A 45,354-nucleotide genomic window follows, 5' to 3' on the forward strand; every position below is an offset into this window, starting at 1 on the left:
GCAGGCGCGGCGCAACATCGCCAGGCGCTGGACGAGGAACGCGCACGCCATGCTGCGCTGGCGAGCGACCTGGCGCTGGCGCAGCGCGAGATCGAGGCGCAGGCCGCGCAGTTGCGCAAGGCGAGCGACGAAGCCGGGCAACTCACGCAGGCGGAGGCCGCGAGGCATGCCCAAGCGCAGGAACTGGAGCGGCAGAAAACGGCTGCGCTCGCGGAGGCGGCGACTGCGCGCAACGAGCTGACCGCAGGCGCGGCGCAACATCGCCAGGCGCTGGACGAGGAACGCGCACGCCATGCTGCGTTGGCGAGCGAACTGGCGCTGGCGCAAGGCGAGATCGAGACGCAGGCCGCGCAGTTGCGCAAGGCGAGCGACGAAGCCGGGCAACTCAGGCAGGCGGGCGCGGCGAGGCATGTCCAAGCGCAGGAACAGGAGCGGCAGCAAGCGGCTGCGCTCGCGGAGGCGGCGGCTGCGCGCAACGAGCTGACCGCAAGCACGGCGCAACTCCGTCAGGCCCTCGACGAGGAACGCGCACGCCATGCCGCGCTGGCGAGCGAACTGGCGCTGGCGCAAGGCGAGATCGAGACGCAGGCCGCGCAGTTGCGCAAGGCGAGCGACGAGGCGGGGAAGCTCAACCAGGCGGACACGGCGAGGGATGCCCAAGCGCAGGAGCAGGAGCGGCAGCAAGCGGCTGCGCTCGCGAAAGCCGCGGCCGCGCGAAACGAGCTGACCGCAAGCGCGGCGCAACATCGTCAGGCGCTCGCCGAGGAACGCGCACGCAGCACGGCGCTGGCGAGCGAATTGGCGAGCGCGCAGGGCGAGGTCGAGAGGCAGGCCGCGCATTTGCGCAAGGCGAGCGATGAAGCCGGGCGATTCAGCCAGGCGGAAGCTGCAAGGAGCGCCCAAGCGCAGGAACAGGAGCGGCAGCAAGCGGCTGCGCTCGCGAAAGCCGCGGCCGCGCGAAACGAACTGACGGCAAGCGCGGCGCAACTCCGTCAGGACCTCACCGAGGAACGCGCGCGCAGCACGGTACTGGCGAGCGAACTGGCGCTGGCGCAGGGCGAGATCGAGAGGCAGGCCGCGCTGTTGCACAAGGCGAGCGACGAAGCCGGGCAACTCAGGCAGGCAACGGAAGGTGCAATGGCGGAGCTGCGACAAGCCCTGCAGCAGGAGCGCGACAAGATCGCGGCCATGGCACGGGATCTCGTTTCGGCGCGGCGCGCGATCGGCGAGCGCGCCACACCCGAGCCGGTGACGGGCAGCCAGAGTCCCGAGACCCCACCGGCGCCGGAGGTGGTCGCGATGGCGCCGCCGACAGCCTCTGAAGCGCAGGGCAGTCCGGAAGCGGCGAGGTTGATCGCGCGCGCCAGCACGCTGCTCGGCCAGGGCGATATCGGTGCTGCACGGATCGTGCTCGAGCGCGCTGCCGAAACCGGCAGCGCTCGGGCGAGCTTCATGCTCGCGGAGACGTTCGACCCCGGCATTCTCTCCGCCTGGGGGACATATGGGACGCGCGGCGACGCGACGAGGGCGCGAGAGCTTTATGCCAAGGCGCATGCCGGCGGCATTCAGGAGGCGAAGGACCGGTTCGATACGTTGCGTCAGTGAGGACGGCTGACGGGCGGTGGGGCCGGCCGAAGGGCTGAATTTGACGCCCAACAGGGAGTTCAGGAATGAGCATATTCCAAGGACGGCACCTGCTTCTGCTGGCCGCGCTGGCTGCGCTTGTTCCGGCGTTCCAGCCAACCGCTCTGCTCGCGCAGACGGCCAGCGTGGAATCTCACAGTGCTTCCCCGCCGCGACGCGCGCGTGCGCAGCAGTCAGCGGAAAAGGAGAGGATGAACGCCTGGACCGTCGGCCTCGCCGGTGGCTTGCTCGAGGGTGCGCCGCTTCGTCTTGCGGCGGAGATGGCCCGCGTCGTCGATGACGGGCCGAATTTGCACGTCCTGCCGATCGTCACCCGGGGCGCCACGGAAAACCTGAACTCGCTGCTCCATCTGCGCGGCATCGACATGGCGATCATCAATTCCGACGCCTTGGACGAATACAAGGTTCAGGTGCCGCGGATCCGGCGTCAGATCGCCTACCTGCTCAATCTCTTCCCGTCGGAACTGCATATCTTCGTTCGGCCCGAGATCGAGAGCCTGCAGGATCTCGCCGGCAAGAAAGTGAATTTCAACACTCAGGGCACGGCCGCCGCCTATTCGGGGCCGCTGATCTTCAGCCGTCTCGGTATCGAGGCGGAAAAGACCTTCATTCCCCATCAGATCGCGCTGGAGCAGATGCGCAAGGGCGAGATGGCGGCGGTGGTTTTCATCACCTCGAAGCCGGTGGCCGCTTTCGTACGCGGACGCTGGGAGCCCGGCTTCAAGTTCCTTCCGGTCAAATACGACAGCAAGTTCGAGGATTATTATCTTCCAGCGGTGCTGGAGGCCGCCGAATATCCCGGCCTGATCAAGCAAGGCGAGCGGGTGTCGACGATTGCGGTGCCGACTGCGCTGGTGGCGTTCAATTGGCACGAGCAAACCAACCGCTACCACCGCGTCGCCCGCTTCGTCGATCTCCTGTTTTCCCGTATCGACAAGCTGCAGGGGCCGGGCTTCGACGAGAAATGGAAGTCGATCAATCTTGCCGCGACGGTCCCCGGCCTCGACCGCTTTGCGCCGGCGCAGGAATGGCTGGATCGCCAGGGGCGCGCGCCACGGGCGTTGCGATGAAGATGATCGCCCTGTCCGTCGCGTTCGAGGTCGCAAGCAGGATCGCTCTCGCGCATGGCGCGGTCGATCCGATGGCGCACCTTCGCACGTGCTCCTCGATGCAGCATGCAGAACAGCAGGACTGCCTGGACAAGCTGCCGCGCAGCATCGAGCCCGCGGATCGCCTGGTGCAGGGCGGTGACAACTGGGTCATCAGCGAGACCACTTCGCCGGTAAACTATACGCCGATCGTCACCGCCACCACCTTGTCTCGCGACGGTCCCGATGGGTCCCGGATGCAACTCACCATTCGCTGCCGCAGCGGCCGCACCGAGTTGGTGGTTTCAGGGCCGGCCCTCTCCAGCGGCGGCGCCGATCACACTCTGTCCTACCGCATCAATGACAGTCAGCCCGTGCAGGTCGGGGCAGGCTCGCCATCCTTTGGAACCGGCACTGCATTCAGAGGCGATGTCGTGCCCTTGTTGCTGTCGCTCCCCGAGGAGGGGGGTATCGCCATCCGTCTCTCCGACCGGACCGGTGCCGCCCAGGTCGGCCATTTTTCCCTCAGCGGGCTGAAGGCGGTGCGAGCCAAGGTCGCAGCAGCGTGCAAATGGCCAGGCGCCGTTGCCAGACCACGCAACCAGTAGTCCTCGAACTCACATGGGAGGCACGACGATGACGGGATCCGGAGAAATTGCAAAAGCAGTGCTGGCGGGCGTGGCGGCTCTGCTCATCGTCGTACCGCCCGCGCTGGCACAGCAAAAGAGCCAGGCAGCGGTGCAGACATCAAAGAAACCTGCCGTTAGCCAGAAGAAGCCGCATCATCTTGTCCTGCAGGTGAATACCAACGAGCCTGCGACGATGAATCTCGCACTCAACAATGCAGCGAATGTCGCGCAGTACTACAAGGATCTTGGCGAGAAAGTGGAGATCGAGATCGTTACCTTCGGTCCCGGCCTGCATATGCTGCGCGACGATACCTCGCCGGTCAAGGCGCGGATCAAGGCGATCACGGCGAGCACTCCGGCGATCTCCTTCAAGGCCTGCGGCAATACCCAGGAGAACATGGGTAAGACCGAGAACAAGGAAATTGCCCTGATTCCCGAGGCGTCAGTCGTGAAGTCCGGCGTTGTCCGTGTCATGGAGCTGCAGGAGCGGGGCTGGGCCTATGTCAGACCGTGACGCGCCGCGGCCGAAAGCATGATGCCCACCTGCGAAGCTGGGCGCTTCTGGCCGGATGAAGTCGGCGGGCGGCGGGATTCGTCAAGGCTGCCCGGGAGGCGGAAGGCCGGGACGGCGCTGCGGAAGCTGCCTCAGCCGAGATTGCGCTCCAGCAGGCACTGCTTGATGACCTCATGCGTGCCCTCGATGCTGGCGCGCGCCATCAGCGCGGCTTTTTCCTCGTTGCGGTCGACGAGCGCGCTGACCAGGTTCTCGTTCGCCCTGACCGAGTTCTCGCGGGCGACACGCGAGCGCTTATAGGCCAGGAAGCGATAGCGTAGTGCCTGCTTGTGGATGGTGCCGAGAAGCCGGATCAGCGGCCGGTTATGCGAGGCTGCGAACAGCTTCTGGCTCATCTCGACATTGGCCCGGAAATGCTCGCGGATGTCGTCATGGTCGAGGGCCTTGATGCAGACCTGGTGCGCGGCGCTGATCGCCTTGATTTCCTTGTTCGTTGCGTTCTGGACGGCGAGGCGCGCCGCCAACGATTCCAGCGAGTTCCGGCAGACATAGAGCTGGTCCAGCTCGGCCACGGTGAGCTCCGAGACGCGGACGCCACGGCGCGGCTCGCGCACGAGCAGCCCGTCGCGCTCGAGAAGGCGCAGCGCCTCGCGGACCGGCGAGCGGCTGACGCCCATCTTCTGGCAGATTTCCTCCTCGGTCAGCCGGGCGCCGTCCTGGAGATCGCCATAGATGATCGCCTCCTCGATGATCGGCGCGACGCTGCGCGCATAGATCTGCGGAACCTCCATTTGGACCGTCGGCAACTGAAATGCGTCTGCGGGCATTGGCGGTTCAACAGCTCGATCTGGGGCGTATGCGAAGGCGCATATATAGGGGGTTGCAGGGCCCGCCAAGGGAAGCGCAGGCCGGGTAGGCGAGGCCTAATGCGACCTGGCTCGTGGCAGCGCTCGGCCGATCGGCTCGGTATATTGCGGCAGCTTCTCGACGCGCGGCACATAGCGGCCGTCATCGACCAGGCCCTTCACATAGGCGGCGATCTCCTCCAGCGGCGCAAACCAGACCTCGCCCGCCTTGATTTCCGCCTCGAGGAATTCGGCGAAGACATGCCAGCGCGACAGCCGGCCGGTGGCGAATGGGTGAATCACCGGCACCCAGAGCGCGCCATAGAGCTTGGCCGTCTCGAATTCCTGCCGGAAGATCTCGAAACCGTGCCGCGGTGCCCGGATAGGCATCATGTAGTCGAGATCCATCGACTGCACATATTGCGGCCAGTCATCCATGCCCCAATGGCTCGGCATCTCGACCAGCCGGCCGCCATTGGCGCGGCTCTCGATGATATAGGGGATGTCGTCGCCCATCAGCGAGGCGTCGTACTGGAAGCCGCGCTCGAGCAGCAGGTCGAGCGAGTCGGCGGAGAAATTGTAGAGCGGCGCGCGCCAGCCGCGCGGCTGCCGCCCGGTCATCCGCCGATGCACCTCCAGCCCGGCATCGAGCCAATGCGCCTCGTCGGCCCGCGTCTGGGACACCGGGTTCTCATGGATATAGCTGTGATGGGCGATCTCGTGGCCGCCGGAAAGGATCGCCTCGACCGCTTCGGGATACTGCTCCATGCACCAGGCCGGGATGAAGAAGGTCTGGCGCAGGCCGAGCTGGCGATAGGTCTCGACGATGCGCGGGATCGCCACCGTCGGCCCGTAGCGCAGCATCGAGATCGCCGAGACGCGGCGATGGCCGTCATTGGGATGGTCGACATGGATCAGGCTGTCGGCGTCCATGTCGAAGGTCAGGCACGCCGCGCATTTCGCGCCGTTCGGCCAGGGGATCGGGTTCCTGATCATCGCGCCGGGCTCCTCATGTCATCGCCGCCCCGCCATTCACGGACAGGCAGTGCCCGGTGATGAAGCCGGCGCCGGGACCGCAGAGGAAGACGACCGCGGCGGCGATCTCCTCCGGCCGGCCGAGGCGGGCGAGGGGGTGGGCCAGTTCCAGCGCCTGCTGCTCCGGCGTCATCGTGTCGAAGCCGAGCAGCGGCGTGTCGGTCGGGCCTGGCGCGACGGCGTTGACCAGGATGCCGGGAGCGAGTTCGCGGGCCCAGGAGCGGGTCAGGCCGATGACGGCGGCCTTGGTCGCGACATAGACGGAGGCGTTCTGGCGGCCGAGCGTCGCGAGCTCGGAGGAGAGGTTGACGATCCGCCCGCCGCTCCCGAGCCATTTCAGCGCCTCCCGCGTCACCAGGATGAGGCCGCGGAGATTGACCGAGAGATGCAGGTCGATATCGGCCGCCGAGACCTCCGCCAGCGGGGCTTCGCGCATGATGCCGGCGGCGTTGATCAGGATGTCGAGGCCGCCCAGCCGTTCCGCCGCGTGCGCCATGGCGGCGACGATCTCTTCCTCCTCGCGCAGGTCCGCCTGCTCGATTGCGAAGGGCAGGTCGGGCACGATCCGGTCGAGGCCGACCACCGTTGCGCCGGCGGCCAGCAGCGCCTGCGCCGAGGCGCGGCCGATGCCGCTCGCCGCCCCCGTGACGAGGACCCGCTTGCCTGAAAGCTCCAGGTTCACCGGCCGCCCCCGTCACGGGCATGCAGGATCCGGCCGATGAAGTTCATCAGGATCTGCGCGGCCAGGATCGCGGTGCAGCCGGAATGGTCGTAATCGGGCGCGACCTCGACCAGGTCGACTCCGACCACGGTGCCGCGCCTGGCCAGGCCGGCGAGCAGTTCGAGCATTTCGTAATACTGGAAGCCGCCATGCGACGGCGTGCCGGTGCCGGGTGCGATCGAGGGATCGAAGCCGTCGATGTCGATGGTGACGTAATAGCGCTTGCCGGCCGGGATGCGCGCCAGCACGCCCTCGACGCCGATCTTGCGCAGATGGCGCACCGAGAGGATGTCGGAGCCCATCCGGCGGGCGTCGTCATAGCCTTCCTTGGCGGTCGACGAGACGTTGCGGATGCCGATCTGGGTCAGCCCGGTGACATAGGGTTTCTCAGCCGCGCGCCGCATCGGGTTGCCATGGCCGTAGCGCACGCCATGGCGTTCGTCGACGAAGTCGAGATGCGCGTCGATCTGGACGAGGTGGAGGTCGCCATAGCCTTCGAAGGCGTTGATGCAGGGGATGTTGATCGAATGGTCGCCGCCGAGCACGACCGGCAGCGCCCCGGCCTCGAGGCATTTGCGCACGCCGTATTCGATGTTGGCGTGGCTGTTCAGCGTGTCGGTGTGGATGATGTCGGCGTCGCCGAGATCGACCAGCTTCAGGCCCGCCGGCAGGTAGACCTCGTCGTCCTCATGGTCGTAGGCGCCGCCATGGCCGAAGGCGAACAGCGTCGAGGCCTCGCGGATCGAGCGCGGCCCCAGCCGCGCGCCGGCGCGCCATTGCGTACCGAAATCGAAGGGCGCGCCGAGCACGGCGACATCGGCGTCGATGGTCGCCCAATCGGCGTGATAGGGCCATTTGCCGAAGGTGCAGATGCCGACGAAGGGCAGGTTGAGACGGCCGGTCTCGTAGCTGTTGCGCGGCGTGGCGTTCGCGTCGCTGCTCATCGTCATCGTCCTCCAGGCCGGCCGTTCGAGCGGGGCGTTCCGATCCGGTTCAGCACATGACCTCTCCGCGATCGACCATCAGGGCCTGGCCGGTCATGTTGCGGGCCGCCCGCGAGGCCAGGAACAGATAGGGCTCGGCGACATCGTCCGGCTCCATCAGCCCCGGCAGGACCTGCTTGGCGATGATCTCGGCCAGCAGTTCGTCCTCCGGCCGCCCGCTCTCCTGCGACATGCGGGCGAGCGAGCGCATCGCGGCGCCGGTGCGGACCCAGCCGGGGCAGACGGCGTTCACCCGGATGCGGCGTGGCGCCAGCTCCTTGGCGAGCGTGCGGGTCAGGCCGATGCAGGCATGTTTCGACGCGACATAGGCTGAGAACCCCGCCTCGGCGGTCCGGCCCCAGATCGAGGCGGTGTTGACGATCGCCCCGCCATTCGCTCCGAACAGCGGCAGGCAGGCCTGCGTCGCGGCGAAGGTGCCGCAGATATTGATGTCGACGATGCGCTGGAAGGCACCGGCGACCTCCTGCTCGACCGGGGTCAGCAGTTCGAGGCCGGCATTGTTGATCAGCACGTCGAGCCCGGCGAGCCCGCGCAGGGCCTGCGCGAGCTGGGTCCGGTCGGTAATGTCGGCGACCGCACCGCGCACTTCGGCGCCGGTGTCGCGGCCGAGGCGCCCGGCCGCGTCATGGATCGCCTCGTCCTCCGCCAGCACCATGACCGCCGCGCCGGCCCACGCGAAGGCCTCGGCGATCGCATAGCCGATGCCGCGGCTCGCGCCGGTGACGAGCACGCTGCGGCCGGAGAAGTCGAACCGGCATTCGGGCAGGGTCTGCGGCGCGAGCGTGGGCTGTGGCATGGTCGCCGCTCACTCGCTCAGGACGAACTGGGCGGTGGTCCCGCCTTGCGGCGGAGCGTCCAGCGTTTTGCCGGGGACCGCGGCTAGCAGCGCCTTCACATAAGGGTGCGCGTCGTCCTCGAACAGCGACTCGACGCCGCCGGCATGGCAGATTTCGCCCTTCAGCATCACGACGGCCCGGTCGGCGATCTGCCGGACGACGCCGAGATCATGGGTGATGAAGAGAAAGGCCAGGCCGCGCTCGGCCTGCAGCCTGCGGCAGAGGTCGAGGATCGTGCCCTGCACCGAGACATCGAGTGCCGAGACGGCCTCGTCGCAGACGATCAGGTCCGGCTCGGTGGCGAGTGCCCGGGCGATCGCCACCCGCTGCTTCTGTCCGCCGCTCAACTCATGCGGATAGCGCTCGAAAAAGGCGTGGGGCAGGTCGACGCTGGCGAGCAGCTCGCGCGCCAGAACGCCGGCCTCGGCCGCGGATCGCGCCCGCCCATGGATCAGCAGCGGCCGGCACAGGGTCTCCCCCACCGTCCGGCGGCCATTGAGCGACCCGTCCGGGTTCTGGAAGACGATCTGCAGCCGCCGGCGCAGCGAGAGCGGCCGGTCGTGGACGCCCTTCGGGCAGGGCGTGCCGTCGAAGAGGACGGCGCCGCCATCCGGCTTCTCCAGCCCGAGCACGCATTTGGCGACCGTGCTCTTGCCCGAGCCGCTTTCGCCGATCAGGGCGACGCATTCGCCGCGGCGGACATCGAAGGAGACGTCCTTGCAGGCGACGGTGGCGCTGCCGCGGGTGCGGTAGACCCGCTGCAATTCGCGGATGTCGAGGATCGGCGCGGAAGCGGGGCGCTCGGTCGCTGCCGGCGGCAGATAGCGTCGCTCGGAAGGCGGCTCGACCAGGATTTCGGCGCCGCCCGCCTCGGCCTCGGGGCGGATCGGCTCGAAACTGTGCCGCCGGTAGAGATCGGGGATCGCCGCGACCAGACGCTGCGTATAGGGCTCGCGCGGCTGCCGCAGCACTTCGGCCGCCTCGCCCTCCTCGACCATCCGGCCGCGATACATCACCAGCACGCGGTCGCAGATGTCGGCGACCACGCCGAGATCGTGGCTGACATAGAGCATCGCGACCCCGGTCTTCGCCCGCAGATCGCGCACCAGGTCGAGGATCACCGCTTGGGTGGTGACGTCGAGCCCGGTGGTCGGCTCGTCCATGATCAGCAATTCGGGCTCGAGCGCGAACGCCATGGCGATCACCGCCCGCTGCAGCTGCCCGCCGGAAAGCTGGTGCGGATAGCGTTCGTAGATTCGCTCCGGCTCGGGCAGGTGCACCTGCCTGAGCCAGTCCACGGCGCGCTCTCTCGCCGCGGCGCGCGACAGGCCGAAATGGTGCCGCAGCCCCTCGGCGATCTGCTCGCCGACGCTATAGGCCGGGTTCAGCGCCGTCTGCGGCTCCTGGTAGACCATGCCGATCCGCCGCCCGCGCAGGCGCGACCATTGCGCGGCGGAGAGGGAAAGCAGGTCCTCGCCGCGAAAGCGCAGACCGCCCGAGACCTTGCCGGCGCTGCCGAGATGGCCGAGCACGGCATAGCCGAGGCTGCTCTTGCCGGAGCCCGACTCGCCGACCAGGCCGAGGATTTCGCCCGCACGCAGGCTCAGCGACAGGTCCTGCACGGCTTTGATCTTGAGCGCGCCGAGATCGTAGGTGATGCCCAGCCCGTCGACGCTCAGCACGGTTTCGGTCGTTGCGGCCTCAGACATGGGACACCGCCCGGCGCATGCGCAGCCCGATCCATTCCTGCAGGAAGTCGCCGACCAGGTTGACGCTGACGACGGAGAGCACGATGGCCCCGGCCGGGCCGAACAGCATCCACGGCGCGGCGGTGACATAGGACGCGGCTTCCGAGATCATCAGGCCCCAATCGGGCGTCGGCGGCTGCAGGCCGATGCCGAGATAGCCGAGCGCGCTGATGATCAGGATCGCATAGGAGAAGCGCAGGCAGGCCTCGACCAGCAGGTTCGGCCAGATATTCGGCAGGATCTCGCGGAAGATCACCGAAGCCTGGCTCTCGCCGATCACGCTCGCAGCCGAGACGAATTCGAGGTTGACCACGTTGAGCACGACGCTGCGCGTGATCCGGGCGGCGCGCGGGGCGAAGATCAGGATGATCGCCATCAGGATCGCCGCCGGCCCGCTGCCGACCGCGACCATGACGAGCATGGCCAGGATCAGCGAGGGCAGGGCCATCACCGCATCGCCCAGCCGCATCAGCAGCTCGTCGAGCAGGCCGCCCTTGTAGCCGGCCAGCATGCCGATCAGCGCGCCGAGGCCGACGCCGAGCAGGGTGGCGGTTGCGGCGAGCGTCAGCGTCGAGCGGCCGCCGATCAGCGTCCGGGCGAGAATGTCGCGGCCGAGCTGGTCGGTGCCGAGCCAGTGATCGGCGGTCGGTGGCGAGAGGATGGCGTCGATCGACATCGCTTCGCCGTCGATGCCGAGCACGCTCGGGGCCAGGAAGACGGTGGCCGCCAGGAGGATGATCAGGCCGCCGCCGATCAGCAGGCCGAGATCGGTGCCGTGCAGGAGAAAGGAGCGCTTTGTCATCGCGCCGTCCGCAGCCTGGGATTGAGGATGAGGTAGGCCATGTCGGTCAGGAAGCTCGCAGTGATGTAGACCGCCGCCATGGTCAGCGTGCAGGCCTGGATCAGCGGGATGTCGCGGTTCTGGACGGCGAAGATCGTCAGGCGCCCGAGGCCCGGATAGGAGAACACCAGCTCGACCACGACGACGCCGCCGATCAGGTAGCCGACATTGATGCCGAGCACGGTGAGCGTCGGCAGCAGGGCGTTGCGCAGCGCGTGCTTGAACACCACGGTCCGCCGCGGCATGCCCTTCAGCACCGCGGTCCGCACATAAGGAGCCGACAGCGCCTCGATCATCGAGACCCGGGCCGTGCGCATGACATGCGCCAGCATGATGAAGGTCAGGCTCAGCACCGGCAGGATCATATGGGCGAGCCAGCGCCCGATCCCATCGCTGGGCGAGGCGTAGCCCGAAACCGGCAGGATGCCGGCGAAGACCAGGATGAGCACGCTGCCGGTGACGAATTCCGGCATCGAGATGCCGATCAGCGACAGGCTGGAGAGCAGCCGATCGGTCGGCCGGCCGCGCTTCAGCGCCGCCAGCGTCCCAAGGCCGACACCGATCACGAAGACCAGCACCAGCGACATCGCCGCAAGCGTCAGCGACAATTTCAGCCGCTCGAGCAGGATCGGCCCGATCGGCAGGTTCATCCGCGGGGATTCGCCGAAATCGCCCTGCAGGATGCCGCCGGCCCAGCTGAAGAACTGGGCGATGGCGGGGCGGTCCAGGCCGAGCTTGGTCTGGAGCGCGCTGATCGCTTCCTCGGAGGCGAACTGGCCGAGGATCAGATGCGCGACATTGCCCGGCATCAGCTGCGTCGCCGCAAAGACCAGCACCGAGGTGAAGACCAGCGTCGCGAGCGCCCAGAGGATGCGCGTCGCGGCCATGTGCAGGAACACATGGCCTCCGGCGGAACGGGCGCCCGGGACAGCCATGGTCAGGACAGCCGGGCTTCGCGGAAGTCGACCCATTTCAGCGGGCTGACCGGCAGATCCTTGAGGTTCTTGGCGCGCGCCGTGGCGTAGTTCGAGAAATAGGGGATCACGGCAGGCCCGTCGAAGGCCAGGATTTCCTGGATCTTCGCGTAGGTGAGCTTGCGCGACTCCATGTTGAGGTCGCGGCGGGCCTGGTCGAGCAGCTTGTCGAGCTCGGGGTTCGAGTAATTGTACTCGTTCCACGAACCCGTGCTGTGGAAATAGGGATAGAGCTGCTCGTCGATGGTCGGTCGGCCGACCCAGTTGCTGACGAAGAAGGTCTCCTTCTTCCAGACCTCGGCGTTGAAGCGATCCCACGGCACCTGCTGGATCTCGACCTTGATGCCGATGGCTTCCAGCATGGGCTTCACGACCTGCGCCGTCTCGATGCAGCCGGAGCGCTCATTGGAGGCGAACAGCTTCACCTGGAAGCCGTTGGCATGGCCGGCCTCCTTCATCAGGGCCTTGGCCTTGGCGACGTCATAGGCCGGGGCCTTGGCGTCCGAGCGCATGGCGCTCGACGGCGGCACCGGCGTGTCCTGGGCGACGACGCCGCGGCCCTGCAGCACGAAGCGCATCACCGCCTCGCGGTTGATCGCGTGCTTCACGGCGCGCCGGACGCGCGGATCGTTGAAGGGCGGGCGGTCGCTGCGCATCACGAGCGGCTGGAAGGAGGTGCTCGGGATCTCGGTGAGCTGCACGTTCGCCAGCTTGCTGACCACCGGGATCAGGCTGGTCGGCACGTCCCACATCATCTGGGTTTCGCCGGAGGACAGCGCCGACTGCTCGGCGGCCTGGGCGGGATAGCTGACGAGCCAGACCTCGTTGAGCTTCGGCAGGCCCTGCATCCAGTATTCTTCGTTGCGCACCAGCTTCAGGTGCTGGCCGGGGATCCATTCCTTGTACTTGAAAGGCCCGGAGCCGACCGGCTTCTGGTTGAGGTTGTCGCTGGCGTCGCGGGGGACGATGCGCGAGAAGGTCCCGGTCATGATCGCCGGGAAGTCGGCGAATGGCCCTTCCAGCACGAATTTGACCGTGGCGGCGTCTTCCGCCGTCACGTCCTTGATCGGGCCGATGGCGCGGCGCCCGGGCGAGCCGGCCTTGGGATCGAGCACGCGCTTGATGCTGAACACCACGTCCTCGGCGTCGAGTGCGCGGCCATGGTGGAAGCGCACGTCGGAGCGCAGCTTGAAGATCCAGGTCGTGCCGCCGTCCGGGCTCTCCCAGGAGGTGGCGACGCCGGGGATCGGCTTCAGGCCCTCGTCGAGCCGCGTCAGGTTGTCGTAGATCGTCTGGGTGGCGACATATTCGTCGCTCGACACGGTGAAGGCGGGGTCGAGGCGCACCAGCGCCGAGCGGAAGCTGACCTTGAGGATGCCGGCGCCTTGCGCCGAGGCCCCGCCGATCGGAAGACCGCCGACTGCCGCCGCTGCGCCGCCGCCGAGCAGCGCCAGAAAGTCCTTGCGAGTGATCATTGCCGTCCCCTTTTGGTTTTATGAAAGCTTGAGTTCGATGCGCCCGGCCGCTCCCTCGGCGGGACGCGGCGGTACCCAGTTCGCCGTCAGGCCTTCCAGATAGGCTTCCGCCATGGCGGGATAGGCGCCCGAATACCAAAGCTGGGCGAAGTCCTCGGCATCGAGATCGGCCCAGGCCTGGTCCTGCGGCGTGTCGACGATCTCGATCACGGCGCTGGCGGCGTCGGCGCTGGCCTTGTGGTTCCAGACGAAGCGCGCCGGCAGGTCGTGATCGCGGATGAAGCTCTCGATGCTCGGGGCGATGCCGTTTTCGGCATGCTCCTTCGCCAGGAATTTCCCGCGCTCGGTGCCCCAGCTCTTCAGGGCCTCGAGGATGACCTCGCGCCCGGCTTCGCCATGGCGCTCGATGATCGCCCGCGCATGCACATAGAAGCGCCCGCCGACGAGCCGATTGCTGCGCTTGAGCGAGAGCCAGGCCGCCTCGACCGGCGAATAGGCCTCGTAGTCGCGCGCCAGCCGCTTGCCCAGCGAAGTCGGGTCGCTCTCGGGCAGGGGGGCGGCGTTAGGCGGCATGATCCATTGGAAGTGGCAATGATCGTCGCCCTTCATCAGGTTCTGCGGAATGACCACGTTGCCGTCCGGATGGTAGGCGGCGGCGCAGGCCTGGTGGAACTCGTCGCAATACATGTGGCCCCACTGGAAGAACTCGGCGTCCTGCCAGGCTTCGGCGGCGGGGCAATAATGCACGTCGAAGCGGGTGTCGTAGGGCAGGTAGGTGCCGCCTTCCTCCATCGCATCCTTGACGATGTAGGTGCTGGCATTGTCCCAGCAGCCGATCAGGTTCTTCATGTTGATCTCGAGGCCCATCGCGTGATGGGCCTGGCGCATCTCCGAGCCGCGCCAGGCGCCATAGGCCCGCAAGCCCAGCCGGATCGTCATCTCGCCCTCGCGGCCGAAGCGCGTGATCGTCGTCTTCGCCAGGTGCATGTACATCCGCGCGCTGACCTTGAGCAGGCGCTTCATGGCGGCCACGAGGTCTTCGGTGGCGACCTCGTTCGGCATCGTGATCGACATGCTTCCGGTCTCCGATTGCTCGTCATTCTTGGATACAGGATACTTTTAAACCGTGTCAATTAGCCAATCACATTTTTAGAATCCTGTATACAGGATACTCTTTGTAGGGTAGATGGAGGCGGTCGCGCCGGCTCCCGATCGAGGCTTTGGCGACGGCCCGCCATCCCGGCGCCGGCGATCTCGCGCGGTTTCCGGCAGGGCTCGCCGCCGCCAGCCACAGCAAGAAACGGCCCAGCCCGCAAGACGAGGAACGGCGAAACGAGGAGACCGCGATGACGGCACCGCAGAATAACGATGTGTTCCTGGAGATCGCCCGGCTGGGCGCGAGGAACGACGTTCTCGTCGAGTTCGACGAGAAGACCCAGTTCCCGCGGCTGAGGCGGCTCTACCGCAGCTATACGCGGGTCGATCTCGCCCATGCCGTGATGCTGGTCGAGACCGGGATCCTGTCGCGCGAACGCGGCGCCAAGCTGCTCGCCGGGCTGCGGACGATCCACGCGATGAGCGTCGACGAGTTCCCCTGGCTCGACAATTCGAACTCCTTCCTCGTCCATGTCGAGCATTGGCTCGGCCAGGAGGTCGGCGAGGACATTGCCGGGTTCCTGCAGACCGGGCGCAGCCGCAACGATCAGGACGCCGCCGCCGAGCGGCTGTTCCAGCGCGATCTCATCCTGAACCTGGCGGAGCCGCTGCTCGGCCTGGTCTCCTCGATCATCGGCCAGGCCGAGAGCCATGCCGATACGCTGATGCCGGGCTATACCCATCTCCAGCACGCCCAGCCCTGGACCTTTGGGCATTACCTGCTGCGGCATGCCTCGATCCTCGCCCGCGATCTCCAGCGGCTGCGCGACGTCTATCCGCGCGTCAACCTGTCGGCGCTGGGCGGCGCCGCCAATGCCGGCACCTCCTGGCCGATCGACCGCCGCCGCACCGCCGCGCTGCTCGGCCATGGCGGCATCGTGGTCAATTCCTGCGATGCCGGCGAGTTCGCCCGCGACCATATCGAGGAGGTGACGGCGGCGCTGGCCATCCTGGCGGCCAATCTCGGCCGTTTCGCCACCGACCTCTATCTCTGGAGCTCGTTCGAGTTCGGCTATGTCGAGGTCGCCGACGGCCTCGCCGGCACCAGCTCGATCATGCCGCAGAAGAAGAACCCGCATGCGCTGGAGCGGGTCAAATCGGTCGGCGGCCAGGCGGCCGGCTGGCTCGCGACCGTGATGGCCTGCCAGCGCCCGGCCTTCTCGACCGATCTCGACTTCACCTTCGCCGACGACGTTTTCGGCCGCTTCGCCGAGGTGACCTATGGCTCGATCCGCCTGATGGACGAGGTTGTGCGTACGATCAGCGTCCACAAGGAGCGGATGGCGGCGAACTCGGACGCCTATTGGAGCACGACCAGCCATCTGGCCGACGAGCTGGTGCGCCAGCACGACATCAGCTTCCGCAGCGCCCATAACATCGTCGCGGTCTTCGTCCGGCAGGCGCTCGAGCAGGCGCAGACGCCGCACACGGTCGAGGCGCGCCTGCTGGCCTCGGCCGGGCGCGAGGTCGCCGGCGTCGAGATCACGCTCGACGACGCCGCGCTCCGCCGCATCCTCGACGGCCGTAACTTCATCGAGACTCGGGTCTCGGAGGGCTCGGTCTCGCCCGCCGAGGTGCGGCGCCACGTCGCCACCCTGCGCAACGAGGTCGCGGCGCAGCAGGCCGCCTTCGCCGAATGGCGGGCATCAGCCGACAACGCGATCGCGGCGCTGCTCTCCCGTGCGGGCGAGCTCAGCCCGGCCTGAGCAAGGGGCCGTTCCCGGAGGCGCCTCATGCGCCTCCGGATCTCCGGGCCGGTTCCTGCCGGCCGCCTGCCGGATTTCAGGACGAAGCCAGATGACGAAACCGATCGCTTCCCCGACGCTCGCCTTGACCCTCGCCGGCTTCTGCAGCGGCTACGCCGCGGCGGAATTGCCGGCCGGCTTCGTCGAGAAGGCCAAGGCCCATATCACCGACACGCTGGCCTGCGGCGTCGGCGGCGCCTGCTCGGCCGAGGCGCAGGCGGTGCTGGCCATGCTGGAGACCCTGGGTGAAGGGGGAGGGGCGCCGGCCTGGGGCACACCCGTCGGCCTGTCCGCCCGCTCGGCCGCCTTCTGCAACGGCGTCGCCAGCCATTCCTTCGAACTCGACGACACGATGGGCTGCGACCATTCCGGCGCGGTCGTCCTGCCGGCGGCGCTGGCGGCCCTGGCGCGGGCGCCGCATCCGGTCGCCGGCGCCGAGTTCATCGCCGCCGTGGTCCTCGGCTACGAGGTGGCCAAGCGCGTCATGGAAGCGCTCGGCGGCTACTGGCCGCACAACCAGGCCGGCTGGCATTCGACGGCGACCTGCGGCACCTTCGGCGCGGCTGTCGCCGCCAGCCGGATCCTGCGGCTGACGCAGGACGAGACCGCCTCGGCGCTCGGCCATGCCGCCAGCTTCAGCGGCGGGCTCTGGGCTTTCATCCACGACGCCAGCCAGACCAAGCGCATTCATGCCGGCCGCGCTGCCGAAGGCGGCCTGACCGCGGCCCTGCTGGCGCAGGCCGGCGTCAGCGGCCCGAAATACGTCTTCGAGGACGTCTGGGGTTCCTTCCTCAAGGCCTTCGCGCCCGGCGGGCACGATGCCGCCCGGCTGCTGCGCGGCCTCGGCGAGGAGTGGGAATTCGAGTATGCCGCGATCAAGCCCTATGCCTCCTGCCGCGGCACGCATTCGACGATGGACGCGATCGCCGCGCTGATGCGCGACCATGCCATCCGGCCTGCGGAGATCGCTACAGTCGATGTCGCGCTGCCGACCGGGCTTCACGAGATGTGCGGCGGGCGCGACGTCTCCAACCTTGCCTCGGCCCAGATGAGCCTGCCCTTTGCCGTCGCCTCCTTCCTGGAGCATGGCGAACTCGGGATCGCCGCTTTTTCCGAAGGCAATCGCGCCGCCGCGACGGTTCACGAGCGGATGAAGCTGGTGCATCTGCAGGCCGACGCCACGCTTGCCAGCCTGGCCGAGCCGACCGTGACGCTGCGCTGCCGCTCGGGCGCGAGCTTCGCGCTGAGCGTCGACCCGCCGCTCGGCGCGCCCGGCAACCCGCTTTCTGCCGCCCAGCTTCGCGCCAAGGCGGCCGGCCTGATGAGCATGACGCTGGACGATGACAGCACCGAGAACCTGCTCGACCGTCTCGCCGGTCTGGAGAGGTGGAGCGATGTCAGGGAACTGCCGGGCCTCCTGGCGGCGAAGCAGCGCCCGCACCTGTTTCGCTAGGGCCTGTAGCGTTCGCAGGGAATCTCGCGGTCGTTCAGGTTCGGCGGCATTGGCAGTGTATTGGGAGCGTTGGCCCGCCGCTCGCTGAGCGAGGTGTCCATGAAACCGGAAGCAGGCCAGTTCTCGAGCCTCAAACTCACTTCATCGAAGGCGTGCCGAGCTGCTTCCCGGGGTCGGAAGGCTAGGTGAAGGTAGCCATCTCAGCTCGTCTTCAGGCTTCAGGCATATGGCGACCGGGCGCCTGCCTCGCTATGGAGCACGGCGTTCTGCTGAAGCGCACCGGCGGCCTGACATTGACCAATCTGCCCTCGCCGGGATGCTCGACGATCTCGAAGAGGCCCGTTGCCTTGAGATGCGGATCCTCCAGCAGATCGTCGATGCCGTTGATCGGCGAGCAAGGCACGTCCACCTCGTTCAGGATCGCAAGCCATTCTCCCGTGCGGCGCCCGGCGAGACAGTTCGCGAGGCGCTCATAGAGCGTGTCGATCATCGCGGCGCGGGCGGCCGCCTCATCCAGCGCCGCCTCGGCGGCCCAGTCATCGCGGCCGGCGGCGCGGAAGAACGCGCGCCAGTGCGAGCCGGTATAGGGCATGACGCCGATGAAGCCGTCGGCGGTCCGGTAGGGTCGGCGATGCCGGGACAGGGCGCGCGCATAGCCGCTGGGACCGATTGGCGGGTCGAAGCTGCGGCCGCCGAGTTGCTCGACGGCGAGGAAGGAGACCATCGCCTCGAACATCGGGACCTCGATGGCCTGGCCCTCTCCGGAAACCTGCCGATGATAGAGCGCGGCATTGATCGCACCGACGGCGAAAAGCGCCGTCGTCTTGTCGGCGACGATCGTCGGTGCATAGCGCGGCTCGTCGCCGGCGAGTTGCGTGAGCGCGGCCCAGCCCGACGCCGCCTGGATGATGTCGTCATAGGCCGGCCTGTCGCGGTAGGGGCCATCCTGCCCGAAGCCGACGATGGCGCAGTAGATAAGGCGCGGATGGCGGGCGAGCAGCGTGTCCGGATCGAGGCCGATCCTTCGCGCCGCTTCCATCCGCATGTTGTGGATGAAGATGTCGGCATCCGCCACGAGGTCGTTCAGCCTGGCGAGATCGCCGGGTGCCTTCAGGTCGAGCGTGATGCTGCGCTTGTTGCGATTGCAGTTGAGAAAGGCCGCTCCCATGCCGGGGGAGCGGGCCGGGCCGGGCGCGCGCATGATATCGCCGCCCGGCGGCTCCACCTTCAGGACATCCGCTCCCATGTCGCCCAGCGTCTGCGTCGCATAGGGCCCGGCGATGACCGTGGTCAGGTCGACGATCTTGATCCCGTGAAGAGGGCCCGGCATGGCGCAGCTGTTCTCCGTTCAGCGCGCAGTGAAGCCGCCGTCGACCGGCAAGGCAACGCCGGTGACGAAGGAGGCATCGTCGGAGGCGAGCCAGAGCACGGCATGTGCCGCTTCCTCGGCCTTGCAGAGCCGCCCCATCGGCACCGCCGCCATCATCCGCGCCTGGTTCTCCTCGGCCTCCTTCGGATCGCCCGAGCGTCCGGTGAAACCGAGCTTCATCGGCGTGTCGGCGAGCCCCGGGCAGACGACGTTGACGCGGACATTGTCCGGCGCGAAGCGCTGCGCAAGGGATTTGGTCAGTCCCACGACCGCGAATTTCGCCGCCGAATAGACGGGGCTGAACATCGAGCCGACGAGGCCCGAGACGGAGGCCGTGAAGACGATCGAGCCGCCGCCGCGCTTGCGCATATGGCCGATGACCTCGCCTGAGGCGAGCGCGGCGGAGGTGACGTTGAGCGCGAGCGCCTGGTCATAGGCGGCAAGATCGAGGTTCTCGATGCCTCCGGGCCCGGGGATGCCGGCATGCGCCCAGAGGATGTCGACCCCGCCGAGCGCCTTGGCCGCGTCGTTGATCGAGCTCCTCATCTGCTCCGGCTGCGAAAGATCGGCCTGGATCGTCGCGATCTCGTGCCCCTTCGCCCTGGCCTGGGCCTTGAGCGCGGCGAGCGCCTCGGCGTCGATGTCGATGGCGGCGACCTTTGCTCCTTCGCGCAGGAAGAGTTCGACGCCGGCGCGGCCCATGCCGGAGGCGGCGGCGGTAACGATGGCAAGCTTGTTGGCGAGGCGCATGACGGATTCTCGGTCTTTCTGCGTCGAGGGTCAGTTGGCATAGGCGTCGGGAAAGCGCCCGGTCGTGCTGATCACGGTGGTGCGGGTTTCGAGATAGGCGTCGAGTGCCTCGACCCCGTTCTCCCGACCCCAGCCGCTGCCCTTGAAGCCGCCATAGGGCGTCGACCAGCGAATGAAGCGGTAGGTGTTGACCCAGACCATGCCGGCCTTGATGCGGCTGGAGACGCGGTGCGCCCTGCCGACGTCGCCGGTCCAGAGGCCGGCGGTCAGGCCGAAATTTGAGTCGTTGGCGAGCGCGACCGCCTCCTCCTCGTCATCGAAGGGGATGAGTGCGGCAACGGGGCCGAAAATCTCCTCGCGTGCGATGCGCATGTCATTGGCGACATTGGCGAAGACGGTCGGCTCGACGAAATAGCCCTCGCCATGGACGCCGCCGCTGAGGCGCCCGCCGCCGGCGACGAGCTCTGCTCCCGCCTGCTTGCCCAGTTCGATATAGGACAGGGTCTTGGCGAGCTGCTCGGCGTGGGCTTGCGGCCCCATATGCGTCGCCTCGTCCAGCGGCGGCCCGACGCGGACCTTGGCGGCGCGGCTGCGGAAAGCCGCGACGACACGGTCATAGACCGGCCGCTGCACCAGCACGCGCGAGCCCAGCGCGCAGCTCTGCCCGCACAATGTCCAGGCCGAGTTCGTCGCGGCGTTGAGCGCCTGCTCGATATCGGCGTCGGCGAAGATGATATGGGGCGACTTGCCGCCGAGCTCGAAGGTGAAGCGCTTCATCGACTCCGCCCCGACGCGGAGGATTGCCTTTGCCGTCGCGCCCTCGCCGGTGAAGGTGATCTTGTCGACATGGGGATGGGCCGTCAGCCGCTCGCCCGCACCGCCCTTGCCGTAGCCCGGCACGATGTTGACGACGCCGGGCGGGAAGCCCGCTTCCTCGAACAGCCGGCCGAGCGCGAGCGAGGTCACCGGCGTCTGCTCGGCAGGCTTGAGCACCACGGTGCAGCCGGCGGCGAGCGCAGGTCCGAGCTTCCAGGCGGCCGCCATCAGCGGCACGTTCCAGGGCGTGATCGCGCCGACGACGCCGACCGGCACGCGCGTGGTGAAGGCGTGGACGCTGTCGTCGAAGGGGATGGTGCGGCCCGAAGCCTTGTCGGCGAGCGAAGCCCACCAGTGATAGCCGAGATGATGGCCGCCGGCATCGACGCGCGTCTCGCGCAGCGCCCGGCCGTTGTCGCGCGTTTCCAGCATTGCGAGCTCGGCCGCCCGATCGCGATAGAGATCGGCGAAGCGGCGCAGCAATACCGCCCGCTCATGGCCCGGCATCCGCCCCCAGGGCCCCTCGAGCGCGGCCCGAGCCGCCGCGACCGCCTTGTCGATGTCGCGCGGGCCGCCGAAGGCCGCGACGGCCCAGGGCCGCCCGGTCGAAGGATCGACGCTTTCGATGAAGCCGCCATCCTCCGGGGCGACCCACGCCCCTCCGATGAAGAGGTGCTCGTAGCGGGCGAGCGGAATGGCTTTCGCGGCAGCGGTCATGGCGGCTCCGGAGCGGTATCGCTATCGGGAAGGGGACGGCCGCCGGGGCGCGGCGGCCGAAGGGCGTCACTTCACCAGCGGGCAGCCGCCGTCCTTGAGCGGGCGGAAAGCGCGCTCGGCCGGGATCGTGGAGAGGATATTGTAGTAGTCGAACGCCTTCTTCGATTCCGACGGCTTCTTGACCTCGACCAGCATCATGTCGTGCAGCACGCGCCCGTCCGGGCGCAGCGAGGTCTTGCCGAAGAGCGGGTCGTCGAAGGTGCCGGCGTCGCGCATGGCCTTCACGACCGCCGCCCCGTCCTTGGCGGAGCCGACCTTCGCCACCGCATCGAGATAAGCGAGCGTCGCCGAATAGGCGCCAGCCTGGTTCATCGAGGGGAAGCGGCCGTTGTTGCGCTTGGCGAAGCGCTCGCCGAAGGCGCGCGTCTTGTCGTTGAGGTCCCAGTAGAAGGCCGTGGTCAGCTGGAGGCCCTGGGCCGCCTGGAGCCCGAGCGAATGGATGTCGGAGATGAACAGCAGCATGCCGGCGAGTTTCTGCCCGCTCTGCACGATGCCGAATTCCGATGCCTGCTTGATCGAATTGATCGTGTCGCCGCCGGCATTGGCGAGCGCGATGACCTGGGCCTTCGAGGCCTGGGCCTGCAGCAGATAGGAGGAGAAATCCTTCGAATTCGTAGGATGGCGGACGCTGCCGGCGACCTGCCCGCCATTCTCCTTGACGACGGCGCTCGCGTCGCGCTCCAGCGAATGGCCGAGCGCGAAATCGACTGTCAGGAAGAACCAGGACTTGCCGCCGCCCTTGGTGATGGCATCGGCCGTCCCGTGCGACAGGGCCCAGGTATCGTAGGTCCAATGCACGGAGTTGGGCGTGCAGGCCTTTCCGGTCAGGTCCGAGGTTCCGGAGGCCGTGAAGAGCGCGACCTTGTTCTTCTCCTGGGCGATCGGCGCGACCGCCAGCGAGATCGCGCTGGTCGGCAGGTCGACGAGCGCATCGATGCCCTCGGTATCGAACCATTTGCGCGCGATGGCGCTGGACACGTCCGGCTTGTTCTGGGCATCGGCCGAGACGACCTCGATCTTGAAACGCTCCGAACCGGGCCGCTTCAGGAAGTCCTCCACGGCCATCTTGGTGGCTTCGGTCGCTCCGGGACCACCGATGTCTGAAAAGATCCCGGACATGTCGGCAAGGACACCGAGCTTGACCGGAATCTCCTGTGCAGCGGCTGTCGTCGCCATGAGGGCTGCCGAAAAGGCGAAGGCGCAGAATAGCGGGTGCTTGGGTGCAGACATCGTTTTCCTCCCCGGAGCCGGCTGGCTCACGACGCGCGCTCGCCGGGTGGTCGGCCGCGTCAATTCTGGCTTATGAATAAAAAAAACATGATCATGAATTATATGTCAAGCAACCGACCTCGGACTTGCCTGCGGGCGCGGCTTCGGCTTGATCTGGCGCGAGGGCAAATCCGGCCGACGGCAGCGACCGCTGGCGAACCGGGCGAAAGCAAAAGCGGGGCGACATGTTGGTCAGGCAGGCAGCCAATGTACTGGAGTTGCTGGAGTATTTTTCCCGCCGCAAGCGCCCGGCGACGATGGCCGAGATCTCCGACGATCTCGGCTGGCCGCGCTCGAGCACCTTCAATCTCGTCGGGACCATCGCCGAGAGGGGCTGGCTCTACGAGCCGCGTCAGCGGGGCGGCTTCTATCCGAGCCCGCGCTGGCTGGCATTGGCGCGCATCGTCGCCGATTCCGAGCCCCTGCCGGAAAGCGTGCATCGCCTGACGGCACTGATTGCGGAAAAGACGGGCGAGACGACGGCGATCGCCGCGCTTGCCGGCAGTTCCGCGCTGTTCATCGACGTCGTCGAGTCGTTTCAGCCGGTGCGTTACTTCGCTGCGGTCGGCGATCGGGTTCCCGTCCATGCGAGTTCCGTTGGCCGCGCCATCCTGGCGCAATATTCCCCGGAAGAGCGCCGTGCGATCTACCGCAAGATCCAGTTCGAACGCTTCTCCGACACCACCCCGATGTCGGGCGAGCGCATCGAAGCCGAACTGACGGAGGCCGCCGAGCGCGGCTACCATCAGAGCTCGTCGGAATACATCCCGGACCTGGCGGGCGTCTCCTTTCCCCTGCCGGTCGGATCGCGCCGGCTGTCCATCGTGGTCGCAGGCCCTACATCCCGCTGCCTCGAGCGTCGGTCCGCCACCGCCGAGGTGCTGTCGCAGGCAATCCGGGACTTCATCAAGGAACAGGCGGCCGATCAGCCGCCGACGGCCGCCTGTTGAGCGCCACGATCTCTTTGGCGAGCCGGCCGTTCTGCCGGGCGGCGTCGACCATACCGGCTGCTCGCAGGCGATCTCGCGGCGAAGCTCTTAGAGTCTGTTGTTTTCACTCGGAAACACTGCCGTTATCCTGGGCGAGCAAAGCTCGGCCCGGGATCCATCGTAGGGCGCCGGAGCCCTACGATGGATCCCGGATCTACGCCGCTTCGCGGCTTGTCCAGGATGACGGCGGTGGTTCCGAGTAAAAGTAGCAGGCGCTAGGCGCGGTGCTGGCCCAGCCCAAGGTGAAGCAGCTTTCCGTCCACGGATCACTTCTCGATCGACGCCACGCCGATCGACCCCCAGAGCGCTTTCGCGCGCTCGGTGATTTCTGCGGAGAGCTCCCGCGACAGCCGCGAGCGGCTCTGCCAAGCCGGGAAGACGAAGCCGTAGCGCAGCTCGATCGCCGGGCGGAACGGGCGAAGGACGAGGCCCGGCGTTCCGCTCGAATAGGCGACGAAGGGGTCCGCGACGCAGCAGCCGAGGCCGCGTTCGGCGAGCTGGCAGGCGATCATGCCGCTCTGCGTCTCGAAGCGCGAATTCGGCACGACGCCGGCCTCGTTCGCCTGCCTTTCGATCTGCTGCTGCACGAGCGAGCGCCTGTGCGTCGCGATGAAGCTGTTGTTGGCGAGGTCCTCTACCGTCACCACCTCGCGCTCGGCCAGCGGGTGCCCCTCCGCCATCGCAGCGATGGCCTCGATCCGCAGGAACTCCTCGGTCTCGAAACCGGCATGGTTCACGGGCAGGACGGTGACGCAGAGGTCGAAATGCTCCTGCCCGAGCCAGCTGTCGATGTCGATCCTGACGCGGGAATCGACGCTGGCGGTGAAGCGCGGATCGCGCCGCGAGAGCGCCGCCACGGCATCGATGACGATAGCGTGCGTCACATGCGGAGCGGCAAGGACGCGGATGTGATGGCGCCCGCCCCGGCGCAGTTGGGCCGCGAAGCGCTCGAGCCCGTCATGCCCCTGCAGAAGCCGTTCCGCGTGCTGGTAGAACTCGCGCCCCTCGGCGGTCAGTGTCAGGCGCTTGTTGCGCCGGTCGAAGAGCAGGAAGCCGAGCTCGGTTTCGAGAGCGCTGAGCAGGCGGCCGATCTGCGGCTGGGTCCGGCCGAGCCTCGTCGCGGCCTGCGACACGGTGCCGGTCTCGACGAAGGCGCGCAGCGCCTCCAATCCCCGCAGCGTCTGCATTCGTACTATTTCATATGCGAAAAGAGCATGATTTTCTCAGTATTACGCATTTGACGCATATGTCGAGGGTTGCGACGCTCGCGCGGTGGATAAAAATGACTGCGAGGCGGGCGATCTTGATGACGATGGAGAACTCGGCCTGGCGCGTGTCGCCGCAAGCATATCTCAAGGACCGGCCGCGCGCCTTCGCTGTCTCGAAGAAGCCGTTCTCGCACTATGTCGCGATGCCGGATGGCTGCCGGCTCGCGGTCGATGTCTATCTGCCGCAGACGCCCGAGGGGAAAGCGGCCGAGGGTCCGTTCCCGGCGATCACGATCTTCACCCCGTATTATCGCCGCTTCGCGCTGGCCGATGCGACCCGGCCGGACGAGGTGACGCCCGGCTCCTTCCGCTATCGCGACCTTTTCGTGCCCGCCGGCTATGCCCTGGTGGTGGTCGACGTGCGTGGGACGGGGGCGAGTTTCGGCACCCGCGACAGCTTCCGCTCGCCGCGCGAGCGTGAGGATTGTCACGCCATGGCCGACTGGATCGTCGCCCAGCCCTGGTCGGACGGCACCATCGGGGCGACCGGCGTCTCCTATCTCGGAGCTGCGGCGGACTTCCTCGCGAGCACCGGACACAAGGCGGTCAAAGCGATCGCGCCGCTGTTTGCCGTCTGGGACACCTATTCGGACCATTACTATCCCGGCGGAATCCTGCTGAAGGAACTGGCGCGGGTCTATGACGACCTGATGATCGCGATGGACCATGACCGGCGCGACCTGCTGAAGAACATCTCCTACTACGCCAACCCGAACTATGCCGGCCCGCAGCCGGTGGACGAGGATCAAGATGGCGCGCTGTGCCGGCAGGCGATCACCGAGCATATCGGCAATTTCCACATGCCGGACTTCATCACCGAGTTCAAATTCAAGGGCGACACGCTGCCCTACGATCCGGGCTTCACCTCCGCGAATTTCAGCCCCTACGGCTATTACGAAGGCATCGATCCGGAGGTCGCGGTCTACTCCGTCTCCGGCTGGATGGACGGCGCCGGCTATGCCAACGGCTCGATCAGCCGGTTCCTGACGCTGCCGAACCGCAAGCGCCATCTCCTGCTCGGACCGTGGGATCACGGCGCCCGCATCGACTGCTCGCCCTGGCGGCCAAAGCAGGAGCCCGACTTCCCGATCGTCGGCGAGGTGCTGCGCTTCTTCGACGAGTACCTGATGGGCCTCGACACCGGGCTGCGCCGGGAGGCGCCGGTCCATTACTACACCCTGCACGAAGAGACCTGGCAGGCGGCCGCATCCTGGCCGCCGGTCGCGACAGGCGAGACCCTCTATCTCGACGCCGGGTCGCAGCTTTCGCCGCAGGCGGGAGCGGCGGGTGCGGACGACTACCAGGTCGATTTCAGCAAGGGCACCGGCGGCCAGACGCGCTACGAGCGGATCGCGGCGATCGACAGCCGCGACTACTACATTGACTGGCAGGGCCGCGACGAGGCGATGCTGCGCTACGACTCGGCGCCGCTGAGCCGCGACTGGCAGGTGTCCGGCCACGTCGTTGCCGACCTGCAGGTCGCGTCGAGCGAGCCCGATGCCGCCGTCTTCGTCTATCTGTCGGAGGTCGAGGCCGACGGCACCGTCCGTTACGTGACCGAGGGCCTGCTCCGGGCGCTGCACCGCAAGGAGAGCGCCTGCCCGCCCGAGCACCGCACGACATGGCCGTTCCGGAGCTTCACGCGGGCCGACGCCGCGCCGATGCCGGTGGGCGAGCCGCAGCGGCTGCATTTCGCGCTGCTGCCGACGTCATGGACCTTCAGGGCGGGCAGCCGCATCCGCATCGCGATCGCCGGGGCGGATGCCGACCATTGCGGGCAGGTGCCGCATGGGCGGCCCCCCGTGCTCAGCCTGCATCGCGGTGGTAGTCTTGCCTCCATGATCAGGCTGCCGGTGCAGGCCGGGGAGTGAAGAGCTTCGGCTGAACCGGGGACAGTGGAGCGACGAAGACGGCATCAGGCACGCAAACGACGGCCGGCGCCGAACAACAACGGAGGGGAACATGGTCAAATCTCGGGGTATCGCGGCGGCTCTGACCGTCGCGGCGACGCTCGGCCTCGGTGCCGGCGCTGCGCATGCCGGCAAGGCCGACGACACGCTGGTCTTCGCAACGGCCAGCGAGGTCGACACCGTCGACCTCTACTACCAGAACCTGCGCGAGGTCGTGATCATCGCACAGCAGATGTGCGACACGCTGATGTATCGCGATCCGATCAAGGGCGAATACAAGCCGCTGCTAAGCACGGGCTATCGCTGGATCGACGACAAGACGCTGGAGTTCAAGCTCCGCAAGGGCCTGAAGTTCAGCAACGGCAAGGAGCTGACGGCGGCTGACGTCGCCTATACCTTCAACCATGCGCGCCAGCCCGACAGCGGCGTCGTGACGCGCCTGCTGGTCGACTGGATCGAGAATGTCGAGGCGCCGGACGCCGGCACCGTGATCTTCAAGGCGAAGGCGCCGACGCCGGCCGCGATCGAATATTTCTCGGGCATCACGCCGATCTATCCCGAGGGGCATTACGACAAGGCGCCGACGGTCGATACCGGCGGCAAGTCGCGGCGCGACTGGGGCGCGGTCCAGCCGGTCTGCATCGGTCCCTACAACCTCAAGGACTTCAAGTCCGGCTCGTCCGTCACGCTGGTGAAGAACGACGCCTATTTCCCGGACAGCCCGAAGGGCAAGCCCTCGATCGGGACGCTGGTCTTCAAGACGATCTCCGACACCGACACGCAGCTCGCCGAGCTGGTGACCGGCGGCATCGACTGGATCTGGGGCGTGCCGTCCGAGAACGCCAAGCAGCTCGCGACGATGCCGAACGTGACGGTGAAGGGTGCGCCGACGACGCGCATGTCCTTCCTGTCGCTCGACGCCGTCGGCCGCTCCGGCGATAACCCGATGAAGGATGTGCGTGTCCGCCGCGCGATGTTCCACGCCATCGACCGCGCCGCCCTTTCCCGCGAACTGGTCGGGGAGGGCTCCGAGGTGCTGCGCTTCATGTGCGATGCGCGCCAGTTCGGCTGCGACGCGAAGATCGAGGAATACGCCTACGATCCGGCCAAGGCCAAGGCCCTGCTGAAGGAGGCCGGCTTCCCCGACGGCTTCAGCATCCCGATCTACGCCTATCGCGACCGGCCCTACACCGAGGCGGTGATGAACTATCTGCGCGCCGTCGGGATCAAGACCGACCTGCACTATCTGCAGTGGCGCGCGCTGCGCCCTATCCTGCAGGAGGGCAAGGCGGAGGTGGCGCATCTGACCTGGGGCTCGCAGGGCGTGCTCGACGCCTCGGCCTCGGTCAGCAACTACTTCAAGTTCAGCATCGACGACTACGCCCGCGACGCGCAGGTGCGCGACTGGCTGCAGCAGGCCGACACCACGGTCGATCCGGACAAGCGCAAGGAGCTCTACGGCAAGGCGCTCGCCCGCATCAACGAGCAGGCCTATATGGTGCCGCTGTTCAGCTATGGCCGGACCTATGCCTTCAACAGCGAACTCGACCTGCCGGTGACGCCGGACGAGCTCGCGCATTTCTATCTGGCACGCTGGAAGAAGTGACGATGAACGCAGCCGCCGCGGCCTGATCGAAGACGATGTTACGCTTTCTCGCGCGGCGACTGCTCGTCACCCTGCTGGTGATCGCCTGCACCTCGGTGCTCGCCTTCTCGCTCGTCCATCTCTCCGGCGACCCTGCCGCGGCGATGGCGGGCGAGGGGGCCTCGCCGGCCGATGTGGAATCGATCCGGCGGCTCTACGGCTTCGACCAGCCGCTCTACACCCAATACTTCGCCTGGCTCGGCAAGATCCTGTCCGGTGAGTTCGGCCGGTCCTTCTACCTGCGCCAGCCGGTCGTGGCCGTGCTGGCGGAACACGCGCCGGTCACCGCCAAGCTGGGTCTTTCCGCGCTCGTCTTCGCGCTTCTGCTCTCGCTCCCGCTCGGCATCCTCGCCGGGCTCTACCGCGACACGGCAATCGACCGCTTCGCGCTGGGGCTTGCGGTGGCCGGGCAGGCGCTGCCCTCCTTCCTGTTCGCGCTGCTGCTGGTCTACATCTTCGGTGTGCAACTGCGCTGGTTGCCGATCTCCGGCTCGGCGACATGGCTGCACTTCGTGCTGCCGGCGGTGACGCTCGGATACTATGCCGCTCCGGCCCTGATGCGGCTGACGCGCTCGGGCATGATCGACGTCCTGCAGTCCGACCATGTGCGCACGGCGCGCGCCTATGGCCTTCCCGCCTGGCGCGTCGTGCTGCTGCATGCGCTGCGCAGCGCCATCATTCCGGTGGTCTCGCTGGCGGCGGTGCAACTCGGCTTCATGCTCGGCGGCTCGATCGTCGTCGAGACGGTGTTCTCGCTGAAGGGGCTCGGGCTGCTCGCCTGGCAGTCGATCCAGCGCTCCGACATCGAGGTGATCCAGTCCATCCTGCTGCTGATCGCGCTGATCTATGCGCTGCTGACGCTGCTGGCGGACCTGCTCAACGCCCTGATCGAACCCAGGATCCGCATCTCATGACGGCGGCCGCGCTCATCTCCGCGAGTCCCCGCCGGCTCGCCTTGCACCGCCTGCTGCGGCATGGCAGCTTCTGGTTCGGCGGCGGCGCCATCCTGCTGATCCTGCTGCTCGCTTTGGTCGGGCCGTTGTTCACGCATGATCCGGTCGCGCAGAATCTCGGCGGCAGGCTCGTGCCGCCGGTGTGGGACGTTCGCGGCGGCTGGGCTCACCCGCTCGGCACCGACCAGCTCGGGCGTGACCTGCTGGCGCGCCTCGTCGACGGGGCCCGCGTCTCGCTGTTCATCGGCATTGCGACGGTCCTCGTCTCCGGCCTGATCGGTACGGCGATGGGCATGGCGGCCGGCTATTTCGGCGGCCGGGTCGACCTCTTCATCAACTTCCTGATCACGATCCGGCTGACGCTGCCGGTCGTTCTCGTGGCGCTCGTCGTGGTCGCGGTGGTCGGCTCGTCGCTGACGGTGCTGGTCGTCGTGATCGGGCTATTGCTCTGGGACAGGTTCGCGGTCGTCACCCGCAGCGCGACGCAGCGGCTGGCGCATAGCGATTTCGTCATCGCGGCGCGTGCGATCGGGTCCTCGACGCCGCGGATCCTGCTGATCGAGATTCTGCCCAACATCATTGGGCCGCTGATCGTCGTCGCCACCGTCGAGGTCGCGCATGCCGTGCTGCTCGAGGCGGCGCTCTCCTTCCTCGGCCTGGGCGTCAAGCCGCCGCTGGCCTCCTGGGGGCTGATGGTGGCGGAATCGAAGAACCAGCTGCTGTTCCGCCCCTGGCTGATCGCGATCCCGGGCGTCGCCCTGGTGACGCTGGTGCTGGCGATCAACCTGCTCGGCGATGCGCTGCGCGACGTCGTCGCTCCGGAGGGCCGGGCATGACCGCGCTGATCGCGCTCGAGGATCTCAGGATCACGATCCCGACCGCGCAGGGGCGGGTGCTGCAACCGGTTCGCGGCATCGATCTCTCGGTCGCGCGCGGCGAGACGCTGGCGATCGTCGGCGAATCCGGCTGCGGCAAGAGCCTGACCGCGCTCTCGCTGATGGGCCTCGTGCCGAGCCCGGGACGCGTCAGCGCCAAGCGGCTGACCTTCTCGGGGCAGTCGCTGATCGACCTGCGGGAGGCGGAGTGGCGCGAGCTGCGCGGGCCGCGCCTCGCGATGATCTTCCAGGACCCGATGACCTCGCTCGACCCCTGCTACACGATCGGCAGCCAGATGACCGAGGTGATGCGCACCCATCTGCGCATCGGCCGCCAGGAGGCGCGGGAGCGCGCCGTGTCGCTGCTCGCACGGGTCGGCATTCCCTCGCCGGCCGCGCGGCTCGAGCAGTATCCGCATCAGCTCTCCGGCGGCCTGCGCCAGCGCGTGATGATCGCCATGGCGCTGTCCTGCGATCCCGACCTGATCATTGCCGACGAGCCGACGACGGCGCTCGACGTCACGACGCAGGCGCAGATCCTCGGGCTGCTGGCCCGCCTGCAGGACGAGACCGGCATCGGCATTATCCTGATCACGCATGATCTCGGCGTCGTCGCGACGATGGCCCATCGCGTCGCCGTGATGTATGCCGGCCAGGTGGTCGAGACCGGGGACACGGCAGCCGTGCTGACCGCGCCGGCGCACCCCTATACCGAGGGCCTGCTGCAGGCGATCCCGACGCCGGGGCGCACCGCGCGCGGCGCGCTGCTGGGCTCGATCCCGGGGATCGTGCCGCCACCGACGGGGGCCGTGGAGGCCTGCCTGTTCACGGAGCGCTGTCCTTATGCCCGCCCGGTCTGCGCTGTCCCGGTGCCACTTGTGCCGTTGCCGGGCGAGCGGGCGATGCGCTGCATGCGCCCTCTCGACGAGCGGGCGGGGGAGCCGGGCTATGCGGCGTTGAGCGAGGTGATGTCGTGAGCGCGCAGGCCGCCTTGAGCATCGTCGGCGCGACGCGCGACTATGCCGTCTCGCTCCACGGCGAACGGCGCACGCTGCGGGCGCTCCGCGGCATCGACCTGGAAGTCGGGCATGGCGAGGTCGTGGCGATCGTCGGCGAATCCGGCTGCGGCAAGACCACGCTGTCGCGGCTCATGCTCGGCATCGAAGCGCCGACGAGCGGCACCGTCACCGTCGCCGGAAAGCCGATCTCGTCCTATCATCGCATCGAGCGGGCCGGGCTGATCCAGCCGGTCTTTCAGGATCCGTACTCATCGCTCAATCCGCGCCAGACGCTCGGCACGATCATCGCGGCGCCGCTGGCCGTGCGCGGAGAGGGCAATGCCCGCAGCCGGCAGGCCGCCGCCGAAGAGATGATGCAGGCCGTCGGCCTGCCGCCGCATCTCGTCAACGCCTATCCCAGCCAGATCTCGGGCGGCCAGCGCCAGCGCGTCGCCATCGCCCGCGCGCTGATCGTGCAGCCGCGCATCCTGATCTGCGACGAGCCGACCTCGGCGCTCGACGTCTCGGTCCAGTCGCAGATCATCAACCTGATCGGCGCGCTGCAAAAGAAGTTCAGGCTGACGGTCCTGTTGATCAGCCACAACCTCGCGGTTGTCTACCACATGGCCGAGCGGGTCGCGGTCATGTATCTCGGCATGGTGGTCGAGACCGCGCCGACGGAACAGCTTTTCGCGAACCCCCGTCATCCCTATACGCGCTCGCTGCTCGATGCTGTGCTGCCGCCGACGCCAGGGCGACGCCCGACATGGTCCGAAGCGATCGCGGAACCGCCGAATCCAGTCGATCCGCCATCCGGATGCCCGTTCCACCCACGCTGTCCGCGTGCGAGCGATATCTGTCGCTCGGCGATGCCGGAGCCTACCCGGGGCGCCGACAGCATGTTCCGCTGCCACCATCCGCTTGAATCCATGGCGTGAACCGCCCCCGTTTTCGGGGCAACGGAAACGCGGGTTCAGGATGCGAACTGCCAACCGCGAAGTTCATCACGCCATGCCTCGCAAACGCTCTGCTCAGATGGCGCCAATCTTCGCCAGGTGGCGAAAGTCGTCGAGGTGATGGACCGTCAGGCGGCTTCGCCCAAGCGACAGAAGTCCGGCTCGTTTCCAACACTGAAGCTGGCGGTTCACGGTTTCGCGAGTAACGCCGGTCAGCGATGCCAATTCGTCCTGCGAAACGTGGATCTCGGTCCCGTAGTCGGTCGCCAGCATGAGAACCCGCCGCGCCAGCCGCGTCTCGGCGGGCAGGAACGCAACCTCCTCCATCCGCTCGATCACGTCGCGCAGCCGGGCGCAAAGCAGTTCGATGAGCTGAAGCGCGATCGTCGGCTCCCGATGCAGTAGCTTCAGGAAGTCGCGCCGCGGCAGGAAGAACATCTCGGTGTCCTCCATCGCGACGGCGTCGGCTGTCCGCGACCGCCCGTCAAGCAGTGCGATTTCGCCGAAGATATCGCCACTTCCCAGAAAGTTCATCGTCATCTGCTGGCCGAGATCGTCCGTCGTTCCAATGCGGATCTGGCCGCTCCGGATCGCGTAAAGTCCGTCACTGGGGTCTCCCTTCAAGAACAGGACCGCTCGCGCTGCGAGGCGCTGATGCCGGCAGATGCCCGCGATCCTCTCGAGCGCATCCTGTGCAAGACCCGCAAAAAACGGATTCGCCGACAACAGGCGCGCAATGCGATCAGGGGCGAGCTCGCTCATGCCAAGACACCAGGGTCTATGAGGCGTACGTCCGAGCTTATACCAACGCCTTTGAATTCGACCTTTGCGAGGCGCTGGCCGTCATTGCGAGGAGCGAAGCGACGAAGCAATCCAGGGGGACGTCGAGCGAGCCCTTCTGGATTGCTTCGCTTACGCTCGCAGTGACGGAAGAGCGTACGGCACCGGGCAACCGCCAAGGCCGTTGGGACTATGTGACCTAGCACACAGAACACAGAGCGAGAACGGCACAGAAATCCCGTCAGACAGGCCGCCGCGATTACGATCGCCACGCGCGGGCAGAGCCTGGATAAATGGGGATTTCACGATGCAAAACGTTCTCGACGCTCATCACTCGTCCTTGAAAATGACGGCACTCGAACCGCAGAGCGAGCCCATGCCGCCCCATCGGGCCAAGCGCAGCCCATTCCTCGGCCGGTTCGGGCACAGGATCGGAAAAATGGCCTTCCGGCTTGCGCAAAGGATGGGCAGGCGGCGAACCCGCCCGACGTTTGAGCCTCTCGACGACCACACACTGAATGACATTGGTTTGACGCGTGTGGACGCGGCCGATTGGGCCCCCCGGTAGTCACGACCGCACCGGCCTGGTTGGCGCGAATGCTTTCGAGGCGGTTGCGAAGTGGATTTCCACCTTCGCTCGGCTGCAGCCGGGATCGGCTGCAGCCGAGCGAAGGTTCGCCGGACATCGGCCGCGCCACGATCCGACCGCCCGTTACGAATCCGGTTCGTCACCGCGTCGCCCACGCGGGCTGACAGCGGCGGCATTGCCCTGGAGGCGCTTGACCATCAGCCGCATGACCGACAGAGCCATCTGCGGGAACTCGGCGAGAAGTGTCAGGAAGACGTCCTTGCGCAGCTTGAGCGCGTCGACTGTGGCGGTTGCGACGACCGTCGCCGAGCGGAGATCGCCGGTGACGAGCCCCATCTCGCCACAGATCGCATTCTGGGCGACGCTCGACAGCCGAACGGGACCGTCATCGGTCTCGATCATCACATCGGCCGTGCCCGAGAGCAGCACATAGGCCGCATCCGATTCATCTCCCTGCCGAAACAGCACATCGCCGGCAGCAAAGACGGTGCGCTCGCTGGTGAAGGCAAGGAGCTTCAGGCGAGCCGTATCGAGTTCGCTGAAAATGGGTACGGACCGCAGGACTCGGATTTCGTCATTGTCGAGCGGCGTCGCGCGGTCTCGCTCGGCCCCGGCGAGCGCAGGTCGTTGCCGGCCCGATGCGGCGTCCCCGGCCGCCTGCGAGGTGGCCAGCCTGGCGCCATCGAAGGCGATATGCAGATCGTAGCCCTGGTCGGGACCGATATCGCGCCCAGCCACGATCAGCGTCCTTCCCGCCATCGCGGAGCGAATGCGATCCAGAATCTGCTGCGCCTCGGTCTGACCGAAGGCTCCAAACGCGTTGTTGAGAATGAGCAGCTGCGGCTGCTTGATGATGCAGCGGGCGAGGGCGATCTGCGCTTTCATGGCCGGGAACAGCAGCCGGCCCGCATAGCCGGTGGGCTGGTCGAGGCCCCAGCCATAGATGTCCCCTTCCAGCCCGAGCTCGGTCAGGGTGTCGCGGATGACCTCGTCGGCTGCATCATGCGCGACAAATCCGAACAGGATATTGTCGCGCAGGGGCGCTGCCGGACAGTAGCGTTCAGGATGATAGAACGCGATCGAATTCGTGGGATCCGACGAGGCGCGCTCCCGAAAGGCGGCCCGGGCCGCCAGGAGCCGCGTCTCGATGACCTTGTCCAGCAGGCCGAGACGGTGACGCGGCTCGACATAGAGAAAGCTCAGCCCGATCAGCCTTGTGCGGTCGGTCTCGGTGCTCGTGCCGGCCGCCATCCGGCCGAGTACCTCGCGGTATTCCTGGAACTCTTCTGCCGTGATGAAGGAAAATTGCTCGAACAGCACATGCCCGGGGGGAAGATCGCGGAAGATTTCCAGCATTGTCGCGATAATGCGCCGTCCGATCTCCGCAAGCGGCTCCGCCAGGGCCAGATCGGCGAGAACCTGTCGCGTCAAGGCGTGGCGGGCCAGGTTCGCGCCGACCAGCGCCGGCTCGACCGGCACGCCGAACAGGATGTTCTCGCTGATCGTCGCATGGCGGGCATAGCGGACCGGATCATAGGGCTCGATCGCAACCTCGCTCCCGCGTTCGGCGAGCCTGGCCTGGATGCGCGCGCGGATGTCCGAGATTCGGCGGACCACTTCGGCCGGGGTGCCGGGATCGAGTTTGCGGGCCAGGCCAAACCTGAACACGGAATCGGCAAGTCCCACGACCCGCAGGACCTCGACCAGCTTGATCGCCAACTCGGCGTCGTCGACGGCACTCGCCCGGCGATGGTCGATGGACCAGCCGGCCGGATTTGCGGGATCGGGCTCCACCTGGCGTAGGCCGTAGAGAATGTTGTCGCGAAAGCTGCCGTCGAGGATGATGGGCTCCGGGCCGGCATAGGAGATCGCCTGCCCGCGCAGCTTGGGCGACAATGCCGGCAACGGAATTCCGGCGATTGTCAGCGAGCCCTCGCTCGGGTTCAGATTGCCGCCCAGCACTTGCGCCAGAATTCCTGCGCCTTCGCTCAGGCCGCCCGACAAGACGATGTGCCCTTGCAGCGGCAGCGACAGCGAGACCCTGTCCAGTACGGTATCGCCCGCCGGGTTCACGACCGTAAGCCCCTGCGCGACGATCAGGCCGTTGGCGGGCAGCCCGGCAGAATCGTCGTCTCCGCTGGCGGTGCTTGGGGCTGGGGGCTCGCCATTCAACGCGAAATTCTCGACCACTTGCTGGAACTTGGCCTCGACATCCAGCCGCTGCTGGTCCCAGTCGATCAGGTCCTTCACCGGCGGCGGCAGATCGCGATACGCCGCGATGACGGCAACGAGCTGGCCGAGATCAAGACGCCCGGTGAGAGCAAAATAGCCGCCGACCGCATAGTACAAGAACGGCGTGATCTGGGCCAAAAGGTTATTCAGCGTCTTGATCGCGAATTTGCGACCATAGAGCCGATAGCGAATGCCGAAGAGCAGCTCCAGCCGCTGGGCGACCTGGTTCTTCTCGACAGCGGATGTCCCGTGGTTCGAGACTTCGCCGAGCATCTCGACGACCTCGCCGATCTTGCCGGCAAAGGCCCGCGACGCCGTCTGGCGGTGTTTGCCCAGGCGGATCTGCTCGCGCCGCAATCGGGGAATGACGGCGCCCTGGACCAGCACCATCGCCACCGCGATGAGGCCGAGCGCCAGGTTCTGCACCAGGATGAAGGTCAGCGCCGTCAGCACCTGGCCGCCGAGAAAGACGGGTTGCACGAAGGCATCGCCGACGAACCCCCCGACCGGCTCGACCTCGTCCTTGATGATCGTCGCCGCTTCGGAGGGCTTGATGCGCTGGAGCGCCTCGGACTTGAGGTTCAGCAGTGCCGAGAAGAGGTCCAGGCGCAGGCGCTGCAGCAGCCTTTCGCCGAGCGCACCCTTGCGCATGTTGATGACGTATTTGAACAGGCCATTGATCAGGACGAGCAGCAGGAAAATTCCCGAAAGCGCGAACAGATAGGATAGGCGATCCAGCCAGACCCCCTCGAAGACCGTGTGCGGGCCGCCAAATACTCTCGGCAGATCCAGCGCGATATGGAACAGGCGGGCAGTCTCATGTCCCGCTGCGAACGCTCGCCCCTGTAGCGCGTCCGAGATAATGTATTTTGGAAGTTCCAGCGAGAAATAATAGAATGGAAAAGATAGAGCAACGACGCAGAGTATCTTGATCTGCTCACGCCGACTATTGCGCCAGATATAATCGAAAATCCCGATCATGCCTGTCATTTCTTCGAATATGAAACTAGCGAGATAATTTTTTTTGTTTCGGTGCCTTCAAAAAAACCGCCACCTCTGATGTTGGCTATCAACTCCAGACGTCAGCATGCCCTGCGTGGGACCCGGGAGAGCCCCACCTCGCCAAGCGCCCTCGCACCGCAGGAGGAGAGCCTGGCCTCGCTATGGAAGCTGTTTGTCCGCGGAGCTTCGTCCACCGACCCCTGACATGATTGCGGCCACGCAGTCGCATTCTAAAACGAGGCGCCTCCGATTATCTGGTATTCTGACGTCTCGCCCAGGTCGGCGATCATGCGCGGGCCTGCTTTGCCGAAAGCTCCTTTCCCGCGGACTTTCTTCGACGTTTTCGCCGGTGCCGCCGGCACTACGGTTATGGTCACCTTCTTCGAGATGAGCATCGGCTTGAATGGCCTGTGTTCCGGGTCGCCAAGCACCAGTTGGAGGGTATGTTTTCCAGGCGGCAGATCAAGCTTCGTCTCCGTCTGGCCCGCGCCGAAGTGAAGATGCTTGTTGTCTGTCGGAATCGGCTCGTCCGGATCGATCTCGTCGGTGACATCGACCAGGAGATGGTGATGTCCGGCATTCGGCGCGGAGCTGCCGGCCTGCGTCACGCCCATATTTCGCAGGCCGAACCGGACCCAGAATTCGCCGCGGATCTGCGCTCCGTCCCAGGGATAGATGATGTACAGGCGCGCATCCGGAGCAGGCGCTCGTTGCGGCGTCGAGGGCTTTGGGGCGGGCGCCGTCTGGGCTAGGGCGCCCAGAGGGGAAAGGCTCATTACAGCAAGAGCGAGCAGAATGCCGCTGGCTGGGCGACCCATGGAACCCTCCTGTCAAAGCGGGCGAGCTATCCTGAATCCGTGTGCAGGGTAACGAACTCCCGTATCGTAATGCGTCCGGCTCGCTGGCCTCACGGAGGCAGCGTTGCTGCGCCAGGAACCGCCTCTCAAGACGTTCTCGCGACAATTCTGAACCGTTCGGGCGGAGCCATCCAACGGGGCCTCCCGGTAGTTGGGCAGCCAGCAATCGGCGACCCATTGCGCGACCCCGCCGCCAAAATCGGCGCCGCCGAAGGCATTGCGTGCAAAACTGCCGACCGGCATCGGAGCCTTCGGATCCTGGTGCGCGCCGCAGTCCTTGCAATTGGCCTTGCCCGGCTCGAGGTCACGCCCCCACCAGAAGCGGGTCGTGGTGCCCGCCCTGGCGGCGTATTCCCACTCCGCTTCGCTCGGCAAACGGTAAGGTCTGCCGGTCAATTCCGCGAGCCATTCGACATATTGCTTGGCATCGAGCCAGCTCAGATTGTGGGCCGGCACCGTGTCGCTTCCGTCGAGTGCGAAGTTGCAGCCCTTTGCCGCCGCGCATCGGTTCCATTCAGCGACGGTGATGGGAGACAGGCCGATTGCGAACGGCGCTATCGTCACGGTCCGGATCGGTTGTTCCGAGGGGTCTTCGTCGCTGCCCATCCGAAAAGCCCCGCCGGGTATGCGGATCATTTCGGGGCAGGTTTCGCAGTCGCGGAAGCCGGAGGCGGTCTGGATCATCCGCGCGGCAGGAGGGTTCGGGGCTAAAATCGCGAGTTGCGGATCGGAAGCCGGGGCGCCGGGTGTGGGTGCGGCCGACGGTGCCACAGGCTTGGCCTGATCCGCATTGGCGCCTGCTGGCGGCTCGACCTGCGGGGCACGTGCAGGCGGGCTTGTCACGGAGGTAAACGGGACCGGCACAAATTGGGGGAACTGTTCGACAGACGCCAGACTTGGCTTTCCGACGATCGGCAGGAAGCCGGTGGAGTAAAGGCCGGCGATGACCAGCGCAAAAGCTGCGGCGATTCCCCCAAGGCCAAGAATCAGAAAGGGCTGTCTTTTTTTTGTCGCCTGAGTGATCGCGGCCGGGTCGGGAAGCACCCGATAGATGCGAACAGGATCAGTGATGTTCTTCAGCTTCTCGTCACCGAGCGACTGATATCCGCAGACGAGTTTGTTCTTGATTTGTTCATAAACACCGCCTGAGATATAGACCCCGCCGGGCGTTGCCAGAGCCTCCAGGCGGGCGGCGACGTTGACGCCCTCGCCAAAGACATCGTCCGGCTCAACGATAACGTCGCCTAAATTCACCCCGATCCGATATTGCAGCCAGTAATCACGCGGCAGACCGGTGTTTCTTGCCGCCATGGACTGCTGAATGACAATCGCGCACCGCACGGCTTCGAGCGGACTATCGAACAGGGCGAGGAAGCCATCGCCAGTGTTCTTTATGAGCTTGCCGTAGTGCTCCCCAAGTGTTGGGTCGACGATCTCGCGGCGAACGTGCTTCAGCCGGCGAACCGTTCCTTCCTCGTCGTGGCCCATCATCTGGCTGTAACCAGCGATATCTGCTGCGAGAATAGCCGCGAGCCTACGATGCGGGTGCGAATGAGTTGAAAACTCTTCGCGCATCACAACCACCACTAGCTGATCAGCCTCGGCGTTTTCATATCACGTAGCGCGCCCTGCGTCGAATTTTCCGCCACAGCCAGAGATTGGGCCGGGCCGGCCGTCACGAGTGTCTGCCAACGCCACCAAGCTCGATGGGATGGCCGGTTTGTTTTGGAGGAGGGACATCGGAGACAGCTGGAGGCGCTGGTCGATGCCGAAGACCAGATCGTCGGCTTCACGATGATCGGCTCAGAGGCCGGTGAAATGATGGCCGTGGTGCAGGCTGCGATGCCCGGGCGACTGCCCTATAGCGCCTTGCACGACGCCATTCTCGCCCATCCGACAATGGCCGAGGGGTTGACGCCCAATTTGGCAACGCACCGGTCAGAAGCGGGCGCAGCAGGGCGCGCAGGCGAGAGAGCTGTCCAGCTCGTCCGGGCGTCTACGTCGATCTTGATGGCGACGCTGAGGCTGCCATCCCGGGCCAGGCGGTCCGCATCGCCCGCTACCTCTATCCCAACGCCGATCTCTCGCCCGCGAGCCCGTTAAGGTGCTCGCCGTCCACGGGCAGGCGCGCCCGCTGACCCTTGGCGAGCGGGCGAAGGGCCAGTGGCACCTTCACGTTGAGGTATTCGGAACCCTGCTTGGTAGCGAAGGGTCGGGGCATTGCAAGAGCCGTGGCGTCAAACCGCAATGTCAAAGCGGATGCCACCTAACTCGTTATCAATGCTCAGCTCTTTGACGCGAAAGCGAGAAAGAGTGGTGCCCAGGAGAGGACTCGAACCTCCACGCCCTTGCGAGCGCCAGCACCTGAAGCTGGTGCGTCTACCAATTCCGCCACCTGGGCAACGGCGGTTCGTTTACGGGGGTGGAGCGGGACTGTCAACGGCCCATCCGGCTAAATTCGGAAGCGGCTGTGCAAGCGGCTGCGAAGCCCGCTATGAACGCGGCGCCGGGGTGTCTCGCCGCCTTCACAGCCGCCATGCGATGAACTAGGACAGGCGCGACAGAAACCGCTACCAGCGCTTCCAATCGGAGCTTCGCGTCATGGCGACCCAGCCTCCCGCCCAGCAACTCGTCACGGTCTTCGGCGGCTCCGGCTTCGCCGGGCGCCACGTCGTGCGGGCGTTGGCCCGGCGCGGTTACCGGGTCCGCGTCGCCGTGCGCCGGCCCGATCTCGCCGGTTTCCTGCAGCCGCTCGGCATTGTCGGCCAGATCCATGCCGTCCAAGCCAATCTGCGCTACCCCGATTCGGTCGCGGCGGCGGTGCGGGGCGCCGATGCGGTGGTCAATCTCGTCGGCATCCTGCAGGAGAGCGGGCGACAGAACTTCTCCAGCATCCAGGCACAGGGTGTACGCACCGTCGCACAGGCCTGCGCCAGCCTCGGCGTCGAGCGCCTCGTGCAGATCTCGGCGCTGGGCGCCGATGCCGATTCGAAGTCGCGCTATGCGCGCACCAAGGCGGAAGGGGAAGCCGCGGCGCTGGCGCTGGTCAAGGACGCCGTCGTGCTGCGTCCCTCGATCATGTTCGGCCCCGAGGACACTTTCTTCAACCGCTTCGCCTCGCTCGCCCGCATGCTGCCGGTGCTGCCGCTGGTCGGCGGCGGCGAGACGAAGTTCCAGCCGGTCTTCGTCGGCGACGTCGCCAAGGCGGTCGCGCTCGCCATCGACGGCAAGGTCGAGGGCGGCAGGATCTACGAGCTCGGCGGCCCCGAGGTGAAGAGCTTCCGGGAACTGATCGAATATGTCTGCGAGGTCACCGGCCGCAAGCCGCTGCTGGCCTCGCTGCCGTTTCCGCTGGCGCGCGTCCAGGCGCAGATCCTCGAGATCGCCAACACCCTGACGCTCGGCCTGCTGCCGGATGAATTGCTGCTGACCCGCGACCAGGTCGCCCTGCTGCAGAGCGACAATGTCGTCTCCGAGGCGGCCCGCAAGGAAGGCCGCACCCTGGAGGGGCTCGGCATCGCGCCGGTCGCCGTCGAGGCGGAGGTGCCGTCCTATCTCTGGCGCTTCCGCAAATCGGGCCAGTTCGCCACCTCGCGCGGCACCGGCTGAAGCCGGGCTCTGGCCTTCAGGGCGCGAGCACGACCTTGCCGGTCGAGCGCCGGCTCTCCAGCGCCGCATGGGCCTCGTTGGCGCGCTGCAGCGGGTAGCTGCCGCCCACGAGCGGCCGCAGGGCACCGCGCGCCGCAAGCTCGAACAGTTCGCCCAGTTCGGCCTTGATCCGGTCGGCCCGCAGCAGCGGCAGTAGCGCGAAGCCGCGAAGCGACAGGTTGCCGAAGATCAGCGCCTGCACCTCCGCCGCGCCGGGCCGGAAATCCTGGATCGCCAGCGGGCCATAGAGCACCAGCCGCCCGAACGGAGCGAGCAAGACGAGGCTGGCTGCGGTGATCTCGCCGCCCGAGGCTTCGAAGACCAGGTCCGGCCCCGCCGCGCCATTGGCCGCACGGACGCGTTCGGGCCAGTCGGCCTGCGTATAGTCGACGCCGGCATCGGCGCCGAGCCGGCGCGCCAGCTCGAGCTTCTCCGCCGAGCTTGCGGCGGCGATGACACGGGCTGCGCCGGACCGCCTCGCCAGTTGCATGAGCAGGCTGCCGACGCCGCCGGCCGCGGCGTTGACCAGCACCGTCTTGCCCGCCGGCGGGTTCTGCCTCAGCAGATGCAATGCCGTCAGGCCCTGGACGAGCAGCGCGGTCGCCTCGGCGAAGGAGACGGCGTCGGGAAGGGGCGCGACAATCTCCTGGCTGGCGACGACGTATTCGGCGTAGCCGCCGCCCGACGTGCTGCCGATGAACAGCGCCGCCGCGACCCTCTGGTCGATCCGGAATTCGTCGACGCCGTCGCCCAGCGCCTCGACCGTGCCGGCGACCTCGACGCCGGGACGGAAGGGCAGCGCCGGCGTCACCGCATAGCGGTCCTGCCGCATCAGCACCTCGAAGAAGTTGACGCCGGCCGCGCCGACCCTGATCAGCACCTCGCCGGGACCGGGCGAGGGCCTTTCGATCTCGACGAGTTCAAGGACTTCCGGGCCGCCGAAGCGGTCGAACTGGATGGCTTTCATGGGGGCGCCTCGTGACGAAGGGGTCAACGTGGCGCCGGTTCTGTCCTATGTTTCCAGCCAGCAGCTACACACCGATTTGTGCCATACAGACCAGGAGGTGACCATGGCGGACCCGATGAAGCGCCTGCCGGCGCAGCCGGTCGAACGCGCCTTGAAGGTGATCTCCGGCCGCTGGAAGGCGATCATCCTCTACCAGCTCTTCGACGGGCCGAAACGGCTGACCGAGTTGAAGAAGCTCGTGCCGGCGATCACGCAGAAGGTGCTGATCCAGCAATTGCGCGAGATGGAGGAGCATGGCCTCGTCAACCGCGCGATCTTCCGCCAGGTGCCGCCGCGCGTCGACTATCACGCGACCGCGCTCGGCCTCAGCCTCGCTCCGGTCATCGGCGCACTCTGCGAATGGGGCCGCCGCCATGCCGCGGACCAGGAAGAGCTGGACAGGCTCTCGGAATGCCGGTTTCGGCCGGAGGAGCGTTCCGAGGCCGCCTGAACAAACCGCCGCTCGACTTCCAGCTATCTCGTCATCCCGGACAAGCGGCGAAGCCGCGCTGATCCGGGATCCATCGGAGGGCGCGGCGCTCTACGATGGATTCCGGGTCTGCGCTGCGCTTGCCCGGAATGACGGCGTGGTTCTGCGAATGATTCCAGGCCCCGCAGAGCAGCTCAGAGCATGCTCGGCAGCACCCGGTCCGGCGGCTTGTGGCCGTCCATGAAGGTCTTGATGTTGACGATGACCTTCTCGCCCATGTCGGCGCGGCCCTCATGCGTGGCCGAGCCCATATGCGGCAGCACGACGACGCGGTGGTTGCGGGCGAGCTTGAGCAGGCGCGGATTGACCGCAGGTTCGTGCTCGAACACGTCGAGCCCGGCCCCGGCGAGTTCGCCGGCCTCGAGCATGCGGGACAGCGCCGTCTCGTCGACGATCTCGCCGCGTGCCGTGTTCACCAGGATGGCGTCGGGCTTCATCAGCTTGAGCCGGCGGGCCGAGAGCAGGTGATAGGTCGCCGGCGTGTGCGGGCAGTTGACCGAGACGACGTCCATCCGGGCCAGCATCTGGTCGAGCGAATCCCAATAGGTGGCGTTGAGCGCCTCCTCGGTGCGGGCGTTGACCCGGCGGCGGTTATGGTAGTGGATCGAGAGGCCGAAGGCGGCGGCGCGCCTGGCCAGTGCCTGGCCGATGCGCCCCATGCCGACGATGCCGAGGCGCTTGCCGGTGATGCGCCGCCCGAGCATCCAGGTCGGCGACCAGCCGCCCCATTCATCGTCGGTGATGACGCGCGCGCCCTCGGCGATGCGCCTTGCCACGGCGAGGATCAGCGCCATCGTCATGTCGGCGGTGTCGTCGGTCAGCACGCCCGGCGTATTGGTCACGGTGATGCCGCGCTGCACGGCGCTGGCGACGTCGATATTGTCGACGCCATTGCCGAAATTGGCGATCAGCCGGAGCTGCTCGCCGGCCTGGGCGATCAGCCCGGCATCGAGCTTGTCGGTCACGGTTGGGACCAGCACGTCGGCGGTCTTCAGCGCCTCGACCAGGGCGGCCTGGCTCATCGGCGTGTCGTCGAGATTGAGCCTTGCGTCGAACAGCTCGCGCATCCGGGTCTCGACGACGGCCGGCAGCTTGCGCGTGACGACGACCAGGGGCTTCTTCTTCGACATTCGCGGCTCCTTCGCGCGATCGGCCCAGGCTCCGCGCCTGATCGCCGCTCGCTTCCAGCGCTTCCGGCCGGCCCGTCTCGTTTCCGCCTCAACCCGCCATTAACCGAGGCGCTTCAGGAATGGGTCGGGTGAAGTTTCGACGGCCCGCAGCCGATCTGTTGTCTAGAGCAGGATGCGAAAAAGTGGAAACCGGTTTTTCGCAAGAATCCTGCTCTAATCCTTTGGTGAGAGACGGATTCAGATGTCGGATGGGATCATTCCATGATTCCATCTGACATCATCCGGCTCTAGAGCAGGATGCGAAAAAGTGGAAACCGGTTTTTCGCGCGAATCCGGCCTCGGGCGGCCTCGAGTTGGGACAGGGCCCGGCCCTTCGGCGCGCTTAGGCGGCGCCGGCGGCAGGGCGAAGGAGAATTGGATGGCGGCTAGCATGAAGGGCGGTCTCGCCGGCCTGGCGCTGATGGCGGGGCTTGCGCTCGCTCCGGCCGGCGCCGCGGCGCAGCAACTCGCCGCGGGACAGGTCAGCGGCCTGCCGGTGCCGCGCTATGTCAGCCTGAAATCGGACCGGGTGAACCTGCGCGAGGGGCCGTCCAAGGAGCATCGCACGAGCTGGGTCTTCCAGCGGGCCGGCCTGCCGGTCGAGGTCACCGCCGAGTTCGAGACCTGGCGGCGCGTGCGCGATGCCGACGGCACGGAAGGCTGGGTGCTGCACAGTCTCCTGTCCGGGCGGCGCACGGTGCTCGTCTCGCCCTGGTCCAAGGACAAGGGCGAGACCTTCGCACTCCGCGAATCGGCGAGCGATGCAGCCTCGATCGTCGCCAGCCTCGAGCCCGGCGTCATCGCCAACGTGCATTCCTGCTCCGGCGGTGCCTGGTGCTATGTCACGGTCAACAAGCTCAGCGGCTATCTCCGCCAGGACCGGCTCTGGGGCGTCTACCCCAACGAGAAGCTCGACTGAGGCCGCCGCCTGCACGCCGGCGGGTTGCCGGGCCGCCGGTTACATGGCGGCGAGCGTCATCACCGGCTGGCCCGCCGCATCGAGCAGGGCCAGCTTGCGCTGCGCCGGATTGATCTCCCAGCGCCGGACATCGCGCAGCCCGGTGAAGAAGCGCTGCTCCTGATTCATCGCGGCCGGAACGCAGGCCATGTTGGTCGAGGCCAGCGGGCCGAAGCTGATCCGTGCTCCCGCGATCTTCGCCTTGCCATGCATCCGGCTGCAGCCGCCCGATCCCGTCACCGAGCCGTCGGGCGCGATCTCCAGGACGGTCTGCAGGCGGTCGATCACGCCGGCGCCGCGGATGTATTCGAGCAGCCAGCGGCCGGCCGGGGAGGCGGGCT

At 66.9% G+C, this 45,354-nt stretch carries 39 protein-coding genes, 1 tRNA gene and 1 pseudogene; 18 read left to right on the forward strand and 23 right to left on the reverse strand.

Features of this window, described 5'->3' with window-relative positions; all coding sequences use genetic code 11:
- The 4 genes from V6M56_RS21565 to V6M56_RS21580 form a co-directional block, all read left to right on the forward strand.
- Window positions 1-1,605, forward strand: a 1,605-nt coding sequence (locus tag V6M56_RS21565; RefSeq protein WP_332686923.1) for a coiled-coil domain-containing protein, incomplete at its 5' end; no start/stop codon positions are given.
- Between the two features lie 65 nt (window positions 1,606-1,670).
- The gene (locus V6M56_RS21570; protein WP_332686926.1) at window positions 1,671-2,714 is read left to right on the forward strand and encodes a TAXI family TRAP transporter solute-binding subunit; all 1,044 of its coding nucleotides are present in this window, start codon (window positions 1,671-1,673) and stop codon (window positions 2,712-2,714) included.
- On the forward strand, window positions 2,711-3,340 hold the full coding sequence (locus V6M56_RS21575; protein ID WP_332686928.1) for a hypothetical protein: 630 nt from the start codon (window positions 2,711-2,713) through the stop codon (window positions 3,338-3,340). Before V6M56_RS21570 ends, V6M56_RS21575 begins: the two co-directional genes overlap by 4 nt.
- Before the next feature lie 28 nt (window positions 3,341-3,368).
- Window positions 3,369-3,875: a DsrE family protein gene (locus V6M56_RS21580; RefSeq protein ID WP_332686930.1), complete on the forward strand. Its 507-nt coding sequence runs from the start codon at window positions 3,369-3,371 to the stop codon at window positions 3,873-3,875.
- 131 nt (window positions 3,876-4,006) lie between these two features.
- Here the strand turns inward: V6M56_RS21580 and V6M56_RS21585 are convergent, their stop codons facing one another.
- From V6M56_RS21585 to V6M56_RS21630, 10 genes are all read right to left on the reverse strand, one after another.
- A complete protein-coding gene (locus V6M56_RS21585) occupies window positions 4,007-4,666 on the reverse strand; it encodes a GntR family transcriptional regulator (RefSeq protein ID WP_332686932.1) in 660 nt (219 codons plus the stop codon).
- A gap of 132 nt (window positions 4,667-4,798) precedes the next feature.
- On the reverse strand, window positions 4,799-5,716 hold the full coding sequence (locus V6M56_RS21590) for a polysaccharide deacetylase family protein (protein WP_332686934.1): 918 nt from the start codon (window positions 5,714-5,716) through the stop codon (window positions 4,799-4,801).
- 13 nt (window positions 5,717-5,729) lie between these two features.
- Window positions 5,730-6,437: an SDR family NAD(P)-dependent oxidoreductase gene (locus V6M56_RS21595; RefSeq protein WP_332686936.1), complete on the reverse strand. Its 708-nt coding sequence runs from the start codon at window positions 6,435-6,437 to the stop codon at window positions 5,730-5,732.
- Entirely contained in the window at window positions 6,434-7,420 is a 987-nt protein-coding gene (speB, locus tag V6M56_RS21600) for an agmatinase (protein WP_332686938.1), read from the reverse strand. The genes V6M56_RS21595 and speB overlap by 4 nt, the downstream gene beginning before the upstream one ends.
- Before the next feature lie 49 nt (window positions 7,421-7,469).
- The gene (locus V6M56_RS21605) at window positions 7,470-8,276 is read right to left on the reverse strand and encodes an SDR family NAD(P)-dependent oxidoreductase (RefSeq protein WP_332686940.1); all 807 of its coding nucleotides are present in this window, start codon (window positions 8,274-8,276) and stop codon (window positions 7,470-7,472) included.
- A 9-nt stretch (window positions 8,277-8,285) separates the two neighbouring features.
- Window positions 8,286-10,025 (reverse strand): ABC transporter ATP-binding protein, encoded by a 1,740-nt coding sequence (locus tag V6M56_RS21610; protein ID WP_332686942.1) that lies wholly within the window; start codon window positions 10,023-10,025, stop codon window positions 8,286-8,288.
- Window positions 10,018-10,866: an ABC transporter permease gene (locus V6M56_RS21615; RefSeq protein WP_332686944.1), complete on the reverse strand. Its 849-nt coding sequence runs from the start codon at window positions 10,864-10,866 to the stop codon at window positions 10,018-10,020. Before V6M56_RS21615 ends, V6M56_RS21610 begins: the two co-directional genes overlap by 8 nt.
- Entirely contained in the window at window positions 10,863-11,804 is a 942-nt protein-coding gene (locus tag V6M56_RS21620) for an ABC transporter permease (protein WP_332686946.1), read from the reverse strand. The genes V6M56_RS21615 and V6M56_RS21620 overlap by 4 nt, the downstream gene beginning before the upstream one ends.
- A 38-nt stretch (window positions 11,805-11,842) precedes the next feature.
- Entirely contained in the window at window positions 11,843-13,354 is a 1,512-nt protein-coding gene (locus tag V6M56_RS21625) for an ABC transporter substrate-binding protein (RefSeq protein WP_332686948.1), read from the reverse strand.
- Between the two features lie 18 nt (window positions 13,355-13,372).
- Window positions 13,373-14,428: an L-2-amino-thiazoline-4-carboxylic acid hydrolase gene (locus V6M56_RS21630; protein WP_332686950.1), complete on the reverse strand. Its 1,056-nt coding sequence runs from the start codon at window positions 14,426-14,428 to the stop codon at window positions 13,373-13,375.
- 272 nt (window positions 14,429-14,700) lie between these two features.
- On the opposite strand from V6M56_RS21630, the gene argH reads away from it, so the two are divergent.
- Entirely contained in the window at window positions 14,701-16,215 is a 1,515-nt protein-coding gene (gene argH, locus V6M56_RS21635) for an argininosuccinate lyase (RefSeq protein ID WP_332686952.1), read from the forward strand.
- 91 nt (window positions 16,216-16,306) lie between these two features.
- On the forward strand, window positions 16,307-17,707 hold the full coding sequence (locus V6M56_RS21640) for an MmgE/PrpD family protein (protein WP_332686954.1): 1,401 nt from the start codon (window positions 16,307-16,309) through the stop codon (window positions 17,705-17,707).
- Between the two features lie 211 nt (window positions 17,708-17,918).
- Here V6M56_RS21640 and V6M56_RS21645 read toward each other — a convergent pair whose 3' ends face one another.
- From V6M56_RS21645 to V6M56_RS21660, 4 genes are all read right to left on the reverse strand, one after another.
- Window positions 17,919-19,037 carry a CaiB/BaiF CoA transferase family protein gene (locus tag V6M56_RS21645; protein ID WP_332686956.1) on the reverse strand — a complete coding sequence of 373 codons (1,119 nt, stop codon included), beginning with the start codon at window positions 19,035-19,037 and terminating at the stop codon, window positions 17,919-17,921.
- A gap of 18 nt (window positions 19,038-19,055) precedes the next feature.
- Window positions 19,056-19,826, reverse strand: coding sequence for an SDR family NAD(P)-dependent oxidoreductase (locus V6M56_RS21650; RefSeq protein WP_332686958.1), 771 nt, complete (start codon window positions 19,824-19,826; stop codon window positions 19,056-19,058).
- A 30-nt stretch (window positions 19,827-19,856) separates the two neighbouring features.
- A complete protein-coding gene (locus V6M56_RS21655) occupies window positions 19,857-21,359 on the reverse strand; it encodes an aldehyde dehydrogenase (RefSeq protein ID WP_332686962.1) in 1,503 nt (500 codons plus the stop codon).
- Window positions 21,360-21,425: 66 nt separating this feature from the next.
- On the reverse strand, window positions 21,426-22,649 hold the full coding sequence (locus tag V6M56_RS21660; RefSeq protein ID WP_332686964.1) for an ABC transporter substrate-binding protein: 1,224 nt from the start codon (window positions 22,647-22,649) through the stop codon (window positions 21,426-21,428).
- 224 nt (window positions 22,650-22,873) lie between these two features.
- Here V6M56_RS21660 and V6M56_RS21665 point away from each other — a divergent pair, with 224 nt between their 5' ends.
- Window positions 22,874-23,638: an IclR family transcriptional regulator gene (locus V6M56_RS21665; RefSeq protein WP_332686966.1), complete on the forward strand. Its 765-nt coding sequence runs from the start codon at window positions 22,874-22,876 to the stop codon at window positions 23,636-23,638.
- Window positions 23,639-23,943: 305 nt separating this feature from the next.
- Here V6M56_RS21665 and V6M56_RS21670 read toward each other — a convergent pair whose 3' ends face one another.
- Window positions 23,944-24,864: a LysR family transcriptional regulator gene (locus tag V6M56_RS21670; RefSeq protein WP_332686968.1), complete on the reverse strand. Its 921-nt coding sequence runs from the start codon at window positions 24,862-24,864 to the stop codon at window positions 23,944-23,946.
- A gap of 119 nt (window positions 24,865-24,983) precedes the next feature.
- Here V6M56_RS21670 and V6M56_RS21675 point away from each other — a divergent pair, with 119 nt between their 5' ends.
- From V6M56_RS21675 to V6M56_RS21700, 6 genes are all read left to right on the forward strand, one after another.
- On the forward strand, window positions 24,984-26,816 hold the full coding sequence (locus V6M56_RS21675) for a CocE/NonD family hydrolase (RefSeq protein WP_332686970.1): 1,833 nt from the start codon (window positions 24,984-24,986) through the stop codon (window positions 26,814-26,816).
- 91 nt (window positions 26,817-26,907) lie between these two features.
- A complete protein-coding gene (locus tag V6M56_RS21680; protein ID WP_332686972.1) occupies window positions 26,908-28,461 on the forward strand; it encodes an ABC transporter substrate-binding protein in 1,554 nt (517 codons plus the stop codon).
- 35 nt (window positions 28,462-28,496) lie between these two features.
- Window positions 28,497-29,414: an ABC transporter permease gene (locus V6M56_RS21685; protein ID WP_332686974.1), complete on the forward strand. Its 918-nt coding sequence runs from the start codon at window positions 28,497-28,499 to the stop codon at window positions 29,412-29,414.
- Entirely contained in the window at window positions 29,411-30,289 is an 879-nt protein-coding gene (locus V6M56_RS21690; protein WP_332686976.1) for an ABC transporter permease, read from the forward strand. Before V6M56_RS21685 ends, V6M56_RS21690 begins: the two co-directional genes overlap by 4 nt.
- Complete coding sequence (locus V6M56_RS21695; RefSeq protein WP_332686978.1) at window positions 30,286-31,305, forward strand: ABC transporter ATP-binding protein; 1,020 nt, start codon at window positions 30,286-30,288, stop codon at window positions 31,303-31,305. Before V6M56_RS21690 ends, V6M56_RS21695 begins: the two co-directional genes overlap by 4 nt.
- Window positions 31,302-32,264 (forward strand): oligopeptide/dipeptide ABC transporter ATP-binding protein, encoded by a 963-nt coding sequence (locus V6M56_RS21700; protein WP_332686980.1) that lies wholly within the window; start codon window positions 31,302-31,304, stop codon window positions 32,262-32,264. The genes V6M56_RS21695 and V6M56_RS21700 overlap by 4 nt, the downstream gene beginning before the upstream one ends.
- A 93-nt stretch (window positions 32,265-32,357) precedes the next feature.
- On the opposite strand, the gene V6M56_RS21705 is transcribed toward V6M56_RS21700, so the two are convergent.
- On the reverse strand, window positions 32,358-33,044 hold the full coding sequence (locus V6M56_RS21705; protein ID WP_332686982.1) for a Crp/Fnr family transcriptional regulator: 687 nt from the start codon (window positions 33,042-33,044) through the stop codon (window positions 32,358-32,360).
- A 481-nt stretch (window positions 33,045-33,525) separates the two neighbouring features.
- Between V6M56_RS21705 and V6M56_RS22670 the strand changes: the two genes are divergently transcribed.
- Window positions 33,526-33,630, forward strand: a complete 105-nt coding sequence (locus V6M56_RS22670) for a YjiS-like domain-containing protein (RefSeq protein WP_465247579.1) — start codon at window positions 33,526-33,528, stop codon at window positions 33,628-33,630.
- Between the two features lie 144 nt (window positions 33,631-33,774).
- Here the strand turns inward: V6M56_RS22670 and V6M56_RS21710 are convergent, their stop codons facing one another.
- The 3 genes and pseudogenes from V6M56_RS21710 to V6M56_RS21720 all read right to left on the reverse strand — a co-directional run bounded on the left by V6M56_RS21710 (window position 33,775) and on the right by V6M56_RS21720 (window position 39,317).
- On the reverse strand, window positions 33,775-36,864 hold the full coding sequence (locus V6M56_RS21710; RefSeq protein WP_332686985.1) for a cyclic nucleotide-binding domain-containing protein: 3,090 nt from the start codon (window positions 36,862-36,864) through the stop codon (window positions 33,775-33,777).
- Window positions 36,865-37,247: 383 nt separating this feature from the next.
- Window positions 37,248-37,661: pseudogene (locus tag V6M56_RS21715) on the reverse strand (DUF4399 domain-containing protein); the annotation flags it as partial.
- Window positions 37,662-37,715: 54 nt separating this feature from the next.
- Window positions 37,716-39,317, reverse strand: coding sequence for an SUMF1/EgtB/PvdO family nonheme iron enzyme (locus tag V6M56_RS21720; RefSeq protein ID WP_332686987.1), 1,602 nt, complete (start codon window positions 39,315-39,317; stop codon window positions 37,716-37,718).
- A 150-nt stretch (window positions 39,318-39,467) separates the two neighbouring features.
- On the opposite strand from V6M56_RS21720, the gene V6M56_RS21725 reads away from it, so the two are divergent.
- A complete protein-coding gene (locus V6M56_RS21725) occupies window positions 39,468-39,845 on the forward strand; it encodes a hypothetical protein (protein WP_332686989.1) in 378 nt (125 codons plus the stop codon).
- 211 nt (window positions 39,846-40,056) lie between these two features.
- On the opposite strand, the gene V6M56_RS21730 is transcribed toward V6M56_RS21725, so the two are convergent.
- Window positions 40,057-40,143: transfer RNA gene (locus V6M56_RS21730), tRNA-Leu, on the reverse strand.
- Between the two features lie 200 nt (window positions 40,144-40,343).
- Between V6M56_RS21730 and V6M56_RS21735 the strand changes: the two genes are divergently transcribed.
- On the forward strand, window positions 40,344-41,351 hold the full coding sequence (locus V6M56_RS21735; protein ID WP_332686991.1) for a complex I NDUFA9 subunit family protein: 1,008 nt from the start codon (window positions 40,344-40,346) through the stop codon (window positions 41,349-41,351).
- A 16-nt stretch (window positions 41,352-41,367) separates the two neighbouring features.
- On the opposite strand, the gene V6M56_RS21740 is transcribed toward V6M56_RS21735, so the two are convergent.
- Window positions 41,368-42,357, reverse strand: a complete 990-nt coding sequence (locus tag V6M56_RS21740; RefSeq protein ID WP_332686993.1) for a quinone oxidoreductase family protein — start codon at window positions 42,355-42,357, stop codon at window positions 41,368-41,370.
- Between the two features lie 103 nt (window positions 42,358-42,460).
- Between V6M56_RS21740 and V6M56_RS21745 the strand changes: the two genes are divergently transcribed.
- The gene (locus tag V6M56_RS21745) at window positions 42,461-42,847 is read left to right on the forward strand and encodes a winged helix-turn-helix transcriptional regulator (protein WP_332686995.1); all 387 of its coding nucleotides are present in this window, start codon (window positions 42,461-42,463) and stop codon (window positions 42,845-42,847) included.
- Between the two features lie 173 nt (window positions 42,848-43,020).
- Here V6M56_RS21745 and V6M56_RS21750 read toward each other — a convergent pair whose 3' ends face one another.
- Window positions 43,021-44,016 carry a 2-hydroxyacid dehydrogenase gene (locus V6M56_RS21750; protein ID WP_332686997.1) on the reverse strand — a complete coding sequence of 332 codons (996 nt, stop codon included), beginning with the start codon at window positions 44,014-44,016 and terminating at the stop codon, window positions 43,021-43,023.
- A gap of 418 nt (window positions 44,017-44,434) precedes the next feature.
- On the opposite strand from V6M56_RS21750, the gene V6M56_RS21755 reads away from it, so the two are divergent.
- Window positions 44,435-44,974, forward strand: a complete 540-nt coding sequence (locus V6M56_RS21755) for an SH3 domain-containing protein (protein WP_332686999.1) — start codon at window positions 44,435-44,437, stop codon at window positions 44,972-44,974.
- Window positions 44,975-45,013: 39 nt separating this feature from the next.
- On the opposite strand, the gene V6M56_RS21760 is transcribed toward V6M56_RS21755, so the two are convergent.
- Window positions 45,014-45,354, reverse strand: a 341-nt coding sequence (locus V6M56_RS21760) for an META domain-containing protein (protein WP_332687002.1), incomplete at its 5' end; no start/stop codon positions are given.

It is taken from the genome of Allobosea sp., from assembly GCF_036675845.1.
Taxonomy (GTDB): domain Bacteria; phylum Pseudomonadota; class Alphaproteobacteria; order Rhizobiales; family Beijerinckiaceae; genus Allobosea.

What these genes read in the sequence shown, in the direction of transcription:
- V6M56_RS22670 (WP_465247579.1), top strand. Translation starts at nt 33,526, where the DNA reads ATGGGCAGGCGGCGAACCCGCCCGACGTTTGAGCCTCTCGACGACCAC.
- V6M56_RS21710 (WP_332686985.1), bottom strand. Translation starts at nt 36,864, where the DNA reads ATGATCGGGATTTTCGATTATATCTGGCGCAATAGTCGGCGTGAGCAG.
- V6M56_RS21585 (WP_332686932.1), bottom strand. Translation starts at nt 4,666, where the DNA reads ATGGAGGTTCCGCAGATCTATGCGCGCAGCGTCGCGCCGATCATCGAG.
- V6M56_RS21745 (WP_332686995.1), top strand. Translation starts at nt 42,461, where the DNA reads ATGGCGGACCCGATGAAGCGCCTGCCGGCGCAGCCGGTCGAACGCGCC.
- V6M56_RS21610 (WP_332686942.1), bottom strand. Translation starts at nt 10,025, where the DNA reads ATGTCTGAGGCCGCAACGACCGAAACCGTGCTGAGCGTCGACGGGCTG.
- V6M56_RS21740 (WP_332686993.1), bottom strand. Translation starts at nt 42,357, where the DNA reads ATGAAAGCCATCCAGTTCGACCGCTTCGGCGGCCCGGAAGTCCTTGAA.
- speB (WP_332686938.1), bottom strand. Translation starts at nt 7,420, where the DNA reads ATGAGCAGCGACGCGAACGCCACGCCGCGCAACAGCTACGAGACCGGC.
- V6M56_RS21570 (WP_332686926.1), top strand. Translation starts at nt 1,671, where the DNA reads ATGAGCATATTCCAAGGACGGCACCTGCTTCTGCTGGCCGCGCTGGCT.
- V6M56_RS21590 (WP_332686934.1), bottom strand. Translation starts at nt 5,716, where the DNA reads ATGATCAGGAACCCGATCCCCTGGCCGAACGGCGCGAAATGCGCGGCG.
- V6M56_RS21575 (WP_332686928.1), top strand. Translation starts at nt 2,711, where the DNA reads ATGAAGATGATCGCCCTGTCCGTCGCGTTCGAGGTCGCAAGCAGGATC.
- V6M56_RS21735 (WP_332686991.1), top strand. Translation starts at nt 40,344, where the DNA reads ATGGCGACCCAGCCTCCCGCCCAGCAACTCGTCACGGTCTTCGGCGGC.
- V6M56_RS21650 (WP_332686958.1), bottom strand. Translation starts at nt 19,826, where the DNA reads ATGCGCCTCGCCAACAAGCTTGCCATCGTTACCGCCGCCGCCTCCGGC.
- V6M56_RS21675 (WP_332686970.1), top strand. Translation starts at nt 24,984, where the DNA reads ATGACGATGGAGAACTCGGCCTGGCGCGTGTCGCCGCAAGCATATCTC.
- V6M56_RS21605 (WP_332686940.1), bottom strand. Translation starts at nt 8,276, where the DNA reads ATGCCACAGCCCACGCTCGCGCCGCAGACCCTGCCCGAATGCCGGTTC.
- V6M56_RS21665 (WP_332686966.1), top strand. Translation starts at nt 22,874, where the DNA reads ATGTTGGTCAGGCAGGCAGCCAATGTACTGGAGTTGCTGGAGTATTTT.
- V6M56_RS21615 (WP_332686944.1), bottom strand. Translation starts at nt 10,866, where the DNA reads ATGACAAAGCGCTCCTTTCTCCTGCACGGCACCGATCTCGGCCTGCTG.
- V6M56_RS21630 (WP_332686950.1), bottom strand. Translation starts at nt 14,428, where the DNA reads ATGTCGATCACGATGCCGAACGAGGTCGCCACCGAAGACCTCGTGGCC.
- V6M56_RS21580 (WP_332686930.1), top strand. Translation starts at nt 3,369, where the DNA reads ATGACGGGATCCGGAGAAATTGCAAAAGCAGTGCTGGCGGGCGTGGCG.
- argH (WP_332686952.1), top strand. Translation starts at nt 14,701, where the DNA reads ATGACGGCACCGCAGAATAACGATGTGTTCCTGGAGATCGCCCGGCTG.
- V6M56_RS21680 (WP_332686972.1), top strand. Translation starts at nt 26,908, where the DNA reads ATGGTCAAATCTCGGGGTATCGCGGCGGCTCTGACCGTCGCGGCGACG.
- V6M56_RS21640 (WP_332686954.1), top strand. Translation starts at nt 16,307, where the DNA reads ATGACGAAACCGATCGCTTCCCCGACGCTCGCCTTGACCCTCGCCGGC.
- V6M56_RS21755 (WP_332686999.1), top strand. Translation starts at nt 44,435, where the DNA reads ATGGCGGCTAGCATGAAGGGCGGTCTCGCCGGCCTGGCGCTGATGGCG.
- V6M56_RS21705 (WP_332686982.1), bottom strand. Translation starts at nt 33,044, where the DNA reads ATGAGCGAGCTCGCCCCTGATCGCATTGCGCGCCTGTTGTCGGCGAAT.
- V6M56_RS21720 (WP_332686987.1), bottom strand. Translation starts at nt 39,317, where the DNA reads ATGCGCGAAGAGTTTTCAACTCATTCGCACCCGCATCGTAGGCTCGCG.
- V6M56_RS21690 (WP_332686976.1), top strand. Translation starts at nt 29,411, where the DNA reads ATGACGGCGGCCGCGCTCATCTCCGCGAGTCCCCGCCGGCTCGCCTTG.
- V6M56_RS21625 (WP_332686948.1), bottom strand. Translation starts at nt 13,354, where the DNA reads ATGATCACTCGCAAGGACTTTCTGGCGCTGCTCGGCGGCGGCGCAGCG.
- V6M56_RS21670 (WP_332686968.1), bottom strand. Translation starts at nt 24,864, where the DNA reads ATGCAGACGCTGCGGGGATTGGAGGCGCTGCGCGCCTTCGTCGAGACC.
- V6M56_RS21750 (WP_332686997.1), bottom strand. Translation starts at nt 44,016, where the DNA reads ATGTCGAAGAAGAAGCCCCTGGTCGTCGTCACGCGCAAGCTGCCGGCC.
- V6M56_RS21685 (WP_332686974.1), top strand. Translation starts at nt 28,497, where the DNA reads ATGTTACGCTTTCTCGCGCGGCGACTGCTCGTCACCCTGCTGGTGATC.
- V6M56_RS21695 (WP_332686978.1), top strand. Translation starts at nt 30,286, where the DNA reads ATGACCGCGCTGATCGCGCTCGAGGATCTCAGGATCACGATCCCGACC.
- V6M56_RS21660 (WP_332686964.1), bottom strand. Translation starts at nt 22,649, where the DNA reads ATGTCTGCACCCAAGCACCCGCTATTCTGCGCCTTCGCCTTTTCGGCA.
- V6M56_RS21655 (WP_332686962.1), bottom strand. Translation starts at nt 21,359, where the DNA reads ATGACCGCTGCCGCGAAAGCCATTCCGCTCGCCCGCTACGAGCACCTC.
- V6M56_RS21645 (WP_332686956.1), bottom strand. Translation starts at nt 19,037, where the DNA reads ATGCCGGGCCCTCTTCACGGGATCAAGATCGTCGACCTGACCACGGTC.